The organism is Nonomuraea sp. NPDC003707, assembly GCF_053587055.1.
Genome location: NZ_JBSFNK010000006.1, coordinates 57,672 through 113,201, shown reverse-complemented (window position 1 = coordinate 113,201; position 55,530 = coordinate 57,672). Strand labels below are relative to the sequence as shown.

Annotated in this window: 52 protein-coding genes and 1 tRNA gene (2 of these 53 running past the window's edge); 32 read left to right on the top strand and 21 right to left on the bottom strand. The window is 71.6% G+C overall.

Features of this window, described 5'->3' with window-relative positions:
• A protein-coding gene (locus tag ACWDRB_RS17430; protein WP_449894886.1) for a protein kinase domain-containing protein crosses the window boundary here: on the bottom strand, window positions 1-604 show its 5' end (the start). It extends 1,190 nt beyond the left edge of the window; only the first 604 of its 1,794 coding nucleotides appear in the window; the start codon lies at window positions 602-604; its stop codon lies off the left edge, out of view.
• Window positions 605-845: 241 nt separating this feature from the next.
• Here ACWDRB_RS17430 and ACWDRB_RS17425 point away from each other — a divergent pair, with 241 nt between their 5' ends.
• The gene (locus ACWDRB_RS17425) at window positions 846-1,736 is read left to right on the top strand and encodes a protein-L-isoaspartate O-methyltransferase family protein (protein WP_449894884.1); all 891 of its coding nucleotides are present in this window, start codon (window positions 846-848) and stop codon (window positions 1,734-1,736) included.
• A 53-nt stretch (window positions 1,737-1,789) separates the two neighbouring features.
• On the top strand, window positions 1,790-2,326 hold the full coding sequence (locus ACWDRB_RS17420; RefSeq protein ID WP_449894881.1) for a GNAT family N-acetyltransferase: 537 nt from the start codon (window positions 1,790-1,792) through the stop codon (window positions 2,324-2,326).
• A gap of 39 nt (window positions 2,327-2,365) precedes the next feature.
• Here ACWDRB_RS17420 and ACWDRB_RS17415 read toward each other — a convergent pair whose 3' ends face one another.
• The gene (locus ACWDRB_RS17415; RefSeq protein WP_397367133.1) at window positions 2,366-2,809 is read right to left on the bottom strand and encodes a DUF6194 family protein; all 444 of its coding nucleotides are present in this window, start codon (window positions 2,807-2,809) and stop codon (window positions 2,366-2,368) included.
• A gap of 106 nt (window positions 2,810-2,915) precedes the next feature.
• Here ACWDRB_RS17415 and ACWDRB_RS17410 point away from each other — a divergent pair, with 106 nt between their 5' ends.
• A complete protein-coding gene (locus ACWDRB_RS17410; protein WP_449894879.1) occupies window positions 2,916-3,647 on the top strand; it encodes a phosphotransferase in 732 nt (243 codons plus the stop codon).
• Here ACWDRB_RS17410 and ACWDRB_RS17405 read toward each other — a convergent pair.
• Window positions 3,644-5,164 (bottom strand): M48 family metallopeptidase, encoded by a 1,521-nt coding sequence (locus ACWDRB_RS17405; RefSeq protein ID WP_350725151.1) that lies wholly within the window; start codon window positions 5,162-5,164, stop codon window positions 3,644-3,646. The two genes, ACWDRB_RS17410 and ACWDRB_RS17405, sit on opposite strands and share 4 nt — an antisense overlap.
• An 81-nt stretch (window positions 5,165-5,245) precedes the next feature.
• Here ACWDRB_RS17405 and ACWDRB_RS17400 point away from each other — a divergent pair, with 81 nt between their 5' ends.
• Both ACWDRB_RS17400 and ACWDRB_RS17395 read left to right on the top strand, forming a co-directional pair.
• Window positions 5,246-6,466 (top strand): deoxyguanosinetriphosphate triphosphohydrolase, encoded by a 1,221-nt coding sequence (locus ACWDRB_RS17400; protein WP_449894875.1) that lies wholly within the window; start codon window positions 5,246-5,248, stop codon window positions 6,464-6,466.
• Between the two features lie 66 nt (window positions 6,467-6,532).
• On the top strand, window positions 6,533-7,690 hold the full coding sequence (locus ACWDRB_RS17395) for an NAD(P)/FAD-dependent oxidoreductase (RefSeq protein WP_397367136.1): 1,158 nt from the start codon (window positions 6,533-6,535) through the stop codon (window positions 7,688-7,690).
• Here ACWDRB_RS17395 and ACWDRB_RS17390 read toward each other — a convergent pair.
• The gene (locus ACWDRB_RS17390; RefSeq protein ID WP_449894872.1) at window positions 7,656-8,564 is read right to left on the bottom strand and encodes a M23 family metallopeptidase; all 909 of its coding nucleotides are present in this window, start codon (window positions 8,562-8,564) and stop codon (window positions 7,656-7,658) included. The genes ACWDRB_RS17395 and ACWDRB_RS17390 overlap by 35 nt on opposite strands.
• A gap of 140 nt (window positions 8,565-8,704) precedes the next feature.
• Here ACWDRB_RS17390 and dnaG point away from each other — a divergent pair, with 140 nt between their 5' ends.
• The 4 genes from dnaG (at window position 8,705) to rpoD (ending at window position 13,933) form a co-directional block, all read left to right on the top strand.
• Window positions 8,705-10,546, top strand: a complete 1,842-nt coding sequence (dnaG, locus tag ACWDRB_RS17385; protein ID WP_449894870.1) for a DNA primase — start codon at window positions 8,705-8,707, stop codon at window positions 10,544-10,546.
• Between the two features lie 68 nt (window positions 10,547-10,614).
• Entirely contained in the window at window positions 10,615-11,601 is a 987-nt protein-coding gene (locus ACWDRB_RS17380; RefSeq protein WP_449894868.1) for a YncE family protein, read from the top strand.
• A complete protein-coding gene (locus ACWDRB_RS17375; RefSeq protein WP_449894865.1) occupies window positions 11,598-12,479 on the top strand; it encodes a hypothetical protein in 882 nt (293 codons plus the stop codon). Before ACWDRB_RS17380 ends, ACWDRB_RS17375 begins: the two co-directional genes overlap by 4 nt.
• A gap of 350 nt (window positions 12,480-12,829) precedes the next feature.
• Window positions 12,830-13,933: an RNA polymerase sigma factor RpoD gene (rpoD, locus tag ACWDRB_RS17370; RefSeq protein ID WP_449894863.1), complete on the top strand. Its 1,104-nt coding sequence runs from the start codon at window positions 12,830-12,832 to the stop codon at window positions 13,931-13,933.
• A gap of 66 nt (window positions 13,934-13,999) precedes the next feature.
• On the opposite strand, the gene ACWDRB_RS17365 is transcribed toward rpoD, so the two are convergent.
• Genes ACWDRB_RS17365 through ACWDRB_RS17335 form a run of 7 tightly spaced genes read right to left on the bottom strand, consistent with a single transcriptional unit; the run spans window position 14,000 to window position 22,224 of the window.
• Window positions 14,000-14,806: a transporter substrate-binding domain-containing protein gene (locus tag ACWDRB_RS17365; RefSeq protein ID WP_350725165.1), complete on the bottom strand. Its 807-nt coding sequence runs from the start codon at window positions 14,804-14,806 to the stop codon at window positions 14,000-14,002.
• Window positions 14,803-16,188, bottom strand: a complete 1,386-nt coding sequence (locus tag ACWDRB_RS17360) for a hypothetical protein (protein ID WP_449894861.1) — start codon at window positions 16,186-16,188, stop codon at window positions 14,803-14,805. Before ACWDRB_RS17360 ends, ACWDRB_RS17365 begins: the two co-directional genes overlap by 4 nt.
• On the bottom strand, window positions 16,185-16,814 hold the full coding sequence (locus ACWDRB_RS17355) for an FHA domain-containing protein (protein ID WP_449894858.1): 630 nt from the start codon (window positions 16,812-16,814) through the stop codon (window positions 16,185-16,187). The genes ACWDRB_RS17360 and ACWDRB_RS17355 overlap by 4 nt, the downstream gene beginning before the upstream one ends.
• Window positions 16,814-18,100: a vWA domain-containing protein gene (locus ACWDRB_RS17350; RefSeq protein ID WP_449894855.1), complete on the bottom strand. Its 1,287-nt coding sequence runs from the start codon at window positions 18,098-18,100 to the stop codon at window positions 16,814-16,816. Before ACWDRB_RS17350 ends, ACWDRB_RS17355 begins: the two co-directional genes overlap by 1 nt.
• Window positions 18,093-18,926 carry a PP2C family serine/threonine-protein phosphatase gene (locus tag ACWDRB_RS17345; RefSeq protein ID WP_449894853.1) on the bottom strand — a complete coding sequence of 278 codons (834 nt, stop codon included), beginning with the start codon at window positions 18,924-18,926 and terminating at the stop codon, window positions 18,093-18,095. The genes ACWDRB_RS17350 and ACWDRB_RS17345 overlap by 8 nt, the downstream gene beginning before the upstream one ends.
• Entirely contained in the window at window positions 18,926-21,061 is a 2,136-nt protein-coding gene (locus tag ACWDRB_RS17340) for a tetratricopeptide repeat protein (RefSeq protein WP_449894851.1), read from the bottom strand. Before ACWDRB_RS17340 ends, ACWDRB_RS17345 begins: the two co-directional genes overlap by 1 nt.
• A complete protein-coding gene (locus ACWDRB_RS17335; protein WP_449894849.1) occupies window positions 21,058-22,224 on the bottom strand; it encodes a hypothetical protein in 1,167 nt (388 codons plus the stop codon). The genes ACWDRB_RS17340 and ACWDRB_RS17335 overlap by 4 nt, the downstream gene beginning before the upstream one ends.
• A 178-nt stretch (window positions 22,225-22,402) precedes the next feature.
• Here ACWDRB_RS17335 and ACWDRB_RS17330 point away from each other — a divergent pair, with 178 nt between their 5' ends.
• The 3 genes from ACWDRB_RS17330 to ACWDRB_RS17320 are packed head-to-tail and all read left to right on the top strand — an operon-like array spanning window position 22,403 to window position 24,341.
• Window positions 22,403-22,561: a hypothetical protein gene (locus tag ACWDRB_RS17330; protein ID WP_350725179.1), complete on the top strand. Its 159-nt coding sequence runs from the start codon at window positions 22,403-22,405 to the stop codon at window positions 22,559-22,561.
• Window positions 22,562-22,593: 32 nt separating this feature from the next.
• Window positions 22,594-23,868 carry an amylo-alpha-1,6-glucosidase gene (locus ACWDRB_RS17325; RefSeq protein WP_449894846.1) on the top strand — a complete coding sequence of 425 codons (1,275 nt, stop codon included), beginning with the start codon at window positions 22,594-22,596 and terminating at the stop codon, window positions 23,866-23,868.
• Window positions 23,865-24,341: a hypothetical protein gene (locus ACWDRB_RS17320; protein WP_350725182.1), complete on the top strand. Its 477-nt coding sequence runs from the start codon at window positions 23,865-23,867 to the stop codon at window positions 24,339-24,341. The genes ACWDRB_RS17325 and ACWDRB_RS17320 overlap by 4 nt, the downstream gene beginning before the upstream one ends.
• A 28-nt stretch (window positions 24,342-24,369) precedes the next feature.
• On the opposite strand, the gene ACWDRB_RS17315 is transcribed toward ACWDRB_RS17320, so the two are convergent.
• Entirely contained in the window at window positions 24,370-24,687 is a 318-nt protein-coding gene (locus tag ACWDRB_RS17315; protein ID WP_350725184.1) for a YtxH domain-containing protein, read from the bottom strand.
• A 125-nt stretch (window positions 24,688-24,812) separates the two neighbouring features.
• Between ACWDRB_RS17315 and ACWDRB_RS17310 the strand changes: the two genes are divergently transcribed.
• Window positions 24,813-24,887, top strand: a tRNA-Asn gene (locus tag ACWDRB_RS17310).
• A gap of 62 nt (window positions 24,888-24,949) precedes the next feature.
• Here the strand turns inward: ACWDRB_RS17310 and ACWDRB_RS17305 are convergent.
• Window positions 24,950-25,126 carry a hypothetical protein gene (locus tag ACWDRB_RS17305; RefSeq protein ID WP_355207971.1) on the bottom strand — a complete coding sequence of 59 codons (177 nt, stop codon included), beginning with the start codon at window positions 25,124-25,126 and terminating at the stop codon, window positions 24,950-24,952.
• Between the two features lie 75 nt (window positions 25,127-25,201).
• Here ACWDRB_RS17305 and ACWDRB_RS17300 point away from each other — a divergent pair, with 75 nt between their 5' ends.
• Both ACWDRB_RS17300 and ACWDRB_RS17295 read left to right on the top strand, forming a co-directional pair.
• Window positions 25,202-26,344 (top strand): sensor histidine kinase, encoded by a 1,143-nt coding sequence (locus ACWDRB_RS17300; protein ID WP_449894843.1) that lies wholly within the window; start codon window positions 25,202-25,204, stop codon window positions 26,342-26,344.
• The gene (locus ACWDRB_RS17295) at window positions 26,332-26,946 is read left to right on the top strand and encodes a response regulator (RefSeq protein WP_449894841.1); all 615 of its coding nucleotides are present in this window, start codon (window positions 26,332-26,334) and stop codon (window positions 26,944-26,946) included. The genes ACWDRB_RS17300 and ACWDRB_RS17295 overlap by 13 nt, the downstream gene beginning before the upstream one ends.
• Before the next feature lie 269 nt (window positions 26,947-27,215).
• Here the strand turns inward: ACWDRB_RS17295 and ACWDRB_RS17290 are convergent, their stop codons facing one another.
• Both ACWDRB_RS17290 and ACWDRB_RS17285 read right to left on the bottom strand, forming a co-directional pair.
• The gene (locus tag ACWDRB_RS17290) at window positions 27,216-28,457 is read right to left on the bottom strand and encodes an RNA polymerase sigma factor (RefSeq protein ID WP_449894839.1); all 1,242 of its coding nucleotides are present in this window, start codon (window positions 28,455-28,457) and stop codon (window positions 27,216-27,218) included.
• A complete protein-coding gene (locus ACWDRB_RS17285; protein WP_449894836.1) occupies window positions 28,454-28,777 on the bottom strand; it encodes a YciI family protein in 324 nt (107 codons plus the stop codon). Before ACWDRB_RS17285 ends, ACWDRB_RS17290 begins: the two co-directional genes overlap by 4 nt.
• A gap of 376 nt (window positions 28,778-29,153) precedes the next feature.
• On the opposite strand from ACWDRB_RS17285, the gene ACWDRB_RS17280 reads away from it, so the two are divergent.
• The 3 genes from ACWDRB_RS17280 (at window position 29,154) to ACWDRB_RS17270 (ending at window position 31,724) form a co-directional block, all read left to right on the top strand.
• Complete coding sequence (locus ACWDRB_RS17280) at window positions 29,154-29,558, top strand: hypothetical protein (protein ID WP_449894834.1); 405 nt, start codon at window positions 29,154-29,156, stop codon at window positions 29,556-29,558.
• A gap of 267 nt (window positions 29,559-29,825) precedes the next feature.
• Window positions 29,826-30,947, top strand: a complete 1,122-nt coding sequence (locus ACWDRB_RS17275; RefSeq protein ID WP_449894832.1) for a nitric oxide synthase oxygenase — start codon at window positions 29,826-29,828, stop codon at window positions 30,945-30,947.
• 3 nt (window positions 30,948-30,950) lie between these two features.
• Complete coding sequence (locus tag ACWDRB_RS17270) at window positions 30,951-31,724, top strand: enoyl-CoA hydratase-related protein (RefSeq protein WP_449894830.1); 774 nt, start codon at window positions 30,951-30,953, stop codon at window positions 31,722-31,724.
• Window positions 31,725-31,742: 18 nt separating this feature from the next.
• Here the strand turns inward: ACWDRB_RS17270 and galK are convergent, their stop codons facing one another.
• Window positions 31,743-32,855 carry a galactokinase gene (galK, locus tag ACWDRB_RS17265; RefSeq protein WP_449894828.1) on the bottom strand — a complete coding sequence of 371 codons (1,113 nt, stop codon included), beginning with the start codon at window positions 32,853-32,855 and terminating at the stop codon, window positions 31,743-31,745.
• Window positions 32,856-32,898: 43 nt separating this feature from the next.
• Here galK and ACWDRB_RS17260 point away from each other — a divergent pair, with 43 nt between their 5' ends.
• Window positions 32,899-33,696: a 1-aminocyclopropane-1-carboxylate deaminase/D-cysteine desulfhydrase gene (locus tag ACWDRB_RS17260; protein ID WP_449894826.1), complete on the top strand. Its 798-nt coding sequence runs from the start codon at window positions 32,899-32,901 to the stop codon at window positions 33,694-33,696.
• Between the two features lie 128 nt (window positions 33,697-33,824).
• Here the strand turns inward: ACWDRB_RS17260 and ACWDRB_RS17255 are convergent, their stop codons facing one another.
• Entirely contained in the window at window positions 33,825-34,373 is a 549-nt protein-coding gene (locus ACWDRB_RS17255; RefSeq protein ID WP_364239787.1) for a hypothetical protein, read from the bottom strand.
• Between the two features lie 129 nt (window positions 34,374-34,502).
• On the opposite strand from ACWDRB_RS17255, the gene ACWDRB_RS17250 reads away from it, so the two are divergent.
• On the top strand, window positions 34,503-39,458 hold the full coding sequence (locus ACWDRB_RS17250; RefSeq protein ID WP_449894824.1) for a tetratricopeptide repeat protein: 4,956 nt from the start codon (window positions 34,503-34,505) through the stop codon (window positions 39,456-39,458).
• Between the two features lie 6 nt (window positions 39,459-39,464).
• Here ACWDRB_RS17250 and ACWDRB_RS17245 read toward each other — a convergent pair whose 3' ends face one another.
• On the bottom strand, window positions 39,465-40,025 hold the full coding sequence (locus tag ACWDRB_RS17245; protein ID WP_449894821.1) for a TetR family transcriptional regulator: 561 nt from the start codon (window positions 40,023-40,025) through the stop codon (window positions 39,465-39,467).
• Between the two features lie 84 nt (window positions 40,026-40,109).
• Between ACWDRB_RS17245 and ACWDRB_RS17240 the strand changes: the two genes are divergently transcribed.
• Window positions 40,110-40,538: a hypothetical protein gene (locus ACWDRB_RS17240; RefSeq protein ID WP_350725214.1), complete on the top strand. Its 429-nt coding sequence runs from the start codon at window positions 40,110-40,112 to the stop codon at window positions 40,536-40,538.
• On the opposite strand, the gene ACWDRB_RS17235 is transcribed toward ACWDRB_RS17240, so the two are convergent.
• Entirely contained in the window at window positions 40,522-42,162 is a 1,641-nt protein-coding gene (locus ACWDRB_RS17235) for a bifunctional metallophosphatase/5'-nucleotidase (protein WP_449894818.1), read from the bottom strand. The two genes, ACWDRB_RS17240 and ACWDRB_RS17235, sit on opposite strands and share 17 nt — an antisense overlap.
• 112 nt (window positions 42,163-42,274) lie before the next feature.
• Between ACWDRB_RS17235 and ACWDRB_RS17230 the strand changes: the two genes are divergently transcribed.
• From ACWDRB_RS17230 to ACWDRB_RS17180, 11 genes are read left to right on the top strand one after another with little or no spacing between them, the layout of a single operon-like run.
• The gene (locus ACWDRB_RS17230) at window positions 42,275-43,138 is read left to right on the top strand and encodes a MurR/RpiR family transcriptional regulator (protein WP_350725218.1); all 864 of its coding nucleotides are present in this window, start codon (window positions 42,275-42,277) and stop codon (window positions 43,136-43,138) included.
• 8 nt (window positions 43,139-43,146) lie between these two features.
• A complete protein-coding gene (locus ACWDRB_RS17225; protein WP_449894816.1) occupies window positions 43,147-44,379 on the top strand; it encodes an extracellular solute-binding protein in 1,233 nt (410 codons plus the stop codon).
• Window positions 44,370-45,260, top strand: coding sequence for a carbohydrate ABC transporter permease (locus ACWDRB_RS17220; protein ID WP_449894814.1), 891 nt, complete (start codon window positions 44,370-44,372; stop codon window positions 45,258-45,260). Before ACWDRB_RS17225 ends, ACWDRB_RS17220 begins: the two co-directional genes overlap by 10 nt.
• A complete protein-coding gene (locus tag ACWDRB_RS17215) occupies window positions 45,257-46,060 on the top strand; it encodes a carbohydrate ABC transporter permease (protein WP_355207921.1) in 804 nt (267 codons plus the stop codon). Before ACWDRB_RS17220 ends, ACWDRB_RS17215 begins: the two co-directional genes overlap by 4 nt.
• An 11-nt stretch (window positions 46,061-46,071) precedes the next feature.
• Window positions 46,072-46,818, top strand: coding sequence for an SIS domain-containing protein (locus ACWDRB_RS17210; RefSeq protein ID WP_350725226.1), 747 nt, complete (start codon window positions 46,072-46,074; stop codon window positions 46,816-46,818).
• Complete coding sequence (locus ACWDRB_RS17205) at window positions 46,815-47,840, top strand: hypothetical protein (RefSeq protein WP_449894811.1); 1,026 nt, start codon at window positions 46,815-46,817, stop codon at window positions 47,838-47,840. Before ACWDRB_RS17210 ends, ACWDRB_RS17205 begins: the two co-directional genes overlap by 4 nt.
• A complete protein-coding gene (locus ACWDRB_RS17200) occupies window positions 47,837-48,763 on the top strand; it encodes a BadF/BadG/BcrA/BcrD ATPase family protein (protein ID WP_449894809.1) in 927 nt (308 codons plus the stop codon). Before ACWDRB_RS17205 ends, ACWDRB_RS17200 begins: the two co-directional genes overlap by 4 nt.
• Window positions 48,764-48,806: 43 nt before the next feature.
• On the top strand, window positions 48,807-49,550 hold the full coding sequence (locus ACWDRB_RS17195; protein WP_449894806.1) for a TetR/AcrR family transcriptional regulator: 744 nt from the start codon (window positions 48,807-48,809) through the stop codon (window positions 49,548-49,550).
• Between the two features lies 1 nt (window position 49,551).
• Window positions 49,552-52,026 carry a PEP/pyruvate-binding domain-containing protein gene (locus ACWDRB_RS17190; protein ID WP_449894803.1) on the top strand — a complete coding sequence of 825 codons (2,475 nt, stop codon included), beginning with the start codon at window positions 49,552-49,554 and terminating at the stop codon, window positions 52,024-52,026.
• 56 nt (window positions 52,027-52,082) lie between these two features.
• Complete coding sequence (locus tag ACWDRB_RS17185; protein WP_449894801.1) at window positions 52,083-52,232, top strand: hypothetical protein; 150 nt, start codon at window positions 52,083-52,085, stop codon at window positions 52,230-52,232.
• Window positions 52,210-53,118, top strand: a complete 909-nt coding sequence (locus ACWDRB_RS17180; protein ID WP_449894798.1) for a phosphotransferase — start codon at window positions 52,210-52,212, stop codon at window positions 53,116-53,118. Before ACWDRB_RS17185 ends, ACWDRB_RS17180 begins: the two co-directional genes overlap by 23 nt.
• Window positions 53,119-53,127: 9 nt before the next feature.
• Here ACWDRB_RS17180 and ACWDRB_RS17175 read toward each other — a convergent pair whose 3' ends face one another.
• Together ACWDRB_RS17175 and ACWDRB_RS17170 are read right to left on the bottom strand one after the other, a co-directional pair.
• A complete protein-coding gene (locus tag ACWDRB_RS17175) occupies window positions 53,128-55,110 on the bottom strand; it encodes an amino acid transporter (protein ID WP_449894796.1) in 1,983 nt (660 codons plus the stop codon).
• Between the two features lie 126 nt (window positions 55,111-55,236).
• A protein-coding gene (locus ACWDRB_RS17170) for an intradiol ring-cleavage dioxygenase (protein WP_449894794.1) crosses the window boundary here: on the bottom strand, window positions 55,237-55,530 show its 3' portion. Its footprint extends 606 nt past the window's final position; 294 of the gene's 900 nt are visible here — the last part of the coding sequence; the start codon falls outside the window, past its right edge; it ends in the stop codon at window positions 55,237-55,239.

The following is a 55,530-nucleotide window of genomic DNA, read 5'->3' as shown; positions in this document are numbered from 1 at the left end:
GCGGGCGCCCGGCGACCAGCGCGTAGAGGGTGGCCCCGAGGGAGAACACGTCGGACCTGGGGTCGGGCTGCCCCCTGATGACCTCGGGGGCGGCATAGGCGACGGTGTAGCTGATGGCGCCGTTCGTGGTGATCGTGTCGCGGCCCCCGACCCGGTACGCGGCGCCGAAGTCGGCCAGCTTCACGACGCCGTCATCGGCGGCGACGATGTTGGCCGGTTTCACGTCGAGATGCACGATGCGCTCGGCGTGCATGGCGGCCAGCGCGTCCGCGATCTGCGCGCCGACCTGCGCCGCCCGCTCCAGCGACATGGTCCGGCCGTCCAGGCTCCCGCCGGGCACGTGCTCCATCACGAGCCAGAACGTGCCCGTCTCCGGGTCGTCCACCGTATCGTGCAGGGTGACCACATGCCGGTGGTTGAACGCGGCCAGGGCCCGCGCCTCGGCGCGTAACCGGCTGGATCCGGGGTTGTCGGCCAGCAGGCGTTTGACCACGACCTCCCGGTTGAGGCCCAGGTCCAGGGCCAGCCAGACCTCGGCCGCGGCGCCGCCGCCCAGGCAGGTGACCAGCTGGTAACGCCCGCCGATCGCCGTGCTCCCGGGCACCCCGATCCCCCCTCGCCGGTGTTTGGCGCGATGGTTCCGAATTTACTGGGTGATCGGGGAGATACGCAGCGTTTTGGCGGCGCTTCTGACGGCGTTCCCTCACCCGGCGCGCGGGCCGGATGTCAGCGCCGCCCACCTCGACGGTGACTTCCATGGAAACCCTTGCCGCATCCGGATCGTAGTCGTACCGTCACGGATAGCGTTTCCCGAGATATGGAGGTGGAGCTGTGGGGAGGCACGAATGCGGGCATCCTTTCGCGAACGGGGCGGTGTGATGTTCACGCACATCGCGTGGCGGCTCGACGCGATGATCGCGGCGATCACCGACCACCGCCCGCCCCTCACCCGGCCGATCGAGCAGGCGCTGCGGGCGGTCCCGCGCCACTGGTTCGTGCCGCCGGTGGGGGAGTCGCCCGAGCGCGACGGGCGGAACGCGCCGATCGACCGGGAGGCCGACCCGCCGGCCTGGTGGGACGCCGTTTACGCCGGGCGCCCGATCGTCGCCGCCGACGGGTGCTCCTGTCCCGCGCCCAGCGCGGTCGCCGACCTGCTGGAGCTGCTCGGTCCGGCGCCGGGCCAGAGGGTGCTGGAGGTGGGCACGCGTACGGGGTGGACCGCCGCCCTGCTGTGCCGGCTGGTCGGGCAGTCGGGGAGCGTGACCTCCATCGAGGCGGATCCCACCGTGGCCGAGCAGGGTGCCAAGAACCTGGCCGCCGCGGGAGCGCTCCCGCACCTGGTCGTGGGCGACGGCACGGCGGGGTGGGCCGAGCGGGCGCCGTACGACGGGGTGCACGCGACGTACGCCGTGCGGACCGTGCCGTACGCCTGGATCGCGCAGACCAGGCCGGGCGGGGTGGTGGTCGCGCCGTACGGCGACGGGCACGCCCTGCGGCTCGTGGTCGGGCCGGACGGCACGGCCGGCGGCCGGTTCTCCCCGCTCACGACCATGACGTGGACGCGGCATGACACCCCGCCGGGCGCCGTCCTGGCCGAGGACGTCCTCGCCGAGCCGGGTGACGCCCGCCGGACGTGGGCGGACTGGGGTGAGCCGGAGCGGGAGCGGTTCGGCGTGACGATCACGCCCGACGGGCAGCGGGTCTGGCTGGACAGCCCCGAGCGAGTGATCGGCTGACCCCGCTGAAATTCGGTTGACCCCGCGCGGAGCCCGTCAGAAGGATGCGGGGGGTGCAGATCGAGTTCACGAGATTCTCCCCGGACGACGTCGAAGCGCTCGTCGGCTTCCTCACCGGGCACGAATGGCCCTTTCACGCGGGCGTCCAGAACCCCGAGACCGTGCGCGAGCGCGCCGCGGACGGCCTCTACGACGACGAGGAGTCCAGGACGTTCTGGGTGCTCGCCGACGGGGAGCGCGCGGGCCTGGTCCGGCTGCAGGACCTCGCCGACGACACCCCCCTGTTCGACCTGCGGATCGGGCAGGAATGGCGGGGCCGGGGCCTCGGCGCCGCGGCGGTCGCCTGGCTGACCGGCTACCTGTTCACCGAGCTCCCGCACGTCACCCGGATCGAGGGCACGACCCGCCAGGACAACCACGTGATGCGGGCGGTCTTCCGCAAGAGCGGGTACGCCAAGGAGTCGCACTACCGGGAGTCGTGGCCGGGCCTTGACGGCACGGTCCACGACGCCGTCGGCTATGCGATCCTGCGCCGCGACTGGCTCTCCGGCACGGTGACGCCCCCCGACTGGGACGACGAACCCCGCTGACCTCGCTGCGCCTGGCCGGGGACCGGCCAGGCGCGAGCGTCAGGAGGTCTTGCGGGGGCGGTGGCGGGTGACGGCGCGCGTGTGTGCCTCGGTCAGGAGGGGGCGGGCCTGCTCGCCCGGGTTCACGATGGCGATCCAGCCCTGGGTCGCGTACTTGGGGTGGGGGAGGACGCGGTCCTCGGCCGTGTAGTCGACCTCGGCGTCGTCGCCGGCGAGCCGCTGGAGGGTGGCGCGCCCGACGGCGATGTTGAGCCGGAACACGCCCGGCCTGTTCAGGTCGGAGAAGGTGTCCCAATCCGGGTAGTCCTTGATGACGATCGTGGCGAACGGCTGCCGGGGATGGGTCTCCAGGGTGCCTTCCGGGTCGTAGAAGAAGAACGTGTCGCCCCAGGCCATCTCGGGGGCCTCGCTGTTCTCCTCGATGGTCTGGGTCACGACTCCGGGGAAACCGGACACGAACTCGATGATTTCGCTCTCAGTCATACCTTCAAGTGTTTCATTGCACTGCCCTGTGAGACTTTGCATGATGAACAGGCCATCGACCGCGTGAAAGCCTCAAACCGCTGACCTGTGCGACAGTCTGGAGACCATGTCCGAAACACACCTCCCCGGGGGTTTCGTCAACGCCGTCGTCCGCGTCGGCGACACCGTCCGCCGCACGCCCGGCCGGCGGGCCGCGTACGTGCACGAGCTGCTGCGCCTCTTCGAGCGGAGCGGATGGGCGGCCGCGCCCCGGTTCCTGGGCCTCGACGAGCGCGGTCGGGAGATCCTGAGCTTCATGGACGGCCACGTGGCCTGGGAGGACGTCCAGCCGGACGGCGTCGCCTCGGACGAGAGCCTGGCGCGGGCCGCGGAGCTGGTGCGGGAGTTCCACGACCTGACCGCCGGCACCTCACTGGCCGGGGAGGATGAGGTGGTCTGCCACAACGACCTGTCGCCCAGGAACACCGTCTACCGGGGCGAGGAGCCGCGGCCGGTGGCGTTCATCGACTGGGACATGGCGGGGCCGGGACGGCGCGTCCACGACGTGGCGCACGTCTGCTGGCAGTACGCGGGCCTGGGCCCGCTGATCGCCGACCCGGCCGACGCGGCCCGGCGGGTGCGGCTGATCTGCGACGCCTACGGGCTGCGGGAGCGCGGCGAGGTGGTCGAGACGATCCTCTGGTGGCAGGACCGATGCCGGCGCGGCATCGAGCGGGATGCCGCGCAGGGGCTGGCGTACGCGATCAGGCTGCGCGAGCAGGGGGCGGTGGCGCAGGTGCGCGCCTGCCACGACTGGGTCGCCGAGCACCGCGCCGGATTCGAGCGGGCGCTGCGTTAGATCGAGGGGGTAGCGGCCTCGGCGGGCTGCCCGGGGGAGGGTTCCTCGATCGGGACGTAGTCGTGGCGCATGCCGTGGTCCCCCAGCCACCGCCGGAGCCCGGAGACGGCCTCCGGATTGGCCGACACCTGGGCCGCGTACTCCGACAGCGCCACCTCCTCCCCGTCGTCGAACAGCAGCCGCGCCGGTCCCGACCACGACAGCGTCCACTTGGCCTCGCCGAGCTGGATCAGCACCGCCTCCAGCGCCTGCCCCAGCACCCCGGCGAGCAGGGTCTCCGACGCGTTCCAGCCCTGCTCGCGCAGGACGGCCTCCAGCTCCGCCTGCCGGCCCCGGGCGATCGCCTCGAAGGCGGCGTCCAGGTACGGCCGGGCGGCCCCCATCACCCGCTGGCCGGCGACCGCCAGGTCGTGGAGGGCGTCGGCGTTGCGGCCCGCGTACATGGCGTGCGACACCAGCTCCTCCCACGACACCGGCCGCAGCCCGGTCAGCGCCTCCGGCGTCCACATGGACTGCTCCACGGCCTGCACCGCCACGTTCGCGTCGCGCAGCAGCGTCAGGGCCGAGCGCGGGTCGGGGACGTGCGGCGGCTCCGGCAGGTGCTCGATGGCGGCCAGGCGCTCGGTCAGGCTCGGATGGGAGTCGTACGGCGAGACCTCCTGCGGCTCCTCGCCCAGCTTGGCGATCTCGGCCTGCCGGTCGGAGTCGCTCATGAGCGCGTGGAAGCCCCCGAACACCGACAGGGGCCTGGTGCCGCCCGCGCCGGTGAGCGACAGGTAGTTGGCGACGTAGAGGTCCCAGCCGGTCGCGGTGGTCTGGATCTTCTGCAGCGCCCCGGCCATGGCCTGCCGCCCGCCGATCGCGACCGCGAACTGGTCGGCCTCCAGCTCCTGCTTGCGCGAGACGGCCTGCGACACCCGCAGGTAGAACTTGGCGTACCAGGTGAACAGGCGCTGGACGAAAGGGTGGTTGCGCAGCCCCTGGACGGTGGCGAGGAGCGAGACCCGCCCCCGGTAGACCGGCGCGCCCAGCCGCGTGTGAGCGCCGCTGTAGTGGCCCAGCTCGTGCCCGAGCACCGCGCGCAGCTCGTCCACCGTCAGCGTCTGCAGCAGCGGCAGCCCGATGAACATCCGCCGCCGCGTCGCCTTCATCCCCAGCCAGCGCGTGTCCTCGGAAACGGCCGCGTTCACCTCCGCCACCAGCCGGATCTCGTCCGGCGGCGCCGTGCGCACGCGCTGGGCGAGCTCCTCGACCGTCTGCCAGAGCGCGGGCTCGTGCTCGCGCCCGATCGGCACGCCCGGTTGCTCGCCGCCCTGGCGGCGGCTCACCACGAACAGGGCCTGTACGAGCGCGCCGGCGACCAGGGTGAGGATGATCGCGAGCTTGAGGGTGTTCGCGTGGAAGTCAACGAGGAGCAGGACATCGAAGAAGATGGCGGCCACCAGGAAGAGGCCGACCAGAACGTAGAAGCCGGCGAGCAGGATGAAGGCCAGCACTGCTCGGAACGCTGTCGTCATGGGGTGAGGGCTCCCGGGGAAGGGGTTCTCGCGAGGCTCGACCTTAGCGGAGACCGGAAACTGGATAAAATCACCTAAGCAATGCCGTACTACGATGACCATGATCAGGAGCGTTGGGTTCCGGAACCTCCCGGCAATCCCGAACGCTCCGCATTCGAGCGCGACCGCGCCCGCGTGCTGCACAGTGCCGCCCTGCGCAGGCTGGCCGCGAAAACGCAGGTCGTGGGCCCTGCCGAGTCCCTCGGCGGCGGCCAGCACATCCCGCGCACGAGGCTCACGCACTCCCTCGAATGCGGTCAGGTCGGCAGGGAGATGGGCGCCACGCTCGGCGTCGATCCCGACCTGGTGGAGACCGCGTGCCTGGCGCACGACCTGGGGCACCCACCTTTCGGCCACAACGGGGAGATGGCGCTCAACGCGCTGTCGGCCTCGTGCGGCGGTTTCGAGGGCAACGCGCAGAGCCTGCGCCTGCTCACCAGGCTGGAGGCCAAGGTCCTCACGGAGGACGGCCGCAGCGCCGGGCTCAACCTGACGCGGGCGGCGCTCGACGCTTCCATCAAATATCCCTGGACATGCGAAAAATCCGCAAAATTCGGCGTATATGACGATGATCTACCCGTGTTCCGGTGGATCCGGGACGGCGCGCCGGACGGGCGGGTGAGCTTCGAGGCGCAGATCATGGACTGGGCCGACGACGTCGCCTACTCCGTGCACGACCTCGAGGACGCGCTCCACTCCGGCCACGTCACCCCCGAGGCGCTGCGCTCGCCCATCGAGCGCACGCTGGTGTGCGAGACCACCCGCACCTGGTACGCCCCCAACGCCGACCTCGGCGAGCTGGAGGAGATCTTCGCCAGGCTGATCACCGACCCGCTCTGGCCGCGCCGCTTCGAGGCCACGCTCGCCGACCTGGCCGGGCTCAAAGCTCTCACGAGCGGCCTCATCGGCCGCTTCTGCCGCTCGGCCCAGACCGCCACCAAGGAGGTGTACGGCTCCCGCCACCGCGCCGACCTCGTCGTGCCCCACGCCACCCGCGTGGAGTGCGCCCTGCTCAAGGGCGTCACCGCCCACTACGTCATGGCCACCAGGGACCACAACGCCAATCAGGCCAGGCAGCGCGAGCTCATCACCGAACTGGCCTCGATGATCACGCTGGGCGCGCCGGGCACGCTGGAGCCCGCCTTCAGGCCCGCGTACCTGGGCGCCGCCGACGACGCGGCCCGCGTCCGCGTGGTGATCGACCAGATCGCCTCGCTCACCGACACCTCCGCGGTGGCGTGGCACCGCAGGCTCTCCCGCTGACCAAGTTTCTCCATGATCCGGTACACCCGGCTTTCCCCATGACCCGCGCAGGCGGATACTGCGCCCATGGCCACATATGTGATCGTCGGTGCCGGACTCGCGGGGGCCAAGGCCGCGGAGACGTTGCGCGAGGAAGGCTTCGACGGCGAGATCGTGCTCATCGGCGCGGAGAACGAACGGCCCTACGAACGACCGCCCCTGTCCAAGGACTACCTCCAGGGCAAGAGCGAACGAGAGAGCATCTTCGTCCACGGCCCGGAGTGGTACGCGGACAACGCCGTCGATCTACGGCTCGGCACGCGCGTCACGCGCATCGAGCTCGACAACCACCTGGTCAGGCTCGGCGACGGGTCGCGCCGGCGGTACGACAAGCTGCTCATCGCCACCGGCGCCACGCCGCGACGCCTGCCGGGGCCCGCGTACTACCTGCGTACCGTCCATGACAGCGAGGCGCTCAAAGAGCGCCTGGCGAGCGCCGGCAGCGTGCTCATCGTCGGCGCCTCCTGGATCGGGTTGGAGACCGCGGCGGCCGCCCGCGCGGCCGGCTGCGAGGTCACCGTCGTCGAGCCCGAGCCCACCGCGCTCAACCGGCCGCTCGGCAACGAGCTCGGCGACCTGTTCGCCCGCCTGCACGTCAGCAAGGGCGTGGACCTGCGCTTCGGCACCGCCGCCGCCGAGATCACCGAGACGGGCGTGCGGCTCAGCTCGGGTGAGCGGCTCGCCGCCGACTTCGTCGTCGTCGGCATCGGCGCCGCGCCCGAGGTCGGGCTCGCCCGTGACGCCGGGCTCGACGTCGGCCAGGGCATCCACACCGACGCCGCGCTGCGCACCTCGCACCCCGACGTGTTCGCCGCCGGCGACGTGGCCGAGCCCTTCCACCCCCTGTACGGGCGCCGCCTGCGCGTCGAACACTGGGCCAACGCCCTGCACGGCGGCCCCGCCGCCGCCCGGTCCATGCTCGGCCAGGACGTGGTCTACGACCGGATCCCGTACTTCTACACCGACCAGTACGAGCTGGGCATGGAGTTCTCCGGCGACATCGAGGGCTACGACGAGATCGTCTACCGCGGCGAGCCGGAAAGCCTGGAGTTCATCGCGTACTGGCTGCGCGAGGGACGCGTGATCGCCGGCATGAACGTCAACGTCTGGGACGTCGTGGACGAGATCCAGGAGCTCATCAGGTCACGCGTCATTGTTGACCAAAAGGAGCTATCGACGGGGTGACGGTGATCACGCCGTCGTCGGTGCGCTTCGGCTTCGGGCCCTGGGTCTTGCCGGCCTGCGGGACCTTCTTTGACCCGCACTGCACGGCGCAGCCCGGCGTCTCGCCCAGCTTGCCGCGCAACGCCAGCGTCTCCTCCCTGGGCGAGTACGTGCGGTTGCCGGTCGCCCAGGCGTCGAGGTAGTCCCAGGGCTTGACCATGCCCCTGCGTACCCACCAGAAGGCCGGGCCCGTCTTCCACGAGATCGCGAAGTAGAGGTTGGGCCCGGTTTCGCGGGCGTTGCCCGTCCGGCCCACCCGCCCGAGCAGCTGGCCCGCCTTGACCGGGACGCCCGGCCGGACGCCGTCGGCGATCGTGTCGAGGTGACCGCCGAGGTAACGCACGCCGTCCTCGCCGATGATCGTGACGAACCTGCCCTCGCGGGCGGCCCCCGCGTCGGTGGACGGGCTCCACTTGTCCTGGAGGTTCACCTCGTCCACGACGCCGCCGATCGGGGCCACGAACGCGCACCCCTGCGGCGCCCAGATCGTCGTCTTGGGCAGCACGAGGAGCTGGCGCTGGTAGGTCGTCTTGCAGCCCTTGACCGGGAAGGTGTACTCGTACTTCGACATCTTCGGCGGCGGCACCTTCACCGGGTCGTCGCCCTTGGGCGGCTGCTCGGCCGCCTGGGGCTCGGCCTCCGGCTCCGCCGATTCGCCGGGCTGCGCGGCGGCCGGCGGGCTCGTGGCCGGCGCGGTCGACGGCGAGGTCGCGTTGACCCCCGCCAGGCCGGTGGCCTGGGAGCAGGCGCCGGTCAGCAACAGGGCGGCCGTGACGGCCGCCCATCGTCCGAGATGCCCCGTACGCATGATCTCCACCCGTGTCACCGTTTCCACCGACAACCTTTACCTTTGTAGCCGACCGGGAGCTCCCGCAGAGCCGGTTTCCCTCTTTAGCAACCGACAGGTAATGCGCGCCTACCCGTAACGGGCCCGGAGGGGCGGAACCGTCGGTGGGGCGGAATAGACTCACCGGCGTGGCTGGCCGGATCCGTGATGTCGACATCGCGCTCGTACGTGAGCGTTCACCCATCGCCGATGTGATCGGCGAACACATCCAGTTGCGCAACGCAGGGGGCGGCAACCTCAAGGGCCTGTGCCCCTTCCACGACGAGAAGAGCCCGTCCTTCAACGTCACCCCCGAGCGCGGGATGTACTTCTGCTTCGGCTGCTCCGAGGGCGGCGACGTGATCACGTTCGTCGAGAAGATCGAGCACCTGTCGTTCGGCGAGGCGGTCGAGCGGCTGGCGCAGCGGGCCGGGATCACGCTGCAGTACGAGCAGGGCGGCTACGTCCCCAGGCGCGACCACGGCGAGCGGGCCCGGCTGATCGAGGCGCACAAGGCGGCGGCGGAGTTCTACGCGGACAAGCTGCTCGTGCCCGACGCGGCGCCCGGGCGGCGGTTCCTGTCGGAGCGGGGCTTCGAGCGGGCCGACGCCGAGCTGTTCGGGGTGGGCTACGCGCCGGCCGAATGGGAGGCGCTGACGCGGCATCTGCTGGGGCGCGGGTTCACCGCCGAGGAGATCGTCAAGGGCGGGCTGGCCAAGGAGGGCCGGCGGGGGCCCATCGACCGCTTCAGGGGGCGGCTGATCTGGCCTATCAGGGACGCCACGGGCGATGTGATCGGATTCGGCGCGCGGAAGTTGCTCGATTCCGATGATGGTCCGAAATATCTGAATACGCCTGACTCGCCGCTTTACAAGAAGAGCCAGGTGCTTTATGGGATTGATCTCGCCAAACGGGAGATCTCCAAGCGGGCCCAGGCAGTGATCGTCGAAGGCTATACCGATGTGATGGCCTGCCATCTGGCCGGAGTGCCGACGGCGGTGGCCACCTGCGGCACGTCGTTCGGCGAGGAGCACATCAAGATCCTGCGCAGATTCCTGCTCGACCAGGCCGAATTCCGGGGCGAGGTGATCTTCACCTTCGACGGCGACGCGGCCGGGCAGAAGGCGGCGCTGCGGGCGTTCGCCGACGAGCAGAAGTTCGTCACCCAGACCTACGTCGCGGTGCAGCCCGACGGGCTCGACCCGTGCGACCTGCGGGTCAAGCAGGGCGACGCGGCCGTGCGGGACCTCATCGCGAGCCGGGAGCCGCTCTTCCAGTTCGCGATCAGGAGCACGATCTCCCGCTACGACCTGCGCAGCAACGAAGGCAAGATCGCCGCGCTCGACGCCGCCGCGCCGATCGTGGCCGGGATCAAGGACGTCGGGCTGCGCAAGCGCTACGCCATCGACCTCGACCGGTGGCTGGGGTTCATGGACGAGCGGTTCGTGATGCAGCGCATCGCCGAGGTGGGCGGGGCGCAGCAGGGCCGCCCGCGGCGCGCGCCCCAGGCGGCGCCCGTCGATCCGAGCGTGCGGGTGGAGGGGGAGCTGCTCAAGCTCGCCGTGCAGCGCCCGGCGCTGCTCGGGCCCCGCTTCGACGCGCTCGACCCGCAGGCGTTCACGGCTCCCGACCACGTGACGCTGCACAAGGTCATCCTCGCCGCGGGCGGCGTGGCCGCCGGCTCCTACGGCGGGCGCGAGTGGGTCGACCGGCTGCTGGAGCACGCGCACGAGGAGAGGGCGCGGGGGCTGGTGACCCGCTTCGCGGTGGAGCCCATCCAGGCGGACGCGCACGCCGAGGAACGCTACGCCGGCGCCATGCTGGCGGCCATCGAGGCCATCGCGGTCGACCGGGCCATCGCGCAGGCGAAGTCGCGGATGCAGCGGCTCAATCCGGTGGAGGAGCAGCAGGAGTACAACAAGCTGTTCGGGGAGCTGGTGGCGCTGGAGCAACAGCGCCGCGTCCTCCGCGACCGCGCCGCCGGCAGCTGACCTCCGCCTCCGCCCGGCGTGATGGGTTTGTGATCAACCTTTGCGGCGGCGAAGTGGTCTAAACCGGCGTGAGAGTCAAGATCACGTCGGCCCTGGGAGCGCTGGCGGCCGCGGCGATGGTGGCGGGCGCGATCGGCACGGCGGAGGCGGGGGCGGCCAAGAGCTCGCCGGTCCGGGCCGCTCATCTGCCCAACTGCGGCGCTGACTACTTCATCCCGTGCAAGAAGGCCCCCTGGTACCTCTACCTCCGCGACGGCCGCTGGGTGAAGTTCCCCGCCGCCGCCCGGTACGCCACCGAGGCCGACGGGACGCGGGCCGACGAGGTGGAGGACGATCCGGCGCCGTTCGAGGTCAGCGGGGACGGCGGCACCATCGCCTACGTCAGGGCCCGCGACGGCCGGGTGGTCGTCGAGCGGTGGCCCGGCGGCAAGGCGACCGTGCTGCCCGCCTACGGCAAGGGCGTGGGCACCAAGTACGTCGACATGTTCCTGTCGCCCGACGGCCGCCGCCTGCTGGTCGGCTTCGCGGAGGCGGCGAAGCCGCGGGCGCCGATGGTGGTCGACGTGGCGACCGGCCAGACGGTCAGGACGCTTCCGGTGACCGACGTGCCGGAGGGGTTCGGCGCCGACGGTGACGAGGTGCTCGCGACCAGGGCGAAGGACGACAACACGATCGAGGTGCTCGCGTACCCGCTGGACGGCGAGCCGGTCGCCGACACGCCGCCCCAGGAGGTCGTGTCCAGGGACTCCGAGTTCGTGCTGGCGGCCGACGGCCACACGCTCCTGGTGCGGCCGCCCACGGCGGGCAAGCAGCCCGAGCGGGTGCGGGCGTACGACCTGCTGGCCCGCGCCTGGGCGGGCAAGGGCAGACCGATCAAGGCGACGCAGGGCACCTCGAGCCTGGCCTGGGGGCCGGGCGGGCGGCTGGAGCTCCGCCGCGTCGTCGGCTCCGACGAGGAGTTGCAGCGGACCACCCGGGTCTACGCGCTCGACCCCGCGACGGGGGCCACCAAGCAGGTGGACAAGTACACGATCCACGCGGGGGTGCCGAAGTGAGAGTGAGTCACCTTGCCGTCGCGGCCGCCCTGCTGGCGCCGTTCGCGATCACGCCGGCCGCGGGGGCCGCGAGCGACCCGATCCGCTACGCGGCGCCGCTCAAGGGCAGGACGCTCCAGGTCATGCTCCGCAGCGGCGCCACGCGCACGCTGAAGGCGCTGGGGGAGGGCAACAGGCCGGTCGCGGTGAGCGCCGACGGGGCCCGGATGGCCTACTTCAGGGCGGCGGACAGAGCCCTCGTCACCTACCCCTCCGGCAGGCGCGTGGGATCGATCAAGCAGCCCAGGAACGAGGCGGGCGTGGACGAGACGACGCTGATGCTGTCGCCGGACGGCCGACGGCTGGCCTATTTCGACAACGACGGCTCCCACCGGGGCCGCGTGTTCGACGCCGTCACCGGCAAGAAGATCGGCTCGCTGCCGGCCCCCCTCAACTGGAACCCGGCCGGGTTCAGCGGCGACGGCGGTGAGATGCTGCTGGTCCGGAGCGGCTCGACGACCGACCTGGCCGTCACGGACCTGCGTGGGCGCGCGCTCCGCCGCGACACTCCGCCCCAGATCGTGGGCTTCAACCTGCCCGCGTGGGACGGCGACGGCAAGGTCGCGGCGCTGGCGGCCGACGGGCGCAGGATCGCCGTGTACGTGCCGGGCCAGGCCCCGGGCCTGGTGGTGTACGACCTCGCGAGCAGGCAGGTTAGCGAGAAGATCACCGTCCGGAAGCCGGCGGCCGCCACCTGGACGGGGGAGCGGGAGGTGACGCTCCGCGTGGACGGCGGCGGCCGGACACGGCTGGTCCGGATCGACGTGGACAGCGGCGCGAGCCAGGTCGCGGACGACTACCGAACCCCTGTGAAGCGGGCATACCACGCGGGCGGTTGATAACAGTTCGGCCGCGATGACAAGCGGGATATCAGGGCGGTTGACCAGGGAAAGCCCGGGAGCCTGGCGCGGTCCAATACAGCGACAAAGAGGATGGCCGACGACTTCCGGGCAGCGAAAGAGTTGCGTCCGCCGGAGGGTGTCGCCGGGCGCCGGGAATCCAGACCGCGTAATTGACTTTACTTTCCTGATCAAACTCCGGCTAAACCTTTAAGTGATCTCAATTCGGTAAGGACGTTAGTCTTACCTTCGGTGACAAAAATGGGTCTGCCATTTGATGGAACCAATACTGCAGACTGTCTCCCGTGGGTGCATCGGTGCTGCCAAGCAGTCCGCCATCGGTAGATCAGGTGGCGGACCTCGTCGCGAAGGGAAGAGAGCGCGGGAGCGTAACCGTCGATGACGTCGCAGCCGCGCTTGACCGATCCGAGTTGCCGTCCGACGCGCTGGAACGCGTCGTGCGCATGCTCGCCGAGAACGGCGTGGAGGTCCTCGAGCCCCAGGGCGACGAGGAATCCACCCGCGCCGATGAGGAAGACGTTGCCAAGCGGGCGCCGACCAGCGATCTGGTCCGTATTTATCTACGGGAGATCGGCCGTGTGCCTTTGCTGACCGCAGAGGAGGAGGTGGAGCTCGCCAAGTCGATCGAAGCCGGTCTGTTCGCCGAGGACAAGCTGGGCAGCGGGGTCTCGCGCCTGGCCTTCCCGGAGTTCAGGGAGCTCGTCTGGCAGGGCACCCGGGCCAAGCAGCGGCTCATCGAGGCCAACCTCAGGCTCGTGGTGTCGATCGCCAAGCGGTACGTGGGCCGCGGCATGCTGTTCCTGGACCTGATCCAGGAGGGCAACCTCGGGCTCATCCGGGCGGTCGAGAAGTTCGACTACACGAAGGGCTACAAGTTCTCCACCTACGCCACCTGGTGGATCAGGCAGGCGATCACGAGGGCCATCGCCGACCAGGCGCGGACGATCCGCATTCCCGTGCACATGGTGGAGACCATCAACAAGCTCGTGCGCGTGCAGCGCCAGCTCCACCAGGACCTCGGCCGCGAGCCGATTCCCGAGGAGATCGCCAAGGAGATGGACCTCCCTGTCGATCGCGTGGTGGAGATCCAGCGCATCGCCCAGGAGCCGGTGTCACTGCAGTCGCCGATCGGTGAGGAGGACTCCGACCTCGGAGACTTCATCGAGGACGCCGACGCCGTCGTGCCCATGGAGGCCGCGGCCTTCATCATGCTGCAGGACCAGCTCGACGACATCCTGGCCACGCTGTCCGACCGCGAGCAGCGCATCATCCAGCTCCGCTTCGGCCTCGCCGACGGTCATCCGCGCACGCTGGAGGAGGTGGGCAGGGAGTTCGGGGTCACGCGGGAGCGCATCCGGCAGATCGAGTCGAAGACCCTGGCCAAGCTCCGGCACCCGACGCGGGCGCAGATGCTGAGGGACTATCTGGACTGATCCGGAGGGATCCCAAGGGAACGGGCCCGGGCCTCGCCGCCCGGGCCCTTCCCATGTCCGCGGCCGTCAGGAGCAGCCCTCGAACTGCGGCACCGCGACCGTCGACAGGTCCAGCCCCGACTTGCCGAACCACCGGTGCAGCAGCCGCGCGGTCGTCCCGTCCTGGTACATGTCGGTGATCGCCCGGTTGACCGCCTCGCACCCGGCCACGTCGCTCCTGCGCATGCCCACCCCGGTGCGCTGTTCGTTGAACTGCGCGTTGGCCAGCTTCAGCCCCGTCCCGTCCTGGTTGGCCAGCCCCGCCAGGATGACGTCGTTGGTGGTGACCGCGTCGACCTGCTTGCTCTTCAGCGCCGTCAGGCACGCCTTGTAGTCGTCGAACGGCACCAGCTGCGCCGGCACCTCGCGCTCCTCCACGACCCGCTGGGCCGCGTTCGAGCCCTTGACCGCGCAGATCCTGCGGCCCTTGAGCTCGCGCACGTTCTTGATCGTCTCGTCGGGCCGCTGCAGGATGTCCTGGTAGGAGACGTGGTACGGCCCCGCGAACAGCACGTCCTTCTTGCGCTCCTGGTCGATCGTGAACGTGGCCAGCACCAGGTCGGCCTTGCCGTCCGTCAGCACCTTCGCCCGGTCGGCGGCCAGCACGGGGATGTAGGAGGCCTGCTTGTGCAGCTTGCGCGCGATGTAGGCGGCCACGTCCACGTCGAAGCCCTCGAACCCGCCGTCCGGGCGGCGGAACCCGACCGACGGCAGGTCGGGCCGTACCGCGATGACGATCTGGTCCTTGTCCAGGACCGATTCCTGCCCGTCCGTCCCGCAGCCCGCGACGACCGTCGCGAACAGGGCCAGCACCGCTGCCAACGCCCGCTTCACCGGTACTCCTTGAGTCGTGGCCCCACCCCTGCGATCACCAGCAGGCCGATCGCGCCGATGGCGAACGGCAGCAGCCGCCACAGGTTGTCCAGCGAGCCTTCGCCGGTCGCGATCGCCCGCGTGAACACGGCCTGGTGCCCGGCGGACAGCGACACCAGCGCGCGGTCATAGGCGTCGAACGCCTGGCTCACCGGCCCGAGCCGCTCGGCGACCGCCTCGTTGGTCCTGCCGCCCGCCACCAGCTCGCGGAACTTCCCGTCGGCTGCCTGGAAACTCCGGTACGCCTCCATCGCCTGGTCGCCCTGCTTGCCGACGAGCTCGGGCCCCAGCAGGCCGAGGACGTCGTCGTCACCCTTGGCGACCTGGTCGTGGTAGGTCCGCAGGTTGCCCGCCTTGAGGTAGACGACCGACATCGCCTTGTCCAGGAACGTGTGCTCGTAGGTGTCGGCCCACTCTTTGTCGAGCAGGTAGCGGCTCTGGTCGCCCTGCATGCTGTTGCTGATCGAGCGCGCCTTGGCCAGCGTCAGCACCGAGTCGAACCCGGCCGACTTCGCCGTGCGCAACGCGTTCTCGTCCTGCGCGAGCACGGTCAGCCCGGAGATCAGCGCGACCGCGGTCGTCACGGTGGCGACCAGCAGCGCCGGGCCGAACACCCGGCGGAAGCGCCGCGCGAGGAAGACCTGCAGCCAGATCAGGCAGCCCAGCGCGAGCAGCCCGGCCACCACCACGGCGGCCCGCAGCAGGGGCACCATGACGGCCTTCTCGTCATAGGTGGCGCGCACGATCGTGCCGCTCTCCAAGGTCAGGTTGTACGCCTGGGGCAGCAGCTCGACCCGCATCAGCTTGGTGGCCTCGCGGTAGGTGAGCACCACGTCCTGGGGAGGCGGCCCCGGCGCGTGCTTGGACCGCTCGTCCAGCAGCAGCGCCTGGCCGGTCAGCCGTTCGTAGCGGCCCAGCCGGTCGAGCACCGCGTGGACCGTCGCCTGCTCCGCCTTGGTGTCGGCCAGCGACAGCGCCTGCATCAGCGCCTCGTTGGCCCTGGACCGCGCCGCCTCGTAGCGGTCGAGCGCCTGCGCGCGCTGCGGCGCGTACTGGTCGCCCATGACCAGCACGTTGGCCACCTGCGCGTCCATGTCGCTCAGCGCCAGATAGAGATCGGCGGTGGCGACCACCTGCGGACCCGCGTCGCGCCCGATGACCTGCAGGCCATCGCGGGCGGTCATGCTGCCGACCGCGAGCGCCCCGAAGAGCAGCGCCAGCGAGGCGACGGTGATGCCGGTGATGACCCGGATCCTGCCGGGCACGCTCCGGCGCACCGGCGGCGGGCCGCCCGCCGCCGGCACTGCGGGGGCCTGGGGCGCCTGGGGCTGTGCGAGGGTCACGGCGTGCCCTCCCTGATGGTGATGACGGTCCACGCGCCCAGGTGGATCCGGTCGCCCGCGCCGACCCTGACCGGCACGTTGACCTTGACGGGCTTGCCGTTCACCTGGGTGCCGTTGGAGGAGCCCGGGTCGACCAGCAGCCACGAGCCGTCCGGCTGCGCCAGCAGCACAGCGTGCAGGTGGGAGACGCCCGGGTCCTCGGGCGGCCCGGTCAGGTCGATCTCGGGGGCCACGTTCCTGGCCCTGCTGCGCCGCCCGATGCGTACCTGCTCGCCCATCAGCGCGAACGAGCGCTCGGGGCAGTACGGCGGGAACGCCATCGCCGTCGCGTCGGGCCCGCCCTCGGCGACGACCTTCTCGTAGTAGGTCCGGTCGGCCGCCGTGACGGCCTCGAACCGCACCCCGCTCACAGGGACCGCGACGGGCGCGCTGCCGCCGGTGAAGTCGTGCCCGCACACCTCGCAGAACTGCCCGGCGCGCGGCGTCTGGCAGACCGGGCACGCCTCCACCGACGGGCCCGGAGCCTGGGGCTGGGGCGCGGCCGCGGGCGCGCCCCCCATCTGGGCGCCGCAGACGTCGCAGTAGTCGTCGGCGCCTGACGGGTGCCCCTGCGGACAGGTGGCCATCAGTTTCCTTCCTTGCGCAGCCGGCTGGTACGGACGGAGCCGGTGTCGAGCTCGAGCTCATCGGCCTTGTCCACGTTCCTGCGCAGCCTGGCCGTGCCGGTGGCCGGATCGACCTCGACCACCTTCTCCAGCAGCCTGGCCGTGTCCTCGCGGCCCGACTGGGCGGCCAGCTGCTGGGCCTTGGCCAGGCGGGCGGTCGCGGTGTCGACGTCCCCCATGGCGCGGGCGCTGAGGCCGTCCTGGATGAGCTCGTGCAGCTCGGCCTGGCCGGTGTAGTGGGCGACCTTGCCGTTGATCCGGGTGGACTGCGCCAGGTCGTCGGTCCACTGGGCGAGCACGTTCCCGCTGGCCAGGACCTCCTGGGTGTCGGGGCGTAGGAGCTTGACCCAGCCGGCCCTGATCTCGTGCCCGATCTGCCCCGGCGGCACCTCCACGCAGATGTGGTACTCGCGCTCCTCCGTGCCCCAGGAGCCGGTCGGGTAGTCGCCGGTCAGCGGGTTCACGTCGGTGCGCTTGCCGGTCAGGTCGAGCAGCGTGGGGGAGACCTGCTTGACGAACTTCAGCGTCGCGGTCTGCGGCACCCACACCCGCAGCGACAGCTCGGCCACGGTCTTGCTCATCGACGTCTGCGTCAGCCTGCGGAAGAACTCCGACAGATCCCCTTGGTTGCGTACGTAGTCGAACGAGCCGAGCATGGCCTCCGCGACCTTCCGCAGCTCGGCTGGCACCCAGTCCTCGCCGATCCCCAGGGAGTCGCACACGAACTTGCCGCTCCAGCCCGCCAGCACGGAGGCGAACACCTCGGGCCGCTCGTTGTTCTGGCCGTCGGTCATCAGCAGCGCGTGCCGGATCGCCGACGGGTGCGCCGAGAGGAGATGCCCGGCCAGCTTCAGCCACTCGCCCATGGCGGTGCCGCCGTGCGCGCTCAACCGGCTGATCGCCCGCTCGGCCTCGGCCCTGGTGGCCGGGCTCGACCTGACCAGGTTGGCGTTGCCACCGGGGTAGACGACCTTGGCCCGCTCGGTGCCGGCGACCACCGCGAAATACACCCCGTCGCGCAGGGTGTGGACGGCGGTCGTGGCCGCCTGCCTGGCCTCGCGGATCTTGCTGCCGCTCATCGAGCCGGACGTGTCAATGATGATCACTTCGGCCGCCTCGGCGGCGACGGACTGCGTGGTGACGCCGCCGGTGGAGCTGACCGTGAGGATGGCGTGCACGTCGCGGCCGTCGGTGGAGAGGTACTTGTTCTGGTCGATCGTCAAGGTGAAGGTCGGCTGCTCATCCATGCGTCACTCCTAGGGGGATCAAGGCGATGGTCACGTTGTCCTGGCCGCCGGAGTCGAGCGCGTGGCGCAGCATCTCGCGGGCCATGTCGATGGGGGTTCCGGAGCTGGGGAAGGCGTAGCCGTCCAGATAGCGCCACAGGCCGTCGCTGCAGACGAGCAGCAGGCCGGGCTCCTCCGGGGTGAGGGTGCGTACGTGGAGCGAGACGTCGACGGCGTCGGCGCCGAGCCAGCCGGTGATCTCGCCGGTCTCGATCGCGTCGTCCACGGTCAGCATGACGCCGGGCCGGCCTGCCGGGCCCGGCAGCCAGTAGGCCCTGGTGTCGCCGGCCCAGCCGAGCGTGATCCGGCCCCGCTCGACCACGGCGGCGACGTACGTGCAGGCGGGGGCGTCGTCCACGGACGTGGCGAGCTTGGTCACCGCGCGCCCGGCCAGCTCGAACGCCTCCTCCTGACCCAGCCCCCTGGCCAGCGCGGCCGAGGCGGTCTCGACGGCCACCGCGGACGCCTCGTCGGCCCTGGGCGAGCTGCCCACGCCGTCGCAGACCACGGTCACGATCGCGTCGCCGGACGTCAGCAGCGCCACCGCGTCCTCGTTGCGGCTGCGGCGCAGTCCCTTGTCGGTCACGGCCGCCGCGCCGCCGTCGATCACGGTCTCCGCGTGGTCCCTGTCGGTGGGCTGGCGCAGGCCGCACCGCTCGCAGTAGCCCTCGGCGTCCACGGCCGCCGCGCCGCACGACGCGCAGGTCGGCGCGCCCAGGGTGTGCCCGCACGCCTCGCAGTAGATGTCACCCGTGAGCACGGGCGCCTCACACACAGGACAGCTCATTAGATCCAGCTCCTCGGGCGCACCGCGTTCGCCTGGTCGATGAGGGCGTGGCGCTCCTGGCGGGACTCGGCCGCGACGGCCAGCTTGCGGAAGATCGACTCCAGCCGCCGGCGCAGCCCCTGCTCGGTGAACGGCGCCTCGGCCAGTCGCGCGCCCTTCGGCGGCGAGCCGCTCTCGAGCCAGGTCAGCGCCGAGGTGAGCAGCTCGGCGGTGAGCACGTCGCGGCGGCGCGGGTCGAGGTCGGCCTGTTTGGCCAGCCGGTCGGCCGAGCCCACCAGGTCGTCCGTGGTGAGCCTGCTCAGGTCGGCCCCCCGTACGACGGAGACGGCCAGCGCCACCTGCGCCCGCGCCCGGTGCACCGAATGGGTGGGCACCTCGTCGAGCACGCTCATCCGGCCCGACCTGGCCAGCCCGAACACCGCGCTCACGTACGAGTGGTCGGTCCGCCACACGGCCTCGTACCAGCCGGCGGCGGGCTTGCCCGCGCACTCCAGCGCGAACGCCAGCGCCAGCTTCGGCGCCAGCTCGCCGGGCAGCGCCGACAGGCACGCGTCGAACATGGCGACGGCCTCCTCCGGCCGTCCCGTGGTCAGGCACAGCACCCCGCGGTACCAGGTCACCCGCCAGTCGCGGGGCAGCTCGATGTCCAGCTCGTTCAGCGCGACGGGGGCCTCGGCCGCGGCCCCCTCGGCCAGCAGCCTGGCCCGCATCAGCTTCGTCTCGGGCGTCTTCGGCAGTGCAGCGAGCTGGTCCATCAGCTCCTTGCCGTCGCTGCCCAGCAGCCCGGCCAGCGCGCCCGCCGCCGCGTCGGCGGGGTCGACCAGCGGCACCGGCAGCGCCTGCGCGACGGCCACCGGGTCGAGCGGCCCGAACACCACGTCGCTCTCCTCCGCCAGCGCCGTGCCCACGGCGCCGCGCTCGGGCCCGAACATCGGCGAGGGCGCCGGGTACGGGACCTTGTCCTCGATGGCGCTGACCTCCCGCAGCACCCCGACGAGCTGCTCCTCCATCTCCTCCGCGCTCTGGAACCTGTCGGCGGGATTGACGGCGGTGGCCTTGCGCAGCAGCCGGGTGAACGACGGGTGCCCGCAGTCCTCGGGCAGCGGGGTGGCCACGCCGTTCGCGTACGGGGAGAAGCCCGGGATCGCCAGCACCGCCAGCGTCCTGGCCACGGTGTAGAGGTCGGCGGTGGCGGCGGCGGCGTGGGTCTCCACCTCGGGGCCGTGGTAGCCGGGCGTGGCCCAGCCCGAGCCCGGCGGCGCGCCGATGGGCAGCACCGCGCCCAGGTCGATGAGCTTGAGCCGCTTGCCGACCCTGATCACGTTGGCCGGCTTGAGGTCGCAGTAGACCATGCCGTGCTCGTGCAGGTAGGCGAACGCCTGCAGGATCTCCCGGCCGTACATGAGGGCCTCGCGCAGCGGCACCGGGCCCTGGCGGCGCAGCTCGTGCAGCGACTGGCCGCCGACGTACTCCATGACGATGTAGCCGAAGCCGCCGGAGCGCTGGAAGTTGAGGATCTTGACGATGTTGGGGTGGTCGACCGTGGTGAGGAACTTCCGCTCGGCCTCCGCCGCCGCCAGCGCCTCGGCGTCGTTGGTGTTGAGCAGGCCCTTGAGCACGACCCACATGCCGTCGAGGTTCTCGTCGGAGGCCAGGTAGATCCAGCCGAGCCCGCCGTGCGCCAGGCAGCCCAGCACCCGGTACTGGTCCGCCACCAGGTCGGCCTTGTCCAGCTTGGGGGTGAACGAGAACTGCGTGCGGCAGTGCGGGCAGAACCCGTCCGTCAGCCCCGGCCGGCCCTCCCTGGAGCGCCCGACCTCCTGCCCGCACGCCGGGTTGGCGCAGAACCGCTTGTTCTCGGCCACCACGGGGTCGGCCATCACGGCGGTGGCCGGGTCGCGGTAGGGCACCGACGGCAGGTCGGCGATGGTGGCCAGCACGCCGGGCCGCGACCTGCCGCTGCTCACCGGAGAGGTGACCGACCGGCTCACCGGCTGTGTCTGCAGGGGGACCGAAACGGGCCCGGAAACGGGCACAGAAACGGGCGGCGCCGGCGTGCTCGCCGAGTGGCCGCACAGGTCGCAGTAGCCGTCCTCGATCGTGCCCGTGCAGCCCGGCTGCGCGCAGCGGGTCATGGCTTACCTCCGTGGATCGCGCGCTGGTACGTCTCGACGGCCGCCGCCGCCCTCGTCAGATCGCAGGGCGCGGTCCACAGCAGCACGCGCGCCCGTTCGAACAGCTCGGAGGCCGCCGGGTCCTCCGCCAGGCCCTTGCGCACCGCCATCACCTGGCAGGCGCCGAGCCGCCCGCGCAGCTCGTCACGCCTGCTGACCAGGCCGTAGAGCGCCTTGGCCGTGGCCTGCGACTGCTCGGCGGCCTTGCGGGCCTCTTCCTCCAGCGCCGCCAGCCGCTTGGCCCGCAGTACCCAGGTGTCGGCCGAGGCGTCGAGCGCGTCCAGTTCGGCGGCCAGGGACTCGGCCCGGCCGCGCGGCTGGGCCTGCGGCGGCAGGGCGATCTTCACGACGACCGCGCCGTGGGCCAGCCTGGCCTCGCTCTCGGCCGCCCGTACCCGGTCGAGCGCGGCCACGAGGTCCTCCCGCCGCCTGGCGAACTCGTCCTTGACGGTGAGCGCCAGCTCCAGCTCAGCGCGGGAGCCGGCCAGCAGCCGGGTCAGCCGGTCGAGGTCCGGCTCCGCGGACGGGCCCAGCGGGTCTTCGAGCACCGAGCCGCGCAGCCGCTTCAGCTCGGCCTCCTGCGCGGTCAGGTCGGCGCCCTCGCCCAACTGGCGTTCGAGGTCGCGGATGTGGCGCAGGTCGCTGTCGGCGCCGTCGAGGCGGGGCAGCACGGCGTTCCACACCGCGTCGATGTCGTTGAGCGTGGAGGTGACCTCGCGGAAGGCGGCGTCCATCCGGGTCAGGGTCTGGTCGAGGGTCAGCCGCTCGTCCTTCTGGGGGAGCAGCGAGCGCTGCTCGACAGGCTTGGCGGTGGCCCGCAGCACCACGGACGGGCCCGCCAGCAGCTCCGTCAGCCGGCTCAGCTGTTCGGGGGTCAGCCTGGCGCGCGTGGCCCTGATCTGCTCCGCGTCGCGCAGCACCGCCCGGTACGCGTCGTTCAGAGACCACAGCGTGGCCAGCGACTCCTGCGCCGCGGCCCATCTCCGCTGCGTCTCCCCGCGTAAGGAGGCTCCCTTGAGCAGCTGATAGGTGGTGTGGGATTCGAGATCGAGCAGGTCGCCGGAGACGCGGTCGCGTTCGTCGGCTCGAGCGCGCAGTGCGTGCTCGACGCCCTCCCTGCTCATAGGTGGTCCCAGGCTCATCACGCTCCCCGTGAAGCAGGCCTCCCCCGAACCCTTGCTCCTACCGGCACAACGGGGGGATCGGCCGGTTGGTTCCAAGAGTAGGGGTGACCCTGACTTGTCCCTGATTCAACCCTGCATCGCCTGCAATTCGCTTAAAGGATCTTTTACCGTTGCAGGCATGGGACGAATTCTGCTGATCATCGCGGCTGTCGTGGCCGCACTCGTACTTCTCGGGCCCCTTGTGGGCTTCGCGCTCACGCTGCTCAAGTGGGGACTGATCATCGGTGCCGTGGCGTTCGGCGTCATGCTCCTGTCGAAGTGGGTCAAGAGGACATAGCGTCTTGGGGTTTCCCCAGGCATAGTTGTGTGATGGAGGCGCGGCCGGCGGTCGACGATGCCGCGCTCGGGCGCGAGGCACTGGCCGTGCTCGAGGCGAACTGGACAGGCACGGGCACCGTGCCCGCGCCAGGTCTCTATCCGCACCAATGGAGCTGGGACTCCGCGTTCGTCGTCATCGGTCTGGCCAGGCACCGGCCGGACCGGGCCCGCGACGAGCTGCTCAGCCTGCTGCGGGGGCAGTGGGCGACCGGGATGGTGCCGCACATCGTCTTCCACACGCGCGAGGCGTACTTCCCGGGCCCGTCCGTGTGGCGCTCGCAGGAGCACGAGGCCGCGCCACGCGTGCTCACCTCGGGGCTCACCTCGCCGCCGCTGCACGCGCTGGCGCTGTGGTGGTTCTACCGGCACACCGGCGACGTCGCGTTCGTCAGGGAGGCGTACCCGGCGCTGGTGGCCCAGCACGCCTACCTCTCCTCGGCCCGCGATCTCGGCGGCGCGGGCCTGGCGGCGATCGTGCACCCCTGGGAGTCGGGCATGGACGACAGCCCTTCCTGGGACGAGGCCCTGAACGCGCTGCCCGCGATCAGGTACGGCTACCGCCACGTGGAGCTCGAGCAGCGCCACCCCGACAGCGACCACGACCGCTACGTCTGGCTGGCCATGCGCTACCGGGACGCCGGATACCGGGCCGAATACCTGCGGGACGAGCATCCGTTCGCGATCGAGGACCCGATGTTCAACGGGATCTGGCTGGCCTCCTGCCAGGCCCTGGCCGAGCTGGCGCCGCTGGCGGGCGCCGACCCCGTACCGCACGCCGAGCAGGCCGACCGCATCAGGCAGGCCATGCTCGACCGCCTGTGGGACGGCTGCTTCTACGCCCGCGACCTGCGGACCGACCGGCTGATCCGGGTCTGCACGGTGGGCGGGTTCGGGCCGCTGCTGGATCCCGGGCTGCCCAGCGACCACCTGCACGCGGCGGTGGAGGTGCTGGAGTCGGCCAGGTTCATGGGGGCCACCGGCTATCCGGTGCCGAGCTGCGAGATCCGGGCCCCTCAGTTCGACCGTACGCGCTACTGGCGCGGCCCCTCCTGGGTGAACACCAACTGGCTGCTGCGCAGGGCCGCGGCCGTGCATTCGCTCGACCAGCTCGGCCAGCAGCTCGCCAACGGCACCCTGCGACTGGTCCGGCAGGCCGGGTTCCGGGAGTGCTTCGACCCCTTCGACGGCAGCGGGCGCGGGTGCAGGGACTTCTCGTGGAGCGCGGCGCTCACCCTCGATCTGCTCGCCGATAACGTGGAGGAATGAGCATTTTCCGCCGCCTGCCCGCCGACGTGCGCAAGTCCCTGGCCACCGAGCCCGGGGAGCGGGTGCTGACGTTCGCCGCCGGGGCGGTCTCCGGCTATGTGGTGGCCACGAACCTCGCCCTCTACCTGACGGACGGGACGCGGGTGCCGTACGAGATGGTCGACAAGGCGTCGTGGGACGACGACGGGGTGCGGATCCTCACCACGGACGGCACGCGACACGCCGAGCGGATCACCGACCCGCGGATGCTGCCCGAGACCGTGCGGGAGCGCGTCAACTCCACGATCGTGGTCAACAAGCACGTGAAACTCCCGGGGAGGGGCGGGGTGCGGCTGGTGGCCAGGCGCCGGCCCGGCGGCGAGGTGCGCGGCTGGACCTTCGTCTTCGACGACGGCCTCGACCCCGAGGACCCGGGCCTGCGCGCGCAGGCCGAACAGGCCCTGGAAGGGCTGCGGCGGAGCATGGGCGTGTGACGCCCATGCCCTGCCCTGCTCTACCGGATCAGTAGGGGATGCCGCTCTCGCGGGCCTTCTTGTCCACGATGTCCTCTTCAGGCCAGCCCGTGCCCGTGTCGGGGTGGTGGTTGTCGGCACTGAGGAACGGGATGCGGTGCTGCAACGTCGCCCCCACCTTCGACTTGGCCACCCCGGCCAGCCTCGACGCCTGCGCGCCCACCACCCCGGCGACCTCCTGCACCCTGGGGCTGTCGGCGACGCGCTGGGCTGTCCGCTTGATCTGTTCGTACCGCTCGCGCCCGGCCCGGCTGCCCAGCACGTAGCCGATCGCCAGACCCACAGCGAATGTCACTCGATAACGCATTTTGCACCTCCGCTGTCTCCGGGCCTACCCCGCTTACGATGCGACACGCACTCCAGGAGTGCGCTAATCTATTCCTGCGCACGACGGAGGGGCCGACAGCCCCGAGGAAATGCGCAGACGCACGATCCCGCGTAGCTCAACGGCAGAGCAGCCGGCTGTTAACCGGCAGGTTATAGGTTCGAGTCCTATCGCGGGAGCCACACCAAAGGCCCCCTTCCCGGGGGCCTTTCGCGTTTGCGGGGACTGGCGGCGATGGCGGTGGTCAGGAGGGGCGTTTGGCGAGGATGCCGGTCAGCGCCCAGCCGAGGCCGACGATGACGCCGCCGACGATGGCGACGACGCCGACCCCGCCGGTCTGGAGCAGCGCGAGCAGGGCGATCACCAGCCCGTAGATCACGGTCAGGGCGAGCATCAGGCGGGGATATGTCTTCTGGGTCATATGCACACGATCGCGTGGCGCAGGACAGGGGTCTGTCCCCCGATCGGTGGACATGCTCCCGGTAAAATGTCGATCATGGGCAGTCCCGTGGACGCGCGGGCGGAGAACGCCTGGTTGCGTTCCTATCCCTTCTGGGACGCGTACTTCGCGATCGTGCTGATCGCGACCATCATCACCATCGTGGTGGACGACGGGGCGCCGGCCGCCATCATCCTGCTGCTCCTGATCGCCGTCTCGTACGCGCTGTGGGGCCGCAAGGCCGTGCGGGCGCCGGTCGCGCCCACCAAGGAGGGGTGGTGGCACGCCGCCGCGATGCTCGTCCTGTTCACCGCGGCCAACCTGCTCGCGTCGCAGTCCGCCGTCGCGCTGTCGGCGTTGATCCCCATGACGTTCATGGCGCTGCGGCGGGCGCGGGCCGTGGCCGTGACGGTGGCCATGTTCACCGGGCCCGCGATCCAGCTCATGGCGGAGAACGGCTCGCACCCGCTGCTGATCGCGGTGGCGATCGTTCTCGGACTGTCGGCCAGTACGCTGCTGGGGGTGTTCATCGACCGGCTCGGGCGGCAGAACACCGAGCGGGCCCGGCTGATCGCGGAGCTCGACCGCACCCGGGATGAGCTGGCCGAGGTGAGCAAGGAGGCCGGGATGCTGGCCGAACGCGAGCGGCTGGCCGGTGACATCCACGACACGCTGGCCCAGGGGTTCGCGAGCATCATGATGCTGCTGCAGGCCGCAGGGGACGGGCACGACCCGTACGTGCGGCGTGCCATGGAGACGGCCAAGGAGAACCTGTCCGAGACCCGCGCGCTCATCGCCGCCCTGGCGCCGCCCGCGCTGGAGGGAGCCTCGCTGGAGGAGGCGCTGGGGCGGCTGGCCAAGGGGTTCGAGCTGCCCGTGGAGGTGAGCGTCGCCGGGACCGCCGACGCGCCCGCCCTCGTGGCGGAGACGCTGGTGCGGGCCGCCCAGGAAGGGCTGGCCAACGTACGCAAGCACGCCCGCGCCCGCTCCGTACGGCTGGCCCTCGAACACGTGCCGGGCCCGGCCGTACGGATGTCGATCTCCGATGACGGGCGCGGCTTCGACCCCTCGACCGGCGGCGACGGGTACGGCCTGCGCGCGATGCGCAACCGGGTGACCCGGCTCGGCGGCACCGTCCGGATCACCGGCTCGCCCGGCCAGGGGAGCACGCTCGTGGTGGAGCTGCCATGCTCAGGGTGATGATCGTCGACGACCATCCGATCGTCCGCGAAGGGCTGCGCGGGATGCTGCAGGCCGAGCCGGACCTGGAGGTGGTCGGCGAGGCCGGGTCGGGGGACGAGGCCGTGGTCGTCGTGCCCCGGCTGCGGCCCGACGTGACCCTCATGGACCTGCGCATGCCGGGCGGGGACGGGGTCAGCGCCATCGAACGGCTGGGGCCCGGCCACCGGGTCATCGTGCTGACGACGTACGAGGACGACGGGGAGATCCTGCGGGCCGTCTCCGCGGGCGCGGCCGGATACCTGCTGAAGGACGTGTCACGGGCGGACCTGGCGTCGGCCGTGCGGGCGGCGGCGGGCGGCCGGACGGTGCTCTCGCCGTCGGTCGCCGCGCGGCTGGCCGGGCGGCGGCCCGCCGTGCCCGTGCTGTCGGAGCGTGAGCGGGAGGTCCTGGAGCTGGTGGCCCAGGGGCTCACGAACGGGGAGATCGGCCGGCGGCTGTTCATCGGGGAGGCGACGGTCAAGACGTACCTGCTGCGGGTGTTCGGCAAGCTGGGCGTCTCCGACCGCACCTCGGCCGTCCTGGCCGCCCTGGACCTCGGCCTCGTCCACCGTCACCCGTGAGCCCGTCCCCAGACTGTTGGCTCCTTCCGGACCCGACGGCCCCTCGCTCCGGCCGGGAGGTGCGTCCGTAGGGGACATGCCTGCGCGTCGGCCTCGGGTGGGGCACGTCTCCCCCTTTCCTCGAAGGACCGCAACCATGGATGGTGGGGCGTCCGACGCTGGCCAGGTCGGCCAGGGACACCTCGTCCTCGGCGTATCGGCGGCGGATGGAGCGCCGGGCGGGTGCTCCGGTTGAGGATCGCCTCCCGTGCGAGATGCGTCCGTGGGCGCTACCGCAGTTGGTCGCGGCGGCGGGTCAGGGAGGCGGTCTCGGCGGTGTTGCCCGCCAGTTCGATGGCTTTGTCGTAGGCCGCGCGCGACTCCCCGCCGCGGCCCAGCCGGCGCAGCAGGTCGGCGCGGGTGGCGTGGTAGGCGTGATAGCCGGCCAACCTGGGCTCAAGACGGTCGACGGCCGCCAGTGCCACCTCCGGGCCGTCGAGCTCGGCGACCGCGATGGCCCGGTTGAGGGCGATGATCGGCGACGGGTCGAGGCGGACGAGCTGGTCATAGAGGGCGAGGACCTGCGACCAGTCGGTGTCGCGCATGTCGCGGGCGGAGGTGTGCACGGCGTTGATCGCCGCGAGGATCTGGTAGCGACCCGGAGCCACCCCGGCGGCGGCAGCGGCCAGGCGCTCGCGCACCAGCCGGTGACCCTCGGCGATCAGCGCCGCGTCCCAGGCCCCACGGTCCTGCTCGTCGAGAGCGACCAGTTCGCCGCCCGCCGAGACCCGGGCGGGGCGGCGGGCCTCGGTTAGGAGCATCAGCGCCAGCAGTCCGGCCACTTCACCGTCGTCCGGCAGGAGCGCACGGATCAGGCGGGTGAGCCGGATCGCCTCGGCGGTCAGCTCGTGCCGTACGGGATCGGTGTCGGGACTGGTGGCCAGGTAGCCCTCGTTGAAGACGAGGTAGAGGACGGCGAGGACGCCGGAGACGCGCGCCGGGAGATCCTCCGCGGACGGCACCCGATAGGGGATGCGCGCCGCCTTGATCTTGGCCTTCGCGCGGGTGATCCGCTGCCCCATGGCGCTCTCGGCCACCAGGAAGGCGCGGGCGATCTCGGGCATGGTCAGGCCGGCGACCATGCGCAGCGTCAGCGCCACGCGGGTCTCCATCGCCAGCGCCGGGTGACAGCAGGTGAAGATCAGCCGGAGCCGGTCGTCGTCGATGACGCCGACAGGCTCGGGCCGGTCGTCGTCGTACACCATCTGAGCCTCCTTGTGCTTGTCGTCGCGCTTGTTCTCGCGCCGGATCCGGTCGATGGCCTTGCGGTTGGCGGTGGTGGTCAGCCAGGCGCCGGGGTTGGGGGGCACGCCGTCGGCCGGCCATCGCTGGACGGCGGTCGCGAACGCCTCGGCGGCCGCCTCCTCGGCGATGTCGAGGTCGCCGAAGCGCCTGGTAAGGGAGGCGACCACCCGGGCCCACTCCTCATGGTGGGCCTGGGTGATCGCCTCGCGGACGTCGATCCTGTTCACTGGAACGGCCGCACCTCGACCTTCCGGTTGCAGGCCTTCGACCCCTCGGCTGCCAGCTTGAGCGCCACGTCGAGGTCGGGGGCCTCGATGATCCAGAAGCCGGCGAGGTACTCCTTGGACTCCAGAAAGGGCCCGTCGGTGACCATCGCCTCCCCAGCCCGGTTGTCGATGACGGTGGCCGTGTCGGGCGAGGCGAGGCCACCGGCGAAGACCCAGTGGCCATCGGTGTGGAGCCGGTCGTTGAACACGTCGATCGCAGCGTCCTCGTCCGGGGTGGCGAGGCCGGCCTGGTCGTGGATCACGGAAATCAGGTACTGCATCTGAGGATCATCTCCTGTGGTGTCAAGACAGTGCCGGTCACGGGCTTCAAGGCGTTGCATACGGCGGGCGCCCGGCCGGCCGGTAGACCTGGGTCGTCACGCCCTTGGAGTCGACCCGCGACTCGACCAAGCTTCATGATCGCGGTTCCTTCCACCTCGGCGCCGCACCCTTGCGTGCGGCTCACCCCTGCTACGAACACCGCCGCCCCGATCCGACACCGCCTCCCGGATTTCTTTGAAGAACTTTCCGGGACGCCGGTCGTCAGCGATCCGACAGCGCGGCGTACCTGAAGATCACTTCGGGTGCCTTAAGCCCTCCTTCAGGTGCGCCGCGCCACCCTCGGGCTGTCTCATCGAATCGGGGAAGGAGACCCCAATGTTCAAGCGACGCGCCGCCGTCGTCCTCACCGCCGTCACCCTCGGGCTCGCCGGCATGGCCGGGTCCGCGCTGGCCGACGACGGTCCGATCGAGGTGCGCGGCGAAGGGCTGGTCAGGGTCCACGGCGAGCCGGACCTCCCGGCCGGCCCGCTCACGTGCTGGCTGACCGACGGCAAGGTCGTCAAGTTCTCCAAGGCCCGGGTGGCCGAGCTCGTGGACGAGGAGTACATCGAGCCGACCCAGCCCGTGACCGTGGACGGCGTGACGACCTTGCCCGCGGACCGGCTGTCGATCAGCGTCCCGGCCGGGGAGCTGCCGTACAAGGTCAAGGTCGGCAAGCGCTGGCACCGCAGCCGCGTCGTCCACCTCACGTGCGTGTGGAGGGACTACGCGAGCCGTTAGTCGCTGAGTGCGCCCCGGAGCCTTCCGGGGCGCACTCATTTCATGGTTTGGCGGGACAAAGCTGAGAGCGGCTGGTAAGGATGGGTTACCGGTCCTCTGGGCCGGGAGCCGCGGGCAGGTCGACGGGGGCGAGGAGAGGGCGCCGCCGCCAGGACGTGTCGCCGACCCGGAATCGGCGGGGCGATCCGATGACGGAGAAGTGCTGATTGCCGCGTGCGTACCTGGATTACGAGCCTGCGCCCCTTCGATGCCCTGACCGTGCAGGCAGTGCTTGAGCGAACCACCGACTTCCGCGAGGCGGAGCGTTTCATCAGGCTCTTCCACGCCGAGAACCCCCAGGCCGGAGGCCTGCACGCCCGGCTGCGCGACGTCTCCAGAGACGTGGCCCGCCACGGGACCTACACCCACACGTACGAGGAGCTGGAGTTCGGCGCCCGGGTGGCCTGGCGCAACAGCAACCGGTGCATCGGACGGCTCTACTGGCGTTCGCTGAAGGTGCGCGACCGCAGGCAGGTGACCACGGCCGAGGGGGTCGCCCTGGAGTGCGTCGAGCACCTGCGGGTGGCCACCGGGAACGGCAGGATCAGGCCCACGGTGACCGTCCTGCCGCCCGACACCCCGGCGCTGCCCGGCCCCCGGATCCTGAACGACCAGCTCATCCGGTACGCGGGCCACCGCACCCGGGAGGGCCGCATCGTGGGGGACCCGCACAACGCGGAGCTCACCGACCTGGCCAAGGCGCTGGGCTGGCAGGGCAGGTCCGGCCGGTTCGACGTGCTGCCGGTGATCATCCAGCCGAGCCTAGGCGATCCGCTGCTGTGCAACCTGCCGGGTGACGTCGTGCTGGAGGTGCCGCTGGTGCATCCGGAGTATCAGTGGTTCGAGGAGTTGGGCCTGCGTTGGCATGCCGTTCCGGCTATTTCCGACATGTGTCTGGAGATCGGCGGCATCTGCTACCCGTGCGCGCCCTTCAACGGCTGGTACATGGGCACCGAGATCGGCGCCCGCAACTTCGCGGACGCCGACAGGTACGACCAGCTCAAGGTCGTCGCGGAGCGGCTCGGGCTGGACACCTCGACCGAGCGGACCCTGTGGCGGGACCACGCGCTGGTGGAGCTGAACGTGGCGGTGCTGCACTCGTTCGAGCGGGAGGGGGTGACGATGACCGATCACCACACCGAGTCGCGCCGTTTCCTCACCCACCTGTCGCGCGAGGAGAAGGCCGGCCGTGTCTGCCCGGCGGACTGGTCGTGGATCGTGCCCCCGATGTCGGGCGGCGTCACCCCCGTCTTCCACCGCTACTACGACACCAGCGTCCTGAGCCCCGCCTTCGTCCATCACCGCCAGCCGCCGTCCTTGCCTTCCCGGCCTAGAACATGGTTCGGTTAGGGCATGGCAGAACTCGTGCTCTCATCCCTCGACCAGGGCGTACTCACACTGACCTTCAACCGTCCCGACACCCTCAACGCGTGGACGGACGCCCTGGGACGGCGCTACTTCGACCTGCTGGCGGAGGCCGAGAAGGACCCGGAGGTGCGGGCCGTCGTGGTCACGGGCGCGGGCAAGGGGTTCTGCTCGGGCGCGGACTTCAAGGCGCTGGCGGCGATCCAGAACGGCACCTACGACGTGGAGCCCGACCCGCGGCCCAACACGTTCCCGACCACGATCGGCAAGCCGATCATCGCCGCCGTCAACGGGGCCTGCGCAGGGCTGGGCATGGTGCACGCGCTCGTCTGCGACCTCGTCTTCACGGCCGCGGACGCCAAGTGGACCACGGCGTTCCCGCGCCGGGGGCTGATCGCGGAGTACGGGCTGTCGTGGGTGCTGCCCAGGCTCATGGGGCAGCAGCGGGCCATGGACGTCCTGCTGTCGGGGCGGGTGTTCACCGGGGCCGAGGCGTACGAGCTCGGGCTGGTCAACCGGGTCGTGCCGGGGGAGAGCCTGCTCTCCGAGGCGCAGGCGTACGCCCGGGAGCTCGCGGCCTACAGCTCGCCGGCGTCCATGGCGGTGATCAAGCGGCAGGTGTGGCACGACTGGGATGCCACCCTGGAGGACTCCGCCAAGGCGGCCGTACGGGAGATGATGGCCTCCTTCGACCGCCCCGACTTCGCGGAGGGCGTCGCCAGTTTCCTGGAGCGACGCCCGCCGAACTTCCCGCCCCTGTAAGCGGGCAGGGTAGGCGGCTCAGGCCAGGCGGTGGGCGCCGCGGGCCGGGGTGGCCGGCAGGAAGCGCGGAGGCTGGAAGCCGTGCTCCGCGTACGCGCCGGTCACCGACTCCTCGACACTGGACAGGCGCTCCACCGGCACCAGGGCGATGGCGGAGCCGCCGAAGCCGCCGCCCGTCATCCGGGCGCCCCGCGCCCCGCCCTTGATGGCGGCCTCGACCGCGACGTCCAGCTCCGGCGAGGAGACCTCGTACTGGTCCCGGAGCGACAGGTGCGAGGCGTTGAGGAGGGCGCCGATCTCGGTGACGGCACCCGCGCGCAGGAGGCCGATGAGGGCCTCGACGCGGTGGTTCTCGGTGACGATGTGCATCGTGCGCTTGCGCTCGTCCCCCTGGAGCTGATCGAGGGCGGCCGCCAGGTCCGTGACGTCGCGCAGGGCCGGGACGCCGAGCTTGCGGGCCGCCGACTCGCACTCGGCGCGGCGCTTGGCGTACTCGCCGCCGGCGTGCTCATGGTGGACCTGCGTGTCGATGATCAGCATGCTCAGCCCGTGGGCGGCCAGGTCGAGCGGGATGTTGCGGGAGCCGAGCGAGCGGCAGTCGAGGAACAGCGCGTGCCCCTCCTCGCACAGCGCCGAGGCGGCCTGGTCGAGGATGCCGCAGGGCATGCCGACGAAGTCGTTCTCGGCCTTCTGGCTGAGCAGGGCGATCTCCATGGGCGTCATGCCCAGGTCGTGCAGGTCGTTGAGCGCGGAGGCGACGGCCACCTCGAGGGCGGCGCTGGAGCTGAGGCCGGCGCCCGGCGGGACGTCGCCGTCGATCGCGATGTCCGCGCCCCGCACGCGGTCGCCCAGCATGGCGAAGACGCCGACGACGTAGCGCGTCCAGCCCGCCGACTGGTCGTGACCGGGAATCGTGACGGGCTCGCCGGGAGCCTGGAGGGAGAGGAGCCGGATGGTGCCGTCCGTACGCGGCGTGATCGCGGCCGTGACGCCCCACGGCACGGCGAAGGGGAGGACGAAGCCGTCGTTGTAGTCGGTGTGCTCGCCGATCAGGTTGACCCGGCCGGGCGCACGCCAGACGGTCTGGGGGGCCGCGCCATAGGCGGCACGGAAAGCTTCAACAACGCGCATAATCGAACACTCCTCAACAAAGGCTCGACCGTAGACTAGCGCCATGGAAGAGCTCCTGGATCCCGGGCTCGGCCGGGTCCGGTTGTTCCTGATGCACGACGACAACAAACCCCGCAAACTCCGGTACAACCTGGGCCATTCCCGCCTGCTGACCTTCGGCGGCGCGTACTCCAACCACATCAGGGCCGTGGCCGAGGCGGGGCGGCGGCACGGGATCGAGACCATCGGGGTCATCCGGGGCGAGGAGCACCTGCCGCTGAACCCCTCGCTCGCCCACGCGAGGGCGTGCGGGATGACCCTGACCTACCTCGACCGGGCCTCCTACCGGCTCAAGCACACCGAGGGCGTGCTGGCGGGGCTGCGGGCGCGCTGGGGCGACGACGTGGCGATCCTGCCCGAGGGCGGGAGCAACGCGGCCGCCGTGCGCGGGTGCGCCGAGCTGCCGGGGGAGATCTCCGCGGAGTACGACGTCATCTGCTGCCCGGTCGGCACCGGCGGGACGCTGGCCGGGATCTCGGCGGGGCTGCCGGAGGGGAAGCGGGCGATCGGGTTCGCGGTGCTGAAGGGGGCGGGCTTCCTCGCGGGCGAGGTGGCCAGGCTGCAGCGGGAGGCGTACGGGCGCACCTGGGCGAACTGGGAGCTCAACCTGGACTACCACTTCGGCGGCTACGCCAAGTCGACCCCCGCTTTGGACGCATTTATCCGGAAATATCGTGTTGAAGGCATCTATGTGGCGAAGATGCTCTACGGGATCCTCGACCTCGCCCGCCGGGGCGCCTTCCCCGACGGCACCCGCATCGTCGCCGTGATCACCGGTCAGCCCTCCACCTCGCAGCCGTAGGGAGGTCGCGCACCGGCTCGCATCCGCCGGCCGTCGGTGAAGCGGTGAGCATCGCGCACGCGGCGTCCTCGTGGTGCGCGGAGAGGGCCGCGTGGAAGCGCTCGGCCGCCCGCGCCGGGGCGGCCGTGTCAGGGGCCGAGCTGGTCGAGGACCGGTGCGACCAGCGCGTTCAGCTCGCGGGTCAGCACCACCACCGCCCGGTGCGCGCGCTGCTCGACCTCGTCGTGCGGCCCCTCGGGCTCGGGCGGCAGGTCGTCCAGGGGCACGGGCACCTCCAGGAGCAGCGAGGTCCGCAGGAACGGGTGCCGGGCCAGGTCCTGCTGGGTCGGCTCGACGTACTGGCCGAAGGTCTCCTGCCAGCCCAGCCACCCCCGGTCGCGCCACCAGGCCCGCGAGCGGGTCAGCTCCTCGGGCAGCGGCGAGACGACCCTGACCCGCGCGTAGAGCGAGCCGTCCCAGGTGTTGCGGTGGCAGGTGGCGTCGAGCACGCGCCGGTCCCACCGTACGTAACCGGGGGTCAGCGCCGGCGGCGTGGCCAGCCGCCACGCGGCGCACGCGAACCTGACGGGGGCGATGTCACCCCATTCAAACTCTTCCAGATTCTTGCGAACGTGTACGGCATAGCGCCCGTCACGGTCTCTGTCGAACTCTTGATCGATCCAGAACGCCTTGCCCATGAGGACTACGCTACGGCCTCCCCCGCCCGGCGGGGGCTCCATAAGCACGCGCCATCTCCACAAATGGCCTGTGACGGACGTGACACATGTGTAGCTTTTTCACATTGTTGGATGACTTTGGAGTGAGCAATGGCGTCAGAACAGCTCGACGCGGCCATGGGCCACTGGAAAGCGGGAGACCTCGACCAGGCCGCCGCGCTGTTCAGGCAGATCGCGGCCACAGGGGACCCGGAAGCCTCCCACCTGCTGGCGGGCCTGCTGCAGGAGCAGGGGGACCTCGACGGCGCCGAGGCGGCGCACAGATCGGTGATCCAGTCGGGCGACCCCGTGTTCGGGCAGCGCTCGGCCATCGCCATGGGCATGATGCTGGTCGCGGCCAAGGAGTGGCCGGCGGCGCACCGGGTGCTGACGATCGCGTCCGACGGGGCCGACTTCGAGGTGGCCGCGCTCGCCGACACGGCGATGGTGCTGGTGCTCACGCAGATGGGCGACGTGGAGGGCGCGCAGGAGGCGCTGGAGCGGGCCCGCAGGTGTGACAGCCCGGCGGTGGCCGAGCTGGCCGCGCGGCTGGAGCTGCCCGAGTTCCACTTCCAGGACCCGGCCTCGGCCCGCGAGCTGTATGAGGAGGCGGAGGACGAGGACGACTTCCGGGCGCTGCTGACCTGCGGTGACCCCGACGTGGTGTCGCTGTCGGCGTTCCGGCTGTACCAGATCTACGCCGAGGAGGAGGAGTTCGAGCAGGCCAGGCAGGTGTGCGAGCACGCCATCGCCGTCGGGCACCCCGACCACCTGGCCATGGCGCACAAGCTGCTCGGCGCGGTGCTGGTGGACCTGGGCGAGTACGCCGAGTCCGCCGCCGCCTACCGCGTGGCCGCCGAGGACCCGAGGCCCGACATCCGGCTGCCGTCGCTGATCGAGCTGGCCAAGGTGACCGCGTCGCTGGGCGACGTGGAGGAGACCAAGGCGATCTTCCGCCGCGTGATCGCCAGCGGGCAGCGCGAGTACGTCGTGCAGGCCCAGGCCTGCCTGGCCCAGATGCACGTCGAGGCGGGCGAGACGGCCGAGGCGCTGGCCGCGCTGCGCGCGGTGCTGGAGGCGGGCGAGGACGAGTGGGCGTCGATCTGCGTCACGCTGCTCGGCCTGCTGCTCGACCAGCATCCGGAGGTGTACGACGAGGCCATGGAGCTGGCGCGGTTCGCGTCCGGGCACGACGACCCCGACGCCGCGTTCAAGGCCACGCTGCTCCTCGAGCACGCCGCCAGGCAGCAGCCGCTGGCCGACCCCGTCGAGGAGCAGGCGCTCCAGGACACCGACGAGGGGCTGGCCCGCCTGCAGGCCGGCGACGTGGCCGGGGCCAGGCTGCTGCTGCGCGGGGCCGCCGACTCGGGCGCGGCCACGCAGTCGCTCAGGGCCATGGCGACGCTGGCCCAGCTGGAGATCGGCGAGGGCGACCGGGAGCAGGCCGACGAGCTGCTCGCGTACGTGGCCGAGGGCGACGACGTGCTCCAGGGCTTCAGCGCGGTCTTCCTGCTGCACCTGCTGCGCGAGTCGGGCGAGGAGGCGCACCCCGTGCTGGGCGCGATGCTCGACCACCAGCGACTGGGCAGGGAGGAGGGGCTGGTCCGCTACCGCGCGGCCATGGACCATCCCGATCCCGCCGTCGCGGCGATCGGCGCCGCCGTGTTCGCCCAGGTGCTGGCCTCGATCGGGTACGACCTGTCGGACGCGGCCAAGCTGTTCGAGTCGGCGGCCGAGAGCGGGGACCCGCTGGCGCTGTCGTACACGGCGGTGATCTGCAAGGAGGTGCTGTCCGACGAGGAGGCCTCGCTCGACCTGCTGCGCCGGGCCACGGCGGAGGGGCATCCGGTGCTGGCGCCGTGGGTGGGGTACGCGCTGGGCGGGCTCGTCACGGAGCACGACCTGGGCGAGGCGCGGGCCGCGTACACGACGGCCATGGACGGCGGCAACCGCGGGCTGCGGATCGAGGCGGCCGCCTCGCTGTTCACGGTGCTGGAGCGGCAGGGAGATCTGCTGGCCGTCTGCCGGCTGCACGAGAGGCAGATCGAGGAGGAGACCTCCGCGGACGACCGCTCGCGCAGCGCCTGGCTGCTCGGGCTGCACCGGGTGCGGGTCGACGACCTCGCCGCCGCGCGGGCGGCCTTCGACCTGGCGACAGGGGAGCCGAAGGAGATGGGGCGCTTCGCCCGGTTCCTGCTCGACCGGGACCTCGACGCCGCCGCCGAGGCGCTGGCGGAGATCGACGACGAGGGCAACGCGTTCCTGGTGAGCATGCTGGCCATGGAGAGCGCGCACGCCTGGCAGCGGCGCGGCGAGATCGCCGCCGCCGACGCGGCGCTCTCGCTGGTGCTGGCCGCCGGGCACCCCAACTACCGGCAGGAGGCGGGCTGCTACCTCGGCGCGCTGCGGAACGAGGCGGGGGACAAGCGCGGGGCGCTGGAGGCGTGGGAGCAGGTCGCGGAGGGCGACAACGAGCGCCTGGCCGCCATCACGCTGCGTGACATCGGGCAGGTGCGGCAGGAGCTCGGGCTGCTGGTCGAGGCGGCCGCCGCCTACCGGGGAGCGCTCGGGGAGCTGAGCGAGGCGCGCAGGAAGGACTCGACCGTGCGGCTCGCCGAGGTGCTCGTGGCGAGCGGGGCGGCGCAGGAGGCCGGTGAGCTGATGACGGAGGAGTTCGGCGCGGCCGGGCGGCTCAAGTTCGCCGTCGTTCTCCGCGACCACGGCGACCTGAGCGCCGCCCTGTCCCTCCTGACGCCCGGCTCGGGCGATACGCTCGAGGAACAGGTGCTCGGGGAGCTGCTGGCCAGGACGGGCGACGTGCTGGGGGCGCGGGAGGCGTTCGAGCGGGCCGTGGCCGCCGACCCCGAGTCCGCGTCCGGTGCGCTGATGTGGGCGGGCCGGACGCTGGCCGAAGCGGGCGACGACGAGTACGCCCGCTCCGCCTACGAACGGATCGTCGCCCTGGACGACGACGAATGGTTCACGGCCGTCGCGCGCGTCCGGCTCGGCACGGCCTCGGCCAAGGAACGCGGATGGGTGCTGGCCGACGACGGCGACCGGGAGGGGGCGGTCGCGGCGCTGACCGAGTTCGCCGGGTCGGAGCTGATGGCCGAGGTGCTGCTCGCGCTCGAAGAGGACGACGCGAAGGCCGTACGCCGGCTGGTGGCCGCGGCGGACCCGCAGGACCGGCGGGAACCCCTCGCCGAGACCCTTGAGCGGGCCCGCGGGCTGGAGAACGAGCACGCGGCCGCGGCGCTCTGCCGGGTGGTCGTCGAGCTGGGCGAGCCCGACCTCGCCGCGCAGGCCGCGGTGGACCTCGGCGTGGTCCTCGCCGAGCGCGGCCAGCACTGCCGGGCCGAGCTGAGCACCCTGCCCGCCACCGGACACCCGCGCACGGCCGAGATGGCCTGGCGCAACATCGCCATCCTCCGCCACCGCCGCGGCGACCTCGACGGGGCGATCGAGGCGGCCCGCGCCGCGATGCCCGCCACCGCCGTCGTGCTGGCCGACCTCCTCAACGCGCGGGGTGACGCCGAGGGCGTACGCGAGGCGCTGACCGCCGGTGCGGCGGCCGGGGACCTCGAGAGCGAGCGCCACCTGATCGCCCACCTGCTCCTCATGGAGGACCACGACGCGGTGGTGGAGGAGGCCGAGCGGGCCGTCGGCACCGGCGACCCCGAGACCGTGTCGATGGGCTACTGGGCGTGGGGCGACGCGTACAAGGCGCGGGACGACCTGGAGAACGCGGCCCTCATGTACCGGCGGGGCGTGGAGACCGGCTTCCCCGGCACCTCGGCCGGCATCCGCGTGGACCTCGCCAAGGCCCTGCGCGGGCTGGGCGACACGGCCGGCGCCGTCCGGGAGGTGCGGCTGGCCATGGAGTCCGGCGCGCCCGACGCGGTGGACCGGGGCGGCGTGCAGCTCGGCATCTGGCTGTACGAGGAGGACGACCACATGGGCGCCGCACAGGCGTTCGCGGCCGCCGCGGGCGCCGGCTCCGAGGTGGCGGCGGGCAACCTGCGGGTGCTCGCCCACCAGGCGTCCGACCGCGGCGAGCACGACCTGGCCGTGCGGATCCTCCGGCTGATGGGCGACGAGGCCGCCGCCGTGGCGCGCGAGCTGGGCGAGCGGTGTGCGGACCCGGCCGCCGTACGGGCGTACTTCGAGCTGGCCGGGCGGGGGACGTTCACCGAGCTGGACGTCGCCGACCGGCTGGCCGAGCTGGGCGAGCACGCCGAGGCGCGGGCGATCTACGAACGGCTCAGCCAGGACGACGACGCGGACGTACGGTTCGTCGCCGGCGGCAGGCTGCTCGAACTGCTCGACGACGAGGGGGACACCGAGGCGTTCTTCGACGTCGCGCAGCGGGCGGCGGCCGACGCCGACAGCCCCATCCGCGGGGTGTTCGGGAGCCTGCTCGGCATGCTGCAGGGCAACCGCGGGGACACCGAGGCGTCCCTGGACACGTTGCGGGCGGCGGCCGCCGGGGGCGAGCCCATCGCGCTGGCCACGCTGGCGCAGACGCTGGTCGGGGCCGGGCTGGTGGACGAGGGGCGGGAGGCGTACCTGCGGGTGCTCGACGCCGGTGACGCCGACCTCGCGGCCCGGGCGACGATCGCGCTGGGGCAGACGTACCACGAGGAGGACGAGGAACGGGCCCGGCAGTGGTACCTGCGGGGCGTCGAGGAGGCCGAGGGGCACTACAGCGCGCTCGCGGCGATGTACCTGGGCGCGCTGGCCAAGCGGAACCGGGACTTCCCCGAGGCCCTCACCTGGTACCAGCGGGTCATCGACGCGGGGGACACCGAGTCGGGGCTGGCCGCGGCGCACCTCGGCGAGCTGTGCTACTGGCTCGGCGACCACGATGGCGCCCTGCGCTACTACGAGCTCACGCTGGGGCTGACCGAGCAGGCCGACCTGGTGGCCGAGGCCGCCTGCCGGATGGGGGAGATCAGGTACGCGCGGGGTGACATGGAGCTGGCCCGGCGGTTGCTGCGGACGGCGGTGGAGACCGGCGACCCGTCCTTCGTCTCCCCGGCCTCGTCGCTGCTGGCCAAGATCGGGTAAGCCGGGTCAGGCGTGCCCGAGGCCCGCCGGCAGCAGGGCGCGGAGCGTGGCCTGGACGGACTCCAGGTCCACCGCCTCGGGAGCGACCCGCCACTGGGCGTGGACGCCGATGACGGCCCCCACCAGCAGGACCGCGAACGCCTCCGGGTCGGTGCCCGGGGGCAGCGCGTCCGCCGGTATCCGGGCCAGCACCCCCTGCCGGAGTGCCGCGTGGAGCCGGGCGTAGTGCTCGCGGATCGGTGAGCCGACCTCCACGGCCTCGGCGAGCAGGGTGATGAACAGCCGCGTGGCGGGCCGGCGGATGAAGCCCATGACCTGGTCGAGCGGATCACCGGCGGGCGGGGGGAAGCCGCTCGGCACGGCCTGGACCTGGTCGTCCACCACCGCTTCCAGCAGGCCGAGCTTGTTGCCGAAGTGCCAGGGGATGGAGCCGCGGCTGATGCCGGCCTTGTCGGCGATGTCGATGAAGCTCGTCTGCCGGTATCCCTTCTCGGCGAAGAGCTCGGCCGCGGCCGTCACCAGCAGCCGGCGGCTCTCCTGAGTGCTCTCGATACGTCGCGTGGCCATGCGGCCATCTAACCAGGTATGCCGGATGACAGAGCATATGCCTGGCGATATAGCCTGTGTTGGCCAACATAGAAGGGTGTCACGATGGACTCCAAGAAGCGGCTGCTCCGCTGGGCGAGCGGGATCATGCTGGTGCTGGGCGCGGGGCACCTGTCCCTGCTGGCGCTCTTCGCCTGGGGCGACGTCGCCGGCTGGGCGGACCGGGGGCTGTGGGCGGCCGTTCCGCTCGAATTCACGGGCGGCGCCCAGACGGTGGAGTCCCTGCAGAACAAGCTCGTCTTCTGGGCCGGTCCGGGGGGCTTCGCCGTCCCCTTGTTCCTCCTGGGGTGCCTGATCTGGCACCTGGCCGGACGAGGGGTGGCGGTGCCCGCCGGACTCGGCTGGGGTGTCGCGGCGTGGTGTGCGCTGGGCGGCGTCCTGCTCGTGCCGTCCCCGTTCTTCGCCGGGACGGTCTCCGGGGCGCTCATCGTCGTGGCGGCCCGGGACCGCCCTGGTCCTAGTTCAGGCGGGTGACCCGGCCCAGGGCCGGGGCCTGCAGCGGGCTCTTCGCCCGGATGTAGGACTCGAACGCCTCGATGTCGCGTACCTTCTCCACCCGGTCGGTGCCCTCGGTCAGCACCGAGAAGCCGTCGCCGCCGTTCGCGATGAAGGAGTTGGCGGTCAGGCGGTACTTCGCCGCCGGGTCGACGACGGTCCCGTTGAGTTTGACGGTGGCCGGGTCGATCCGGTCGCAGGCGGGCTTGGCGTTGTCGTAGGTGTACGTGAGCCCCTGGGAGATGCCGAGCACGCGCGCGGTGCCCTGGCCGCACCACTGCTGCTCCAGCAGCCGCTCCAGCTGGGTGCCGGTGAGCGTCATGGTGGCGAGCATGTTGCTGAACGGCTGCACGCGCAGCGCCTTGCCGTGCGTCACCAGGTTCGCCATCTCGTTGCCGGTGGGGTTGACGATCAGGTCGCCGCCGATGCCGCCGCCGTAGGGCGGCTGGATCCCGATCTGGGCGCCGCCGTTCTCCGGGGCCGAGGTGGCGAGGAGCCGGGCGTCGGCCAGGGCGTGGCCGATGGTGGACTCGCCGGCGGCGTTGCGCTGGGCGGTGAGGTCGCGGGCGAGCAGGCCGACCGGCCGGTCCAGCAGCTTCTGCCCCTGCTCGTCGGTCCTGCGGCGCAGGGCGGCGATCTGGCCGTCCGGCTTGACGTCGTGGGTGACGGTGAGGTTCTCGGCCTTGGAGGCGGTCGGGTTGCCGGTCGCCCGGTCGACGGTGAGGGAGATCCTGGTGAGCTCGCGCGTGTGGCCCGAGGTCTGGGTGACCGGGATGCCGTTGATCACGCAGTTGTACGCGTTGTGCGTGTGCCCCGAGATCACCGCGTCCACCTCGGGATCGAACCGCTGCACGATGTCCTTGATCGGCCCGGCCAGGTTGTTGCACTGGTTGGGCAGGCCGCCGCCGGTCTGGCCGCCGCCCTGGTGGATCAGGACCACGATGGTCCGCACCCCCTTGGCCTTGAGCTCGGCCGCGTACGTGTTGACCGCCTCGGCCTCGTCGCGTCCCTCCAACGGCGCGGTGGGGCCGGGGGCCTCGTTCAGCGTGTTCTTGTAGCTGACGCCGATGATGCCGACCTTGACGCCCTTGACCTCCTTCACGATGTAGGGGGTCATCGCGGGCTTGCCGGTGGTGGTGTCGACGATGTTGGCGCCCAGGTACGGGAAGTCGGCGCCCTTGAAGCCCGGGAGCGCGCACCCTTCGATCGGGTGGCAGCCGCCGTTCTCCATCCGGCGGAACTCGGTCAGGCCCTCGTCGAACTCGTGGTTGCCGACGCTGGAGGCGTCCAGGCGCATCAGGTTGAGCGCCTGGATGCCCGGCTCGTCGTGCAGGGCGGTGGCGTTCATGGTGCTGGAGGAGATGTTGTCGCCGGCCGCGAGCCGCAGCGTGCCGTGGGGGTTGTCGCGCTGGAGCCGGTCCATGTGGGCGGCCAGGTACTCGGCGCCGCCCGCCGGGACCGGGCCGGACGGCGTCATGGCGAAGCTGGTCGGGAAGCCGGAGTGGAAGTCGTTGAAGGCCAGTAACTGGATGTCCACCGCGTCGGCACGGGTGGGCAGCAGGCCGGCGCTCCCGAGCACCAGCGCCAGGAGGAAGTTCCGCATGGCCTCGAAAGTGACATACTCCCAACAGATCACACAAGGGGGAAATTTTCTAACATTGTCTGTTGAATGTGAACTATTGACATACATGTCGGAAAGCGGGAGGGTTCCTCCCATGTCACCGATCCTGGCCAGAATCCGGGGGGTCGAGCCCACCCTCACCGCGACCCACCGGCGCATCGCCGAGACGATCCTGGCGGACCCCGCCGCCGTGGCCGCCTCGACCATCGGTGAGCTGGCGGAGCGGTGCGGCACCTCGCTCACCACCGTCACCCGCTTCTGCCGCGAGCTGGGCCTGGCCGGCTACCCCGAGCTCAGGCTGGCGCTGGCGGCCGAGCTCGGCCGCAACGACGCCACCCCGCGCGAGCAGAGCCTGATCGCCTTCTCGCCGGACGACCCCGCGAGCCTGGTGCTGCGCAGCCTGCTGGCCAGCGACATGCGCGCGATGGAGGAGACGGCGGCCCAGCTCGACCTCGAGGCGGTGGACCGGGCCGCCTCCGCCCTGGTGCGCGCCAGGTTCATCGACTTCTTCGCGGTCGCCGGCAGCGCCGGCGTGGCCATGGACCTGCACCTGCGGCTGCACGCCATCGGCCGGCCGGGCGCGCTGTGGACCGACGTGCACAACGCCGTCTGCAGCGCCAACGCGCGCGACGGCCACGACGTGGCGCTCGGCATCTCCCACTCGGGCACCACGGCCGAGGTCGTCGAGCCGCTGACCATCGCCAAAGAACGCGGCGCCACCACGATCGCGGTCACCAACTTCCCCCGCAGCCCGCTGGCCGAGGCCGCCGACATCGTCCTCACCACCGCCGCGCAGGACACCCCCTTCCGCGCCGGCGGGGTGGCCGCCCGCCACACCCAGATGCTCGTCCTGGACTGCCTCTACATCGGCGTCGTCCAACGCACCCATCAGACCAGCAACCAGCTGCTGACCGCCGCCACCGACGCGGTCGCCAAGCACCGCCTGCCCCCACGCTAGGAGCCCCCATGCGCCTCGCCGCCGCTGTCGCGCTGGCGATAGCCCTCACCGCCTGTGCCCCTTCGACCACCACCAGTGCCGGCGAGGGCAAGGTCACCCTCTCGGTCTGGGGGTGGGGTCCCGAGGCCAACTACGACAAGATGTTCGCCGAGTACGAGAAGCTCAACCCCGGCGTCGACGTCGACGCCCGCTCCTTCACCACCGCCACCGAGTACGACACGATCCTGTCCACCGGCCTGGCCGGCGACAGCGGCCCCGACCTGGCCTGGCTGCGCGCCGGAGCCCAGCTGCAGCCGCTGGTCGAGGCCGGCCGGCTGCTCCCGCTCGACACCAAGGACGTGCCCGGCCTGGCGAGCTACGACGAGGGCGTCCTGCGCGCCGCCAAGGGCGACAAGGACGGCAAGGTGTACGGCGTCCCGTTCGCCGTGCAAACCCTGCAGGTGATCTACAACAAGAAGATCTTCGCCGACAACGGGGTCACCCCGCCCAAGACGTACGACGAGATGATCTCCTCCGCCGAGAAGCTCAAGGCCAAGGGCATCATCCCGTTCGCCTTCGGCGGCAAGGACGACTGGATGCTGCCGATCGTGGCGAGCATCTTCGGCACCGCCCAGTGGGGCGGCGACGAGTTCCTCGCCGACGTCAAGGCCAAGCGGAAGAAGTTCGCCGACCCGCGCTTCGTCGAGGGCATCGAGCAGCTCGGCAAGCTCAAGCCGTACTTCCCCGAGAACGCCGCCGGCGTCTCCTACACCGACGCGCAGATCCTGTTCTCCTCCGGCAAGGCGGCCATGTTCCCCGGCGGCCTGTGGGAGCTGAACTTCTTCAACGAGAACGCCAAGGGCGTCGATCTGGGCGTCTTCACGCCGCCCTCGCCGGAAGGCGAGGGCCTCATGCCCGGGTTCACCGACGGCTCCTACGGCATCAACGTCAAGACCAGGCACAAGGCCGAGGCGCTGAAGTTCGCCGCCTGGCTGGCCTCCAAGGACTACGGCCAGCTCTACACCGACACCCTGCGCATCTTCTCCGCCGTCCCCGGCGTCACGCCCAAGGACCCCCTGCTCGGCGAGGTCGCCACCACCTTCGAGCAGCACGGCGCGGCCTACTTCATGAACGAGTTCGCCTACGGCAACCCCTCCTCGGCCGCCGTGTTCTCCAAAGCGCTGCAGGAGATGCTGCTGGGCCGGATCACCGCCAAGGAAGCGGCGGAGCGGCTCGACAAGAGCGTGTCCACATGGCTCTAGGCACGCGGCGGGGGCGGGGATCGTCGTACCTGTTCCTGATCCCCGCCTTCCTCCTCTACTCGGCCTTCGTGGTCTACCCGCTGTTCACCGGCCTGACCTACAGCTTCTTCTCCTGGAAGGGCACACTGCGCGGCGGCTTCGCCGGGGTGGACAACTACGCCGGCCTGCTGTCGGGCACCTTCCTCGACCAGCTGCTGCCGGCGCTGGGGCACAACTTCCTGCTCTTCGCGGGCACCATGCTGGTGCAGAACACGCTGGGCCTGGCCTTCGCGCTCGCGCTGTCCCGCGTACGGCGCGGCAAGCGGGCCCTGCAGACCATGTTCGCCCTGCCGTACCTGGTCAACCCCCTGGTCATCGGCTACCTGTGGACCCTGCTGCTCAGCCCCGCCTTCGGCCCGGTCAACGCGTTCCTCAAGCCGCTCGGCCTGGCGATGCCGTGGCTGGGCGACCCGGACACCGCGTTGCCGACCGTCATCATGATCACCACCTGGCAGTGGGTGGGCTTTCCGATGCTGCTGTTCAGCGCCGCCCTCGGCGGCATCCCCCAGGAGTACGGCGAGGCCGCCAGGACCGACGGCGCGGGCTCCTGGCAGGTGTTCCGGCGCATCACGCTGCCGCTGCTCAAGCCGGCCATGGCCACCGTCACGATCCTCAGCTTCATCGGCAGCATGGGCACCTTCGCCCTGGTCTACGCGCTCGGCGGCTCCAACGGCGCCCCGGCGGGCGCGACGGACGTGCTCGGACTGCTGTTCTACCGGACCGCCTTCGCCTCGGGCGACGTCAACGCGCTGGGCACCTCCTCGGCGCTGGCGGTCTTCATGTTCACCTTCATCTTCGGCTCGACGCTGCTGCTCGAGCGGGTCCTGAGGAGGAAGGCATGAGGGCACTGGCGATCAAGATCCTGCTCTGGGGCTACGCCGCCTTCTCCATGGCGCCCCTGCTCGTCATGGTGCTCAGCTCGTTCCGGCCCACCAGCGAGATCTTCGACCAGCCGCTCGGCCGGCCCACCGGGTTCGGCAACTACGTCAAGGCGTGGACGGAGGCGTCCTTCTCCACGTACGTGGTCAACTCGGCGGTCGTCGTGGTCTGCGCGGTGCTGCTGGGCGCCGGGGTCTCGTTGCTGGCCGCGTACCCGCTGGGCCGCAGGGAGTTCCGCGGCCGCGGCATGTTCGCCGCCTATTTCATCTCCGGCATGACGCTGCCCGCCCACCTGGGTGTGCTGCCGCTGTTCTATCTGCTGGAGAGCATGGGGCTGGTGGACTCGCTGGCCGGGCTGGTGCTGGTCTACGCGGCCGGGTCGGTCCCGTTCAACGTCTTCGTGCTGACCGCCTTCTTCCGCCAGCTGCCGTACGAGCTGGACGAGGCCGCGTCCCTGGACGGCGCCGGCCCGTTCGCGACCTTCTGGCACGTGATGCTGCCGCTGGTCCGGCCCGCGCTCGCGACGGTGGTGGTCTTCCAGTTCGTGCCGATCTGGAATGACTTCTTCTACCCCCTGGTCCTGATGCGGGACGAGAGCAAGCTGACCCTGCCGGTCGGCCTCACCCACTTCTTCGGCCAGTTCCAGAACGACTGGGGGACGCTCTTCGCCGGCCTGGTGATGACGACGATCCCTCTGGTCGTGCTCTTCGTCCTGGCCACGCGCCAGATCGTCGCCGGGCTGACCGCCGGCATGAACCGTTGAGGAAACAATCCATGGATCTTGTGATGGCCTTCGCCGACGAGGCGCGCTCCCGCCTGGACCGGCTGCTGACCGGCCAGCTGCCCGCCATCCGGCGGTCGGGGGCGCTGATCGCCGAGGCCGTGCGCGCCGGCGGCGTCGTGCACGCGTACGGGACGGGGCACTCGGAGGCGGTGGCGCTGGAGGTGGCGGGCCGGGCGGGCGGTCTCATCCCGACCAACCGGCTCACCCTGCGCGACCCGGTGGTGCTGGGCTCGGCCGACCCCGGCGAGTTCGACCCGCTGGCCGAGCGCGATCCGCGCACCGCGCACCAGGTGCTGGCCCTGCACACGATCGAGAAGTCCGACGTCTTCGTCATCGCCTCCAACTCGGGCGGCAACGGCTCGACCGTGGAGATGGCCCGGCTGGTCAAGGAGCGCGGCCTGCCGCTGATCGCGATCACCTCCCTGGCCCACTCCGGCGCCATCACCTCGCGCCACCCGTCGGGGGAGCGGCTGTTCGAGCTGGCGGACATCGTGATCGACAACCTGGCGCCGTACGGCGACGCCGTCCTGCCGACCGAGCACGGCCCGGTCTGCGGCATCTCCTCGATCACCTCGGCGCTGGTCGTGCAGCTGATGATCGCCGAGGCGATCGGCCTGCTCCAGGCGGATGGAACGGTCCCGCCGGTCTACCTGTCGGCCAACATCCCCGGCGCCGACGCGCACAACGACGCCCTCGTGGCCCGCTACGCCGGGCGGATCAGGACAGGAGCGCTGTGAACCTGACGATCGCCGCCTTCTGGCCGCCGCCGCCCCACGAGACGACGGCCGCCCGCTACCAGGAGATCGCCGACGCCGGTATCGACCTGGTCATCACCGGCAACTACCTCAACGACCGCGTCATCCTGCGACATGCGCTGGCCTGCGCCGAGGAGGCGGGGCTCGGCGTGCTGGTCGCCTCGGACCCGCGCGTGGACGTGCTCATGCGCGACCTGGACGTGGACCCCGCGCCGCTGATCGGCCGGGTGGTCGACGACTACCGCCCGTTCCGCTCCTTCCGCGGCGTCAGCCTCATGGACGAGCCGCACGCCGAGCAGTTCGCCAGGGTGGCGGCCGGGGTCGCCGCCGTGCGCGCGGCCGGCGCCTTCGCCTACGCCAACCTCCTCCCGAGCCACGCCACCGGCCCCTACGACGCGTACGTGGGGGAGTTCGCCAGGATCGTCCGCCCCGACGTGCTCTCCTTCGACCGCTACCCGTTCCTGGCCGACGGCTTCGACGAGGGCTACCTCGCCGACCTGGCGACCGTGCGCGAGCACGCGCGCCGGGCAGGGCTGCCCGCCTGGATGTACGTGCAGACGCTGGCCTACGACGGGCACCGCGAGCCGACGGCCGCCGAGCTGGCCTGGCAGGTCAACACCGCGCTCGCCTACGGCTACACCGGCATCCAGTACTTCACCTACTGGACGCCCGACCCGGCGCGCGGCGAGGGCTTCCGGCCGGCGCTCATCGACGGGGACGGCGTGCCGACCGAGCGCCACGGCATGGTGCGCGACCTCAACACCCGCTGGCTGCGCCCGGTGGCGGCGGAGCTGTCCGGCTGGACGTCGGCCGACCACGACGGCGACGTCCTGGTGGGCCGCTACGGCGAGGGCCGGCTGTTCGTCTGCAACGCCCGTCACGACGAGCCGGCCGAGGTCACGCTCGACGGGATCACCGAGGCCTTCGACCCGGCGACCGGCTCCTACGAGGCGTGCGGCACGGCCTTCACCCTCGCGCCCGGCGCGGCGAGACTGGTCCGATGATGCTCTTCGCCGGCGTCGACGCCGGCGGCACCACCACCCGGGCCGCCCTCCACGCGGCGGACGGGACCAGGCTCGGATACGGCACCGCCGGCCCCGGCAACCCGGCCGCGCATGGCGGCCCGGCGGCCGGGGCGGCGATCGAGCAGGCCCTGCGCCGCGCGCTCGACGGCCTGGACCCATCGCTGGTGGCCGCCTCGGTGGCGGGGGTGGCGGGCGCGGACGACGGCTTCGCCGAGGTGCTGCGGCGCGTCTGGACCGCGTGCGGCATCGCCGCACCGCCCAGGCCGGCGAGTGACGTGGACGTCGCCTACGCGGCCGGCACCCCGGCGCCGTCCGGCACGCTGCTGCTGGCCGGGACGGGGGCGGCGGCCGCCCGCTTCTGCGGCCGCGCGGTGGCGGCCGTCGCCGACGGGCTCGGGTGGTTGCTCGGCGACGAGGGCGGAGGCTTCTGGATCGGCCGGGCCGGGGTGCGCGCGGCCGTCCGCGCGCTCGATCGCGGCCTGCCGTACGGGCCGCTGGTGGAGCTGGTCGGCGCGCACTTCGGCGCGACGGGGGAGCCGCGGCGGCGGGCCGACCGCATCGTGCGGCTGGCGCAGGCCGACCGCATGCTGGTGGGGGCCGCGGCGCCGCTCGTGGCCGAGGCGGCGACGGCCGGGGACGAGCGCGCGGCGCAGATCGTCGGCGAGGCCGCGCGGCGGCTGGCGGCGACGGCGGGCCGGGTGCACGGCGAGGGTCCGGTCGTGCTGGCGGGCGGCGTGCTGGCCGCCGACGGCCCGGTACGCACGGCGGTCATGGCGCTGCTGGCCGGGCGGGAGGTGGTCACCGCGCGGGACGGCGCGGCGGGGGCGAGCTGGCTGGCCGCGCTCGACCGGCTGGGCGACCTCGGCGCGCACGCGCGCTTCACCAACTTGTCATTAATTTAATGACCGATTAGTCTCATCTGGTCAAACAAATGAGGTGAGACGGATGGTCAAGGTAGGGCGGCCACCGCAGGACCCGGCCCGGCAGATGGAGCGGGCCCACCGGATCCTCGACGCCGCCGCCGATCTGGTCCTGCGCTGGGGCTACGGCAAGACCACGATCGACGACGTGGCCAAGCGGGCAGGCGTCGCCAAGGGCACCATTTACCTGCACTGGAAGACGCGCGACGAGCTCTTCGCCGCGTTGCTGCGCCGCGAGCGGGTGCTCATGCTGGCCGAGGTCCGCCAGGGCACGCCGGCCACGCTGGGCGAGCTGTACGGCGGGTACGCCCGCGTGCTGCTGCGCAGGCCGCTGCTCCAGGCGCTCATGCGGGGCGACTCGGACCTGCTGGGCAAGTTCACCCGCCAGAAGCAGCAGGCGGGTCAGTCGCCGACGATGGGCCTGCCCCTGGAGGCGTACGTGGCGGAGCTGGTCAAGCTGGGCGCGGTGCGCGAGGAGCCGGGCGACCACGCCATGGTGGCCAACGCCGTCCTGTACGGGTTCCTGTTCGTGCCGGACGGCCTGCGCATGGAAGCGGAGGAGTCCGCCGACCGGATCGCGTTCCTGGTGGCCGACACCATCGACCGGGCCATGAGCACGGGCCGCACCCTGTCCGGCGACGACACCGAGGTCGTCGCGCGGGCCGTCGCGCGGGCCACCCTCGACTTCCTCGCCGCCGCGCAGGAGATCGCCGAGCAGCGGCTGGCGGCCTCCATGGGCGGGTCGCAAAAGGCGCAAAGGAGCGTGTGACGTGAAGGCCGTACTCCCTCTCGACGACGCGGCGGCCGACCTCGCGACCGTCGGCGGCAAAGGCGCGTCGCTGGCCAGGCTGACCAGGGCGGGGTTGCCCGTTCCCGCCGGGTTCCACATCACGACCGAGGCCTACCGGGCGTTCGTGTCGGCCTTCCGGGACGAGATCCCGCACGCGGAGGACCCGCGGACGCTGTTCGCCGAGCACGACATGCCCGCCGGGCTCGCCGTGGAGATCCGCCGGGCGTACGAGGCGCTCGGCGACGACGTGCCGGTGGCCGTGCGCTCGTCCGCCACCGCGGAGGACCTGCCGGACATGTCGTTCGCCGGTCAGCAGGACACCTATCTCAACATCAGGGGTGACGCCCTGCTCGACGCGGTCAGACGCTGCTGGGCCTCGCTGTGGAACCCGCGCGCCGTCGCCTACCGCGACCAGAACGGCGTCCCCCACGACGACGTGGCGCTGGCCGTGGTGGTCCAGGAGCTGGTGGACGCGGACGCGGCCGGCATCATGTTCACCGCGAACCCGGTCAGCGGCGCCCGCGACGAGACTGTCGTCAACGCCTCCTGGGGGCTCGGCGAGGCGGTCGTCGGCGGCCAGGTCACCCCTGACACGGTCGTCGTGTCCGGCGGCGCCGTGACGCAGGAGCAGGTGAGCGACAAGACGGTCATGACCGTCCGCACCCCCGACGGCACCCGCGAGCAGCCCGTCCCGGAGGACCTGCGGCGTGCGGCCGTGCTCGACGCCGCGCAGGCCGTGGAGCTGGCCGCGATCGGCGCCCGCATCCAGAGCCTGTACGGCACGCCGATGGACGTCGAGTGGGCCAGGCGCGACGGGAGGTTCGCCATCGTTCAGGCCCGCCCGATCACCGGCCTCAAGCCGCAGGTCGAGGAGTGGAACGACAGTCTCAAGGGCGAATACCTGTGGACCGGCGGCAACCTGGGCGAGGCCATCCCCGACGTGATGACGCCCATGACGTGGTCGTTCGTGCGGCTGTTCATCCACGAGGCCATGTCCGCCTCGGCCCTGCCGGGCTTCGACATGGTCGGCAACATCGGCGGCCGCTTCTACATGAACCTGAGCGTCGTCCACTCCATCGCCGGCGCCCTGGGCATGCGCGGCAGGCTGAGCACGGTCGACCAGATCTTCGGCAAGCTGCCGCCGGGGCTCGGCGTGCCGATGGTGCCGGTGTCGCGCTGGGAGATCATCAAGCGGGTCCTGCCCATGGCGGTCGGCGTCCAGCGCCGCGTGCGTACCAACCTCAAGGGCATGCGCGCGTTCCTGGACACCTCGCAGCGGCGCTGCGAGGAGCTGCGCGCCACGATCGCCGCCACCGGGTCGGGCCCCGAGCTGGCCGAGCTGTGGGAACGCGAGATCAAGCCTCACATGGTCACCTCCTGCCGCATGCTGGAGGCCGCCGGCCGCCAGGGCGGCGCCACCCTGGTCTGGACCCGCGACCGGCTGCGCAAGATGATGGGCGAGGTCGACGCCGAGGCCATGCTGACCGGCGTCAACACCGATGGCGAGCTGGCCAGCCTGGGGCCGGTGATGGGCCTGTCCAGGCTGGCGCGCGGGGAGATCACCAGGGACGAGTTCGCCCGCGCGTACGGGCATCGCGGCCCCCACGAGTTCGAGGTGTCGATCCCGCGGCCCGGCGAGGACGACGCCTGGATCGACGCCCAGCTCGCGGGCCTGCGCGACCTGCGGGCCGACACCGAGGCGCTGCTCGCGCGGCAGCGGAAGGCCAGGGAGGAGGCGTGGGCGCGCTTCGCCGGGCGTTATCCGCGCCAGGAGGCCAGGATGCGCGCCAGGGTCCAGCGGTGGAACGCCGTCGTGCGGGACCGCGAGTCCGCGCGCTCGGAGAACATGCGGGCGTTCTGGGTGCTGCGGGCCTTCGCCGTACGGGCCGGGGAGCTGTCGGGCCGGGGCGACGACGTGTTCTTCCTCTACCTCGACGAGCTGCTGGCCCTGCTGCGGGGTGACCCGTCCGCGCTGGAGCGGGTGCCGGTGCGGCGGGCCACCTACGAGCGGTACGCGGCCCTGCCGCTCTACCCCGCGCTGATCGTCGGCCACTTCGACCCCGTGCGCTGGGCCGCCGACCCCGCCCGGCGGGTGGACGTCTACGACGCGCGCGGCACGGTCGTGCCGGTGAGCGACACCGTGCAGGGCTTCCCCGGCGCCCCCGGCATCGTCGAGGGCATCGCCCGGGTGATCTCGGGGCCCGAGGAGGGCGACCGGCTCAAGCCGGGCGAGATCCTCGTCACGACGCTCACGAACGTGGGCTGGACCCCGATGTTCCCCCGCGCGGCGGCCGTGGTGACCGACATGGGCGCGCCGCTGTCGCACGCCTCGATCGTGGCGCGCGAGCTGGGCATCCCCGCCGTGGTCGGCACCGGCAACGCCACCATGCGCGTGCGCGACGGCGACCGGATCAGGGTGGACGGCGAGCGGGGCACGGTCGAGTTGCTGGCGTGAAAAGTCTCCGCCAAGTCGATCGCTTTAACGGGTGGCATGGGATGACCTTGGTGCCCATGATCGAATGGTGGACTCCGCAGGACGTGTACGAGCTCGAGGCGCGCTGCGCCCGATTCCGCATTGCCAAGCTGGCGCTCGATCGGGGCCCCACGGAAGTGGGCAGGGCGGAAATGGACAGGGAGGATGAGGCCGATCCGGCGGCGTGACTTCGCCGAGCTGCCCCCGTCGCTCGTGGCCGAGGTGGAGCGCAGGCTGGGCGCCGTGCGCGGCTTCGAGGAGCGGCGGGGCGGCTTCTCGGACGGCGTGCTCGGCGTGGCCGCGCTCGCCGGCGGGGAACGCGTGTTCGTCAAGGCCGTCCCGGCGGACGGCGGGGACGCGGCCGGCTACCGGGAGGAGGCCGCCGTCAGCGCGGCGCTGCCTCCCGGGGTGCCCGCGCCGCGCCTGCTGTTCGCGGACGAAAGGGATGGCTGGCTGCTGATCTGCTCCGAACTGGCGCCCGGGCGGGTGCCGCACGAGCCGTGGCGCCCCGAGGAGCTGGCGGCGGCGCTGGACCTGCTCACGGTCTGCGCCAGGGAGCTGACCCCGGCGCCGGTGGACGGCCTCCCGACCGTCGCCGCGCGCATGAAGGGCCGCTGCGAGCTGTGGCAGGACCCGGGCACCGCCCGGCTCGGAGCGTGGGAACGCGACCACCTGGCCAGGCTGGCGGAGGTCGAGCGGGAATGGGAGTCGCTGGTCACCGGCGACACCATGCTCCACTTCGATCCGCGCTTCGACAACATCCTCATCGACGAGCGCGGCACGGCCCGGCTCGTGGACTGGGGGCGGGCCTGCGTTGGACCGGACTGGGTGGACCTCGTCTGCCTGCTGCTGGAGTCCGAGCTCGGGGATCCCGACCCGGAGGAGGTCTTCGCCGGGCACCCGCTCGGGCGGCGGGCGGCGCCAGAGGGTGTGGACGCCCTGCTGGTGACGCTCCTGGGCTACTGGACGCGTACCGCGGTGCTTCCCGGACCGGCGCACGCGCCGCACCTGCGGGAGCGGCGCGAGCACTCCCGCCGCGCCACCCTCGCCTGGCTCGGCGCCCGCTGGGCGTGAAGGGGCCCGCTAGCCGCCGACGTGGATGCCGGGCCGGTTGGCGGGCTCGGGCTCGCTCTTGCGCAGGATCTCGCGTACGACCGGCGCCGTGTCGCCGCGGCCGAGGATGAGATAGCGGAACAGGTGCACCAGCGGAGAGCCCTCCGCCCACGCGAAGTAGCAGTGCGGCCGCACGCCCCCGGCGTCGCGGAGCGCGAGCAGGACGGCGGCGATGGCGTTGGGCGCGGCCGGGCTCTCCGCGCGCAGGATGCGGTATTTGTCCACCTCCACGCCGCGCACGTGGAGCACGTCGCTGAAGCCGGACGGGTCGATGACGTCGATCTCCAGGAACATGATGTCCGCCCGGCCCGGGACCGGGTTGACCCCGCGCTGCTCGGCCTCCTTCTCGGCGTACTCGGCCGCGTCACCCGCCTGGCGGCGGTTGGCGACGATGTTGAGCGCGCCGTCGTAGTCGAGCGAGTCGGCGATGAACCGCCGCGCCGCCTCGTCGAACTCGATCCGGTCGGCCCGCAACTCGGTCGTCCGCGAGACGCGCGAGATCAGCGAGATGGCGATGATGCCCAGGATGAACAGCGCGGAGATGGCGATGCCGTCGGGCTTCTCCCGGATGTTCTCCACCAGCGCGTACACCAGCACCAGGGTGAGCACCGAGAAGCCGGCTGTGGCGGCCCGTTGGCGGCGGCGGATGGCCGAGATCGTCACCGCGACCGCGCCGGAGACCATCATGGCCAGGATGCCCGTGGCGTACGCGCCGGCCTGGGCGTCCACGTCGGCGTCGAACGCGATGGTGAGCACCACGCAGATGCCCGTGTAGACCAGCACCACGGGCCGCACGGCGCGGCCCCAGTCGGGCGCCATGCCGTACGAGGGCAGGTAGCGCGGCACGATGTTGATCAGGCCGGCCATCGCGGAGGCCCCGGCGAACCACAGGATGAGGATCGTGCTGATGTCGTAAACCGTGCCGAACATCTCGCCGAGCCGCTCGTGCGCCAGGTAGGCCAGCGCCCTGCCGTTGGCCTCGCCGCCGGGCCGGAACTTCTCGGCCGGGATGAGCACCGTCGTCACGAAGCTGGTCGCGATCAGGTAGACGCTCATGATGAGCGCGGCGCAGGTGAGCAGCTTGCGCGTGTTGGCGACGCGGGACTCCAGCTGCTCCTCGGCGGTCTTGCCGGCGGCGGCCACCAGCGGCATCATGCTGACGCCCGTCTCGAACCCCGAAAGGCCCAGCACGAGCAGCGGGAAGGCCAGGACGGCCGGTCCGATGAGGCCGCCGAAGCCGCCCGTGCCGCTGGTCAGCGCGTCGGTCCAGCGGGAGAGCGCGTCCGGCGAGGTGAAGACGTCGCCCAGGCCGACGGCGACGACGACCGCGTTCAGCAACAGGAAGATCGCGACCAGCGGGATGGCCACGCCGACCGCCTCGCTGAACCCGAGCAGGAACACCCCGCCCAGCACCAGCAGCAGCACCGAGGTCAGCAGGACCTCGTGGCCGTGCAGGAAGCTCGGGAAGAACGGGTTCTCCACGACGTGCACGGACGCGTCGGCCGCCGACAGCGTGATCGTGATGATCCACGACGTGGCCACGAACCCCAGCAGCACCAGCACGAACAGCTTGCCCCGCCAGAACGGCAGCAGCCGCTCCAGCATCGCCACCGAGCCCTGCCCGTGCGGGCTCTCCCGGGCCACCCGCCGGTACATCGGCAGCATGCCGAGCAGCGTCAGCGCCACGATGAGCAGCGTGGCCAGCGGCGATAAGGCGCCGGCCGCCAGCGCGGCGATGGCGGGCAGGTAGGCCAGCGTGGAGAAGTAGTCGACGCCGGTCAGGCACATGACCTTCCACCAGGCCTGCGGCTCGGCGTGCGCCTCGGTCGTCTCCGGGCCCGTCGGCTGCACGCGAAGCTGCAGCAACCAGCGCGCCAGACCGTTGGACGGGGGCGCTGGCGGGGTCGGGCTGTCGACGACCGCGGGGATCGTACGCCCACCGGTACCGCTCACCGGATCTTCCTCTCATCGAGAACGGAAACCACCCTAGGGGGTCCGGCACGCTATCACGCGGCTGGTCCGGCGAATCTCCCCGCACCCTCCCGATCGCCACCTACCCGGACGACCGGCCCGGCGGGTCTAGGCGCCGTCCTTGTCGGAGTCGGCGGAGAAGACGATGGCCCCGAGGTAGCCGTCGTCCTCCTGAGTGATCTTCATGAGCATGCTGTCGTCGTAGATGTTGTCGTTGTCGTTGAACGTGTCGCGCCCCGTGTGCTCCGAGTACGGCGACTTCGCCATGACCGCGCTGTTGAGCTTCTCGTCGAACATCATCTGCGTGGTCAGCACGCGCTGGTTGCTGAAGTGGACCATGGCGTGGATGTGGATCGTGCGCCCCCGGTACCAGCCCGGCCAGATCGTGGTGAACTCCACGAT

Bases quoted from the DNA above. Each gene is read 5' to 3' on its own strand.
- ACWDRB_RS17425 (WP_449894884.1), top strand. From the start codon at position 846: ATGCGGGCATCCTTTCGCGAACGGGGCGGTGTGATGTTCACGCACATC.
- ACWDRB_RS17415 (WP_397367133.1), bottom strand. From the start codon at position 2,809: ATGACTGAGAGCGAAATCATCGAGTTCGTGTCCGGTTTCCCCGGAGTC.
- ACWDRB_RS17410 (WP_449894879.1), top strand. From the start codon at position 2,916: ATGTCCGAAACACACCTCCCCGGGGGTTTCGTCAACGCCGTCGTCCGC.
- ACWDRB_RS17405 (WP_350725151.1), bottom strand. From the start codon at position 5,164: ATGACGACAGCGTTCCGAGCAGTGCTGGCCTTCATCCTGCTCGCCGGC.
- ACWDRB_RS17400 (WP_449894875.1), top strand. From the start codon at position 5,246: ATGCCGTACTACGATGACCATGATCAGGAGCGTTGGGTTCCGGAACCT.
- ACWDRB_RS17395 (WP_397367136.1), top strand. From the start codon at position 6,533: ATGGCCACATATGTGATCGTCGGTGCCGGACTCGCGGGGGCCAAGGCC.
- ACWDRB_RS17355 (WP_449894858.1), bottom strand. From the start codon at position 16,814: ATGGCCACCTGTCCGCAGGGGCACCCGTCAGGCGCCGACGACTACTGC.
- ACWDRB_RS17350 (WP_449894855.1), bottom strand. From the start codon at position 18,100: ATGGATGAGCAGCCGACCTTCACCTTGACGATCGACCAGAACAAGTAC.
- ACWDRB_RS17345 (WP_449894853.1), bottom strand. From the start codon at position 18,926: ATGAGCTGTCCTGTGTGTGAGGCGCCCGTGCTCACGGGTGACATCTAC.
- ACWDRB_RS17340 (WP_449894851.1), bottom strand. From the start codon at position 21,061: ATGACCCGCTGCGCGCAGCCGGGCTGCACGGGCACGATCGAGGACGGC.
- ACWDRB_RS17335 (WP_449894849.1), bottom strand. From the start codon at position 22,224: ATGAGCAGGGAGGGCGTCGAGCACGCACTGCGCGCTCGAGCCGACGAA.
- ACWDRB_RS17330 (WP_350725179.1), top strand. From the start codon at position 22,403: ATGGGACGAATTCTGCTGATCATCGCGGCTGTCGTGGCCGCACTCGTA.
- ACWDRB_RS17325 (WP_449894846.1), top strand. From the start codon at position 22,594: ATGGAGGCGCGGCCGGCGGTCGACGATGCCGCGCTCGGGCGCGAGGCA.
- ACWDRB_RS17320 (WP_350725182.1), top strand. From the start codon at position 23,865: ATGAGCATTTTCCGCCGCCTGCCCGCCGACGTGCGCAAGTCCCTGGCC.
- ACWDRB_RS17315 (WP_350725184.1), bottom strand. From the start codon at position 24,687: ATGCGTTATCGAGTGACATTCGCTGTGGGTCTGGCGATCGGCTACGTG.
- ACWDRB_RS17305 (WP_355207971.1), bottom strand. From the start codon at position 25,126: ATGACCCAGAAGACATATCCCCGCCTGATGCTCGCCCTGACCGTGATC.
- ACWDRB_RS17300 (WP_449894843.1), top strand. From the start codon at position 25,202: ATGGGCAGTCCCGTGGACGCGCGGGCGGAGAACGCCTGGTTGCGTTCC.
- ACWDRB_RS17295 (WP_449894841.1), top strand. From the start codon at position 26,332: ATGCTCAGGGTGATGATCGTCGACGACCATCCGATCGTCCGCGAAGGG.
- ACWDRB_RS17285 (WP_449894836.1), bottom strand. From the start codon at position 28,777: ATGCAGTACCTGATTTCCGTGATCCACGACCAGGCCGGCCTCGCCACC.
- ACWDRB_RS17280 (WP_449894834.1), top strand. From the start codon at position 29,154: ATGTTCAAGCGACGCGCCGCCGTCGTCCTCACCGCCGTCACCCTCGGG.
- ACWDRB_RS17270 (WP_449894830.1), top strand. From the start codon at position 30,951: ATGGCAGAACTCGTGCTCTCATCCCTCGACCAGGGCGTACTCACACTG.
- galK (WP_449894828.1), bottom strand. From the start codon at position 32,855: ATGCGCGTTGTTGAAGCTTTCCGTGCCGCCTATGGCGCGGCCCCCCAG.
- ACWDRB_RS17260 (WP_449894826.1), top strand. From the start codon at position 32,899: ATGGAAGAGCTCCTGGATCCCGGGCTCGGCCGGGTCCGGTTGTTCCTG.
- ACWDRB_RS17255 (WP_364239787.1), bottom strand. From the start codon at position 34,373: ATGGGCAAGGCGTTCTGGATCGATCAAGAGTTCGACAGAGACCGTGAC.
- ACWDRB_RS17250 (WP_449894824.1), top strand. From the start codon at position 34,503: ATGGCGTCAGAACAGCTCGACGCGGCCATGGGCCACTGGAAAGCGGGA.
- ACWDRB_RS17245 (WP_449894821.1), bottom strand. From the start codon at position 40,025: ATGGCCACGCGACGTATCGAGAGCACTCAGGAGAGCCGCCGGCTGCTG.
- ACWDRB_RS17240 (WP_350725214.1), top strand. From the start codon at position 40,110: ATGGACTCCAAGAAGCGGCTGCTCCGCTGGGCGAGCGGGATCATGCTG.
- ACWDRB_RS17235 (WP_449894818.1), bottom strand. From the start codon at position 42,162: ATGCGGAACTTCCTCCTGGCGCTGGTGCTCGGGAGCGCCGGCCTGCTG.
- ACWDRB_RS17230 (WP_350725218.1), top strand. From the start codon at position 42,275: ATGTCACCGATCCTGGCCAGAATCCGGGGGGTCGAGCCCACCCTCACC.
- ACWDRB_RS17225 (WP_449894816.1), top strand. From the start codon at position 43,147: ATGCGCCTCGCCGCCGCTGTCGCGCTGGCGATAGCCCTCACCGCCTGT.
- ACWDRB_RS17220 (WP_449894814.1), top strand. From the start codon at position 44,370: ATGGCTCTAGGCACGCGGCGGGGGCGGGGATCGTCGTACCTGTTCCTG.
- ACWDRB_RS17215 (WP_355207921.1), top strand. From the start codon at position 45,257: ATGAGGGCACTGGCGATCAAGATCCTGCTCTGGGGCTACGCCGCCTTC.
- ACWDRB_RS17210 (WP_350725226.1), top strand. From the start codon at position 46,072: ATGGATCTTGTGATGGCCTTCGCCGACGAGGCGCGCTCCCGCCTGGAC.
- ACWDRB_RS17200 (WP_449894809.1), top strand. From the start codon at position 47,837: ATGATGCTCTTCGCCGGCGTCGACGCCGGCGGCACCACCACCCGGGCC.
- ACWDRB_RS17195 (WP_449894806.1), top strand. From the start codon at position 48,807: ATGGTCAAGGTAGGGCGGCCACCGCAGGACCCGGCCCGGCAGATGGAG.
- ACWDRB_RS17185 (WP_449894801.1), top strand. From the start codon at position 52,083: ATGATCGAATGGTGGACTCCGCAGGACGTGTACGAGCTCGAGGCGCGC.
- ACWDRB_RS17180 (WP_449894798.1), top strand. From the start codon at position 52,210: ATGAGGCCGATCCGGCGGCGTGACTTCGCCGAGCTGCCCCCGTCGCTC.